54 protein-coding genes, 1 tRNA gene and 3 pseudogenes (1 of these 58 running past the window's edge) are annotated in these 54,557 nt (G+C 62.3%); 27 read left to right on the forward strand and 31 right to left on the reverse strand.

Annotated features, from left to right (window positions below):
* Positions 1-104: the 3' end of an IS66 family insertion sequence element accessory protein TnpB gene (gene tnpB / locus KDB76_RS07940; protein ID WP_038409080.1), read on the forward strand. It extends 205 nt beyond the left edge of the window; only the last 104 of its 309 coding nucleotides appear in the window; the start codon falls outside the window, past its left edge; it ends in the stop codon at positions 102-104.
* Positions 105-205: 101 nt separating this feature from the next.
* On the opposite strand, the pseudogene KDB76_RS29705 reads toward tnpB (KDB76_RS07940), so the two are convergent.
* Positions 206-457, reverse strand: a pseudogene (locus KDB76_RS29705) (transposase domain-containing protein); the annotation flags it as partial.
* A 480-nt stretch (positions 458-937) separates the two neighbouring features.
* Here KDB76_RS29705 and tnpB (KDB76_RS07950) point away from each other — a divergent pair.
* The 3 genes from tnpB (KDB76_RS07950) to KDB76_RS07960 all read left to right on the forward strand — a co-directional run bounded on the left by tnpB (KDB76_RS07950) (position 938) and on the right by KDB76_RS07960 (position 3,857).
* Positions 938-1,297 carry an IS66 family insertion sequence element accessory protein TnpB gene (gene tnpB, locus KDB76_RS07950; RefSeq protein WP_024086151.1) on the forward strand — a complete coding sequence of 120 codons (360 nt, stop codon included), beginning with the start codon at positions 938-940 and terminating at the stop codon, positions 1,295-1,297.
* Between the two features lie 18 nt (positions 1,298-1,315).
* Positions 1,316-2,833: an IS66 family transposase gene (locus KDB76_RS07955; RefSeq protein WP_024086152.1), complete on the forward strand. Its 1,518-nt coding sequence runs from the start codon at positions 1,316-1,318 to the stop codon at positions 2,831-2,833.
* 742 nt (positions 2,834-3,575) lie between these two features.
* Positions 3,576-3,857, forward strand: coding sequence for a hypothetical protein (locus KDB76_RS07960; protein ID WP_080708137.1), 282 nt, complete (start codon positions 3,576-3,578; stop codon positions 3,855-3,857).
* A gap of 473 nt (positions 3,858-4,330) precedes the next feature.
* Here the strand turns inward: KDB76_RS07960 and KDB76_RS30145 are convergent.
* Positions 4,331-4,414: pseudogene (locus KDB76_RS30145) on the reverse strand (DUF2897 domain-containing protein); the annotation flags it as partial.
* 293 nt (positions 4,415-4,707) lie between these two features.
* The gene (locus KDB76_RS07965; RefSeq protein ID WP_235208033.1) at positions 4,708-5,097 is read right to left on the reverse strand and encodes a hypothetical protein; all 390 of its coding nucleotides are present in this window, start codon (positions 5,095-5,097) and stop codon (positions 4,708-4,710) included.
* Between the two features lie 510 nt (positions 5,098-5,607).
* Here KDB76_RS07965 and rfbB point away from each other — a divergent pair.
* From rfbB to rfbC, 4 genes are read left to right on the forward strand one after another with little or no spacing between them, the layout of a single operon-like run.
* Positions 5,608-6,678, forward strand: a complete 1,071-nt coding sequence (rfbB, locus tag KDB76_RS07970; protein ID WP_038409063.1) for a dTDP-glucose 4,6-dehydratase — start codon at positions 5,608-5,610, stop codon at positions 6,676-6,678.
* Positions 6,675-7,580 carry a dTDP-4-dehydrorhamnose reductase gene (gene rfbD / locus KDB76_RS07975; RefSeq protein ID WP_038409061.1) on the forward strand — a complete coding sequence of 302 codons (906 nt, stop codon included), beginning with the start codon at positions 6,675-6,677 and terminating at the stop codon, positions 7,578-7,580. Before rfbB ends, rfbD begins: the two co-directional genes overlap by 4 nt.
* Positions 7,581-7,588: 8 nt before the next feature.
* On the forward strand, positions 7,589-8,470 hold the full coding sequence (gene rfbA / locus KDB76_RS07980) for a glucose-1-phosphate thymidylyltransferase RfbA (protein ID WP_038409059.1): 882 nt from the start codon (positions 7,589-7,591) through the stop codon (positions 8,468-8,470).
* Positions 8,470-9,018: a dTDP-4-dehydrorhamnose 3,5-epimerase gene (gene rfbC / locus KDB76_RS07985; protein ID WP_038409057.1), complete on the forward strand. Its 549-nt coding sequence runs from the start codon at positions 8,470-8,472 to the stop codon at positions 9,016-9,018. Before rfbA ends, rfbC begins: the two co-directional genes overlap by 1 nt.
* A 208-nt stretch (positions 9,019-9,226) precedes the next feature.
* Here the strand turns inward: rfbC and KDB76_RS07990 are convergent, their stop codons facing one another.
* The 5 genes and pseudogenes from KDB76_RS07990 to wecB all read right to left on the reverse strand — a co-directional run bounded on the left by KDB76_RS07990 (position 9,227) and on the right by wecB (position 13,961).
* A complete protein-coding gene (locus KDB76_RS07990) occupies positions 9,227-9,421 on the reverse strand; it encodes a hypothetical protein (RefSeq protein WP_038409055.1) in 195 nt (64 codons plus the stop codon).
* Positions 9,422-9,514: 93 nt separating this feature from the next.
* Positions 9,515-10,270, reverse strand: a complete 756-nt coding sequence (istB, locus tag KDB76_RS07995; RefSeq protein ID WP_038408850.1) for an IS21-like element helper ATPase IstB — start codon at positions 10,268-10,270, stop codon at positions 9,515-9,517.
* 17 nt (positions 10,271-10,287) lie between these two features.
* A complete protein-coding gene (gene istA / locus KDB76_RS08000) occupies positions 10,288-11,802 on the reverse strand; it encodes an IS21 family transposase (RefSeq protein ID WP_038408847.1) in 1,515 nt (504 codons plus the stop codon).
* Between the two features lie 186 nt (positions 11,803-11,988).
* Positions 11,989-12,669 carry a lipopolysaccharide kinase InaA family protein gene (locus KDB76_RS08005; RefSeq protein ID WP_080708139.1) on the reverse strand — a complete coding sequence of 227 codons (681 nt, stop codon included), beginning with the start codon at positions 12,667-12,669 and terminating at the stop codon, positions 11,989-11,991.
* 135 nt (positions 12,670-12,804) lie between these two features.
* A pseudogene (gene wecB, locus KDB76_RS08010) lies at positions 12,805-13,961 on the reverse strand (UDP-N-acetylglucosamine 2-epimerase (non-hydrolyzing)).
* Between the two features lie 538 nt (positions 13,962-14,499).
* Here wecB and KDB76_RS08015 point away from each other — a divergent pair.
* Positions 14,500-14,835 carry a ComEA family DNA-binding protein gene (locus KDB76_RS08015; protein WP_024086485.1) on the forward strand — a complete coding sequence of 112 codons (336 nt, stop codon included), beginning with the start codon at positions 14,500-14,502 and terminating at the stop codon, positions 14,833-14,835.
* Positions 14,836-15,082: 247 nt separating this feature from the next.
* Here KDB76_RS08015 and KDB76_RS08020 read toward each other — a convergent pair whose 3' ends face one another.
* The gene (locus tag KDB76_RS08020; RefSeq protein WP_010952850.1) at positions 15,083-15,250 is read right to left on the reverse strand and encodes a DUF2897 family protein; all 168 of its coding nucleotides are present in this window, start codon (positions 15,248-15,250) and stop codon (positions 15,083-15,085) included.
* Between the two features lie 181 nt (positions 15,251-15,431).
* On the opposite strand from KDB76_RS08020, the gene pyrF reads away from it, so the two are divergent.
* The gene (pyrF, locus tag KDB76_RS08025; protein WP_010952851.1) at positions 15,432-16,133 is read left to right on the forward strand and encodes an orotidine-5'-phosphate decarboxylase; all 702 of its coding nucleotides are present in this window, start codon (positions 15,432-15,434) and stop codon (positions 16,131-16,133) included.
* A gap of 58 nt (positions 16,134-16,191) precedes the next feature.
* Here the strand turns inward: pyrF and KDB76_RS08030 are convergent, their stop codons facing one another.
* Together KDB76_RS08030 and KDB76_RS08035 are read right to left on the reverse strand one after the other, a co-directional pair.
* On the reverse strand, positions 16,192-17,022 hold the full coding sequence (locus tag KDB76_RS08030) for an undecaprenyl-diphosphate phosphatase (protein ID WP_038409082.1): 831 nt from the start codon (positions 17,020-17,022) through the stop codon (positions 16,192-16,194).
* Positions 17,023-17,216: 194 nt separating this feature from the next.
* Positions 17,217-17,492: a DUF3077 domain-containing protein gene (locus tag KDB76_RS08035; RefSeq protein ID WP_038409084.1), complete on the reverse strand. Its 276-nt coding sequence runs from the start codon at positions 17,490-17,492 to the stop codon at positions 17,217-17,219.
* A 457-nt stretch (positions 17,493-17,949) separates the two neighbouring features.
* Here KDB76_RS08035 and KDB76_RS08040 point away from each other — a divergent pair, with 457 nt between their 5' ends.
* Positions 17,950-19,197: an IS256 family transposase gene (locus tag KDB76_RS08040; RefSeq protein ID WP_013970710.1), complete on the forward strand. Its 1,248-nt coding sequence runs from the start codon at positions 17,950-17,952 to the stop codon at positions 19,195-19,197.
* A 303-nt stretch (positions 19,198-19,500) separates the two neighbouring features.
* Here KDB76_RS08040 and KDB76_RS08045 read toward each other — a convergent pair whose 3' ends face one another.
* Positions 19,501-20,502: an NADP-dependent oxidoreductase gene (locus KDB76_RS08045; protein ID WP_038409086.1), complete on the reverse strand. Its 1,002-nt coding sequence runs from the start codon at positions 20,500-20,502 to the stop codon at positions 19,501-19,503.
* 175 nt (positions 20,503-20,677) lie between these two features.
* Here KDB76_RS08045 and KDB76_RS08050 point away from each other — a divergent pair, with 175 nt between their 5' ends.
* Positions 20,678-21,439, forward strand: a complete 762-nt coding sequence (locus KDB76_RS08050; protein ID WP_038410373.1) for an SDR family oxidoreductase — start codon at positions 20,678-20,680, stop codon at positions 21,437-21,439.
* 59 nt (positions 21,440-21,498) lie between these two features.
* Here KDB76_RS08050 and KDB76_RS08055 read toward each other — a convergent pair whose 3' ends face one another.
* On the reverse strand, positions 21,499-22,653 hold the full coding sequence (locus KDB76_RS08055) for an MFS transporter (protein WP_038409088.1): 1,155 nt from the start codon (positions 22,651-22,653) through the stop codon (positions 21,499-21,501).
* A gap of 106 nt (positions 22,654-22,759) precedes the next feature.
* Here KDB76_RS08055 and KDB76_RS08060 point away from each other — a divergent pair, with 106 nt between their 5' ends.
* Both KDB76_RS08060 and KDB76_RS08065 read left to right on the forward strand, forming a co-directional pair.
* The gene (locus KDB76_RS08060; RefSeq protein ID WP_038409089.1) at positions 22,760-24,157 is read left to right on the forward strand and encodes a PLP-dependent aminotransferase family protein; all 1,398 of its coding nucleotides are present in this window, start codon (positions 22,760-22,762) and stop codon (positions 24,155-24,157) included.
* Between the two features lie 117 nt (positions 24,158-24,274).
* Positions 24,275-26,215 carry a methyl-accepting chemotaxis protein gene (locus KDB76_RS08065; protein ID WP_038409091.1) on the forward strand — a complete coding sequence of 647 codons (1,941 nt, stop codon included), beginning with the start codon at positions 24,275-24,277 and terminating at the stop codon, positions 26,213-26,215.
* Positions 26,216-26,358: 143 nt separating this feature from the next.
* Here KDB76_RS08065 and KDB76_RS08070 read toward each other — a convergent pair whose 3' ends face one another.
* A complete protein-coding gene (locus KDB76_RS08070; RefSeq protein ID WP_038409093.1) occupies positions 26,359-27,549 on the reverse strand; it encodes a benzoate/H(+) symporter BenE family transporter in 1,191 nt (396 codons plus the stop codon).
* Positions 27,550-27,751: 202 nt separating this feature from the next.
* On the opposite strand from KDB76_RS08070, the gene KDB76_RS08075 reads away from it, so the two are divergent.
* The gene (locus KDB76_RS08075) at positions 27,752-28,354 is read left to right on the forward strand and encodes a glutathione S-transferase family protein (protein WP_038409095.1); all 603 of its coding nucleotides are present in this window, start codon (positions 27,752-27,754) and stop codon (positions 28,352-28,354) included.
* Positions 28,355-28,485: 131 nt separating this feature from the next.
* On the opposite strand, the gene KDB76_RS08080 is transcribed toward KDB76_RS08075, so the two are convergent.
* From KDB76_RS08080 to KDB76_RS08100, 5 genes are all read right to left on the reverse strand, one after another.
* Positions 28,486-28,857 (reverse strand): glutaredoxin, encoded by a 372-nt coding sequence (locus KDB76_RS08080; protein WP_003260822.1) that lies wholly within the window; start codon positions 28,855-28,857, stop codon positions 28,486-28,488.
* A gap of 59 nt (positions 28,858-28,916) precedes the next feature.
* Positions 28,917-29,462, reverse strand: coding sequence for a GTP cyclohydrolase I FolE (gene folE / locus KDB76_RS08085; RefSeq protein ID WP_013971502.1), 546 nt, complete (start codon positions 29,460-29,462; stop codon positions 28,917-28,919).
* Positions 29,463-29,532: 70 nt separating this feature from the next.
* Positions 29,533-30,093: a Smr/MutS family protein gene (locus tag KDB76_RS08090; RefSeq protein WP_038409096.1), complete on the reverse strand. Its 561-nt coding sequence runs from the start codon at positions 30,091-30,093 to the stop codon at positions 29,533-29,535.
* A gap of 109 nt (positions 30,094-30,202) precedes the next feature.
* On the reverse strand, positions 30,203-30,523 hold the full coding sequence (locus tag KDB76_RS08095) for a hypothetical protein (RefSeq protein ID WP_024086500.1): 321 nt from the start codon (positions 30,521-30,523) through the stop codon (positions 30,203-30,205).
* Between the two features lie 86 nt (positions 30,524-30,609).
* Entirely contained in the window at positions 30,610-31,200 is a 591-nt protein-coding gene (locus KDB76_RS08100) for a cysteine hydrolase family protein (RefSeq protein ID WP_015269349.1), read from the reverse strand.
* A gap of 180 nt (positions 31,201-31,380) precedes the next feature.
* Here KDB76_RS08100 and prmB point away from each other — a divergent pair, with 180 nt between their 5' ends.
* Positions 31,381-32,289, forward strand: a complete 909-nt coding sequence (gene prmB / locus KDB76_RS08105) for a 50S ribosomal protein L3 N(5)-glutamine methyltransferase (RefSeq protein ID WP_015269350.1) — start codon at positions 31,381-31,383, stop codon at positions 32,287-32,289.
* Positions 32,290-32,398: 109 nt separating this feature from the next.
* Here prmB and KDB76_RS08110 read toward each other — a convergent pair whose 3' ends face one another.
* Both KDB76_RS08110 and KDB76_RS08115 read right to left on the reverse strand, forming a co-directional pair.
* Positions 32,399-33,181, reverse strand: a complete 783-nt coding sequence (locus tag KDB76_RS08110) for a hypothetical protein (protein ID WP_013971507.1) — start codon at positions 33,179-33,181, stop codon at positions 32,399-32,401.
* A 214-nt stretch (positions 33,182-33,395) separates the two neighbouring features.
* A complete protein-coding gene (locus tag KDB76_RS08115; protein WP_038409098.1) occupies positions 33,396-34,358 on the reverse strand; it encodes an alpha/beta fold hydrolase in 963 nt (320 codons plus the stop codon).
* A gap of 236 nt (positions 34,359-34,594) precedes the next feature.
* Here KDB76_RS08115 and aroC point away from each other — a divergent pair, with 236 nt between their 5' ends.
* The 3 genes from aroC to KDB76_RS08130 all read left to right on the forward strand — a co-directional run bounded on the left by aroC (position 34,595) and on the right by KDB76_RS08130 (position 37,844).
* Positions 34,595-35,686: a chorismate synthase gene (aroC, locus tag KDB76_RS08120; protein WP_038409100.1), complete on the forward strand. Its 1,092-nt coding sequence runs from the start codon at positions 34,595-34,597 to the stop codon at positions 35,684-35,686.
* Between the two features lie 467 nt (positions 35,687-36,153).
* Complete coding sequence (locus KDB76_RS08125; protein ID WP_015269353.1) at positions 36,154-37,308, forward strand: MFS transporter; 1,155 nt, start codon at positions 36,154-36,156, stop codon at positions 37,306-37,308.
* Positions 37,308-37,844 (forward strand): oxidase, encoded by a 537-nt coding sequence (locus KDB76_RS08130; RefSeq protein ID WP_038409102.1) that lies wholly within the window; start codon positions 37,308-37,310, stop codon positions 37,842-37,844. Before KDB76_RS08125 ends, KDB76_RS08130 begins: the two co-directional genes overlap by 1 nt.
* Positions 37,845-37,969: 125 nt before the next feature.
* On the opposite strand, the gene KDB76_RS08135 is transcribed toward KDB76_RS08130, so the two are convergent.
* The gene (locus KDB76_RS08135; RefSeq protein WP_013971511.1) at positions 37,970-38,242 is read right to left on the reverse strand and encodes a DUF3509 domain-containing protein; all 273 of its coding nucleotides are present in this window, start codon (positions 38,240-38,242) and stop codon (positions 37,970-37,972) included.
* Between the two features lie 265 nt (positions 38,243-38,507).
* Here KDB76_RS08135 and KDB76_RS08140 point away from each other — a divergent pair, with 265 nt between their 5' ends.
* Complete coding sequence (locus KDB76_RS08140) at positions 38,508-39,032, forward strand: ankyrin repeat domain-containing protein (protein WP_013971512.1); 525 nt, start codon at positions 38,508-38,510, stop codon at positions 39,030-39,032.
* A gap of 60 nt (positions 39,033-39,092) precedes the next feature.
* Positions 39,093-39,623, forward strand: coding sequence for a hypothetical protein (locus KDB76_RS08145; protein ID WP_013971513.1), 531 nt, complete (start codon positions 39,093-39,095; stop codon positions 39,621-39,623).
* Positions 39,624-39,747: 124 nt separating this feature from the next.
* On the opposite strand, the gene KDB76_RS08150 is transcribed toward KDB76_RS08145, so the two are convergent.
* Positions 39,748-40,686, reverse strand: coding sequence for a ZIP family metal transporter (locus KDB76_RS08150; protein ID WP_013971514.1), 939 nt, complete (start codon positions 40,684-40,686; stop codon positions 39,748-39,750).
* Between the two features lie 125 nt (positions 40,687-40,811).
* Here KDB76_RS08150 and KDB76_RS08155 point away from each other — a divergent pair, with 125 nt between their 5' ends.
* The 4 genes from KDB76_RS08155 (at position 40,812) to KDB76_RS08170 (ending at position 44,285) form a co-directional block, all read left to right on the forward strand.
* Positions 40,812-41,003, forward strand: coding sequence for a PLDc N-terminal domain-containing protein (locus tag KDB76_RS08155; protein ID WP_012271091.1), 192 nt, complete (start codon positions 40,812-40,814; stop codon positions 41,001-41,003).
* Between the two features lie 241 nt (positions 41,004-41,244).
* Positions 41,245-43,320, forward strand: coding sequence for an LTA synthase family protein (locus tag KDB76_RS08160; protein WP_013971516.1), 2,076 nt, complete (start codon positions 41,245-41,247; stop codon positions 43,318-43,320).
* A gap of 219 nt (positions 43,321-43,539) precedes the next feature.
* Positions 43,540-43,776, forward strand: a complete 237-nt coding sequence (locus KDB76_RS08165; protein WP_013971517.1) for a hypothetical protein — start codon at positions 43,540-43,542, stop codon at positions 43,774-43,776.
* A 176-nt stretch (positions 43,777-43,952) separates the two neighbouring features.
* The gene (locus tag KDB76_RS08170; protein ID WP_023661860.1) at positions 43,953-44,285 is read left to right on the forward strand and encodes a ribonuclease E inhibitor RraB; all 333 of its coding nucleotides are present in this window, start codon (positions 43,953-43,955) and stop codon (positions 44,283-44,285) included.
* A 54-nt stretch (positions 44,286-44,339) separates the two neighbouring features.
* Here KDB76_RS08170 and KDB76_RS08175 read toward each other — a convergent pair whose 3' ends face one another.
* The gene (locus KDB76_RS08175; protein ID WP_038409104.1) at positions 44,340-45,140 is read right to left on the reverse strand and encodes a cytochrome c; all 801 of its coding nucleotides are present in this window, start codon (positions 45,138-45,140) and stop codon (positions 44,340-44,342) included.
* A gap of 528 nt (positions 45,141-45,668) precedes the next feature.
* Here KDB76_RS08175 and KDB76_RS08180 point away from each other — a divergent pair.
* Positions 45,669-46,400 (forward strand): amidotransferase, encoded by a 732-nt coding sequence (locus tag KDB76_RS08180; protein ID WP_038409106.1) that lies wholly within the window; start codon positions 45,669-45,671, stop codon positions 46,398-46,400.
* Positions 46,401-46,433: 33 nt separating this feature from the next.
* Here KDB76_RS08180 and KDB76_RS08185 read toward each other — a convergent pair whose 3' ends face one another.
* The 3 genes from KDB76_RS08185 to KDB76_RS08195 all read right to left on the reverse strand — a co-directional run bounded on the left by KDB76_RS08185 (position 46,434) and on the right by KDB76_RS08195 (position 49,060).
* Positions 46,434-47,405 (reverse strand): magnesium and cobalt transport protein CorA, encoded by a 972-nt coding sequence (locus tag KDB76_RS08185; RefSeq protein ID WP_038409108.1) that lies wholly within the window; start codon positions 47,403-47,405, stop codon positions 46,434-46,436.
* Positions 47,406-47,469: 64 nt separating this feature from the next.
* A complete protein-coding gene (locus KDB76_RS08190; protein ID WP_003260398.1) occupies positions 47,470-48,189 on the reverse strand; it encodes a lysophospholipid acyltransferase family protein in 720 nt (239 codons plus the stop codon).
* 181 nt (positions 48,190-48,370) lie between these two features.
* The gene (locus KDB76_RS08195) at positions 48,371-49,060 is read right to left on the reverse strand and encodes a crotonase/enoyl-CoA hydratase family protein (protein WP_013971521.1); all 690 of its coding nucleotides are present in this window, start codon (positions 49,058-49,060) and stop codon (positions 48,371-48,373) included.
* A 198-nt stretch (positions 49,061-49,258) separates the two neighbouring features.
* Here KDB76_RS08195 and KDB76_RS08200 point away from each other — a divergent pair.
* Positions 49,259-49,348, forward strand: a tRNA-Ser gene (locus KDB76_RS08200).
* A 166-nt stretch (positions 49,349-49,514) separates the two neighbouring features.
* Here the strand turns inward: KDB76_RS08200 and KDB76_RS08205 are convergent.
* The 4 genes from KDB76_RS08205 to KDB76_RS08220 form a co-directional block, all read right to left on the reverse strand.
* A complete protein-coding gene (locus KDB76_RS08205; protein ID WP_038409110.1) occupies positions 49,515-51,647 on the reverse strand; it encodes a TonB-dependent siderophore receptor in 2,133 nt (710 codons plus the stop codon).
* 203 nt (positions 51,648-51,850) lie between these two features.
* Positions 51,851-52,231, reverse strand: a complete 381-nt coding sequence (locus tag KDB76_RS08210) for a hypothetical protein (protein WP_015269367.1) — start codon at positions 52,229-52,231, stop codon at positions 51,851-51,853.
* Positions 52,232-52,351: 120 nt separating this feature from the next.
* Positions 52,352-53,539 (reverse strand): MFS transporter, encoded by a 1,188-nt coding sequence (locus KDB76_RS08215; protein ID WP_038409112.1) that lies wholly within the window; start codon positions 53,537-53,539, stop codon positions 52,352-52,354.
* Between the two features lie 237 nt (positions 53,540-53,776).
* On the reverse strand, positions 53,777-54,526 hold the full coding sequence (locus tag KDB76_RS08220) for a 3-oxoacyl-ACP reductase family protein (protein ID WP_038409113.1): 750 nt from the start codon (positions 54,524-54,526) through the stop codon (positions 53,777-53,779).
* Positions 54,527-54,557 lie beyond the last annotated feature (31 nt).

Genomic DNA, 54,557 nt, shown 5'->3' on the forward strand with positions numbered 1-54,557 from the left:
CCAGCGATGCTGTATCAAAGATGGGAGTAGGTCTCCCGAAGTCTGCTTGCAGGAGCTGGCTTCAAACCACCCGGTGCTGCTGCGTCCAAAAGGCGTGGTGGTGAGCGACCGTTGGAAAAGGCGCCAATGAAGGCGTCAGGTACGTATTGAGAAGATGAGCGAAAGCAAACCGTCCGATGACGCATCGTTAAGTATTCAAAAGCTGTCAAAACCGAGGTCGCCCAGTAGCCTCGGGATCAGTCTGGAAGATAGCTCGATGGTTGCGCACTGGTGTTCTCGAAAATGGAAAGCGTATTCCCGCGAAGCAGGGCACCGGCAGGCGTGTCAGCACGTCCTTGAGATAAGCATAGGGGTCATGTCCATTCATGCGTGCCGACTGGATCAAACTCATGATCGCCGCTGCACGCTTGCCGCTACGCAGTGATCCAGCAAACAACCAATTGGCACGTCCAAGCGCCTGAGCGGTTACTTCAATAACCACGCGGTGCCGGGAAACCTGACTCGTCTGGGGGGGGCGTTCGGCGGTTTGCCGTCTATGGCGGCAAGCCCTCAAACGTCGTAGCCAGCGTAATCGACTTTAATGGTCATGCTATGGACGCCTTGCTGATCTCTACATACCTAGGCTCAGAAATGCACATCCTTACCCTGAGGATCGCTTCGCGTCACATACCCGAGGCAGGAGCCGTATGCGGTAGTCCCGCACGTACGGATCTGTGCGGGGGCGGCAGGTAACTGCCGTCCCTACCGCGACCACAGCTACAGCGTGGGCTCCGACAATGACGTTGGCCAAGTCAGCCCATTTTCGCTAGAGGAGTGAGCTTGGATGTTTTATGGTTTCCGTACGAACCGAAGGTAAGGGATCCATGAACACCACATTCAAAGCCGACAGTTGATCCCTGAAGCTGTGCTCCCGATTTCTCTCTGGAGCCAGCACGTCATGATGCGACCCGACACCAAAGTCGAAAAGGTATACCTTTACCCCAAACCGGTGGACTTCCGAAAATCCATCGACGGTCTGGCCGCCCTGGTCGAACTAGATATCAAGGTGGCCGTGTTCGACCCTGTGCTGTTCGTTTTTCTTAATCGGCCCCGTAATCGAGTGAAAATCCTTTATTGGGAGCGCAACGGCTTCTGCCTTTGGCTCAAGCGCCTCGAATCCGAACGTTTTAAAACATCTCCCGATATCACCGACGACGCCATCGTGCTGACGGTTCAGGAGCTGAACTGGCTACTCGACGGCTTTGATCTGTGGCGCAACCGTCCACATCAGGTTTTGACCCCGCGATTCGTGGCTTGATTGGGTATAATCCGCGGCATGATTTCCATGCCCGACACCCTTCCCGATGACCCGGCTGTGCTCAAGCAATTAATTGCTCAGATGCAGTCCAAGGTCGTTCATCTTGAAGAGCAGAATGCGCTGCTGCGCCAGCGCTTGTTTGGTCGCAAGTCAGAACAAACGACTGATCCGGCAACACCGCAATTAGTATTGTTCAACGAAGCCGAAAGCGTCGCTGAACCTGTTGCCGAAGACGTTGATGAAGAAGCCGTCGCGCCGACTAAGCGCCGTGGTAAACGCAAGCCGCTGCCTGCGGATTTGCCACGCATCGAAGTTATCCACGAACTCCCCGAGCACGAACTGACCTGCACCTGTGGCTGCCGCAAACACACCATCGGTGAAGAAGTCAGCGAGCAGCTCGAAATCGTGCCGATGCAGATCCGCGTGATCAAACACATTCGCAAGGTTTACGGTTGCCGCGGTTGTGAAACCGCCCCGGTCACCGCCGACAAGCCGGCGCAGTTGATCGAAAAGAGTATGGCCAGCCCCAGTGTTTTAGCGATGCTGCTGACCACCAAATACGTTGATGGCCTGCCACTGCACCGCTTCGAAAAAGTGCTGAGCCGTCATGGTATCGACATCTCGCGTCAAACCCTGGCCCGCTGGGTGATCCAGTGCGGCGAACATCTGCAACCGCTGCTCAATCTGATGCGTGATCGGCTACTGGAAAGTCGCGTGATCCACTGCGACGAAACCCGCGTGCAGGTGCTGAAAGAACCGGATCGAGAGGCGACCAGCCAATCCTGGATGTGGGTGCAAACCGGCGGCCCACCCGGCAAACCAGTGATCCTGTTCGACTACTCGACCAGCCGTGCGCAGGAAGTGCCTTCGCGTCTGCTGGAAAGTTATTGCGGCTATTTGATGACCGACGATTACGCCGGTTACAACGCCGTGGCCGTACAACCAGGTATCGAGCGTATGGGCTGCTGGGCGCATGCTCGACGCAAGTTTGTTGAAGCGCAGAAAGTGCAACCGAAAGGCAAGACTGGGCGGGCCGATATCGCGCTGAACTTGATCAACAAGTTGTACGGAATCGAGCGTGACCTGAAAGACGCCAGCGACGAGCAGCGCCACCAAGGTCGTCAGCAAGACAGCCTGCCGATCCTTGCGCAACTGCACGGCTGGCTGGAGAAAACCCAGCCGCAAGTGACCGCGCAAAACGCACTGGGCAAAGCCGTCGGTTATCTGGCCAGCAACTGGAACAAACTCAAACGTTATGTCGAGGCGGGTCACCTGCCGATCGACAACAATCCGGCAGAAAGAGCGATAAGGCCTTTTGTCATTGGGCGCAAGGCCTGGCTGTTTAGCGACACGCCCAAGGGCGCCGTTGCCAGCGCTCAAATCTATAGCCTAGTCGAGACCGCCAAAGCCAACAGTCAGGAGCCCTATGCGTGGCTGCGCCACGTGCTGGAGCGACTGCCGCATGCGCAGTCGGTGGCGGACTATGAAGCGCTGCTGCCGTGGAACTGCTCGCGAGAGTTACCACGTCAAGCCTGAACCTATCCCAGGGTGGGTCATGCCGAGGCTCTCTTGGGATGTCCTTTGTTGTACCGCCAAATACGCCAAACACGTAATAGACTCGGGACATTTTTTGGGGCTGCCTCCCCTGGAAAACTAGAAAGTCCTGAGCCCGATACAAAAAAAGTCCTACCCCCGGTACAGGACCAAAGGGGCTCAAATGAGGACAGAAAGAACAGAATCCTGCATTTCCGTGGCATTAAATGGCAATTCTGTGGCACAGAAATGGTGCTAAATAGTCCGATTCCATTCAGTCGGTATAAGAATGCCAAGGCCAGGCCATTTCAGTGGCACAGAATCGCCAGGTAATGGCTATTCAATGGTGCAAAATTTGGGTTCCGCGCCTAGCAGCCTCTGGCCCCTGGTGAGTTACGGGTAGAAAACCTTGGCATGGAGGATCGACTGACAGTAATGCTGCGCAGGTTTCATCCTCAGTTGGGGAAGGTTATCGACGAAAAGCACGGGTCAAATACCGCGAGATTGATGTCCGACTTGACCAGAGCAGGTAGGCCGTCGATGGATTTTCAGAAGTCGACGGTTTGGGCTAGAGATTTTTGACTTTTGCATCGAGGTCGCATCATGGCGGATGGGCGCCAGCAAGAAATCGGGAGCACAGCATCCGGGATTAGCTAAACGATTTGAATGTTGGGTTAATGGAGCAGTTACAACCGAAGTAGTCGCGACAGGTCAGAGTCGACGAACCTCGCATTCAAGGACAGAAATGAAACGTTTTTTGCTCATTATGACCCTTCTTGTCATCGCCGGATGTGCTACCACAGACAAAACCACGGTTAGGAACGGAAAGAAAGGCCTGCATATCAATTGTTCTGGTCTTTCCTCATCTTGGGGCCGGTGCTATAGCAAGGCTGCGGCTTCTTGCAGTTCGCGCGGTTACAAAGTCGTCGCCCGTTCCGGCGACACAGATGAGGAAGAGGGTGACTTTTTGTTCGGCATGAATCCAGCCGGTTATACCAGTCGCAGTATGATTGTGATCTGTAAATAATTACGAGCACGCCCGATGCTCAAGCCTCATAGGTGAAGCTGCGTATTCAGGGCTATCACATTTGTGAGGTATCCGTCCGGCCAACACATCTTCCTTACGCAACCGCCGAAGGCCATGATGTCCACCTAATTTAAGTGGACACCATTTCTGGCTCGTCAAGCGGATTTTCCATGCACCCTCAGCGCCGTACCTACAGCAAATTTTTCAAAGCCTAGGTCATCCAGGAGTGCTCCGAGCCCGGCGCCTCCATCGCCTTGGACTACAGCCTCAATGCCAACCTCGTCCACAAATGGATTCGGCTGCACAACCAAAAAGCCGTGGCTCTTCAGCCTGCGTTCCCTCTGAGTATGAACGTTTTGTATGGCTTCAGGACGGGAGCCAAACACAGTCCGGGTCTTTCCGGCCCGGCTTCGTCAAGCCGGATACTCGCAAGCCGGAAACACGCCGCAGCCCCCTGCAGTTGCCTAGCTGTCCTATGAGTCCTTGGTATCCGCTTCGGCGTTGAGCTCATGTACCTTGCGCAGGTGCTCTTCGGTCAGCGCAGCTTTTTGCCGTGTTGTACAGCAGCCCGATAACGATGGAGCCGAGGGTATCAGTCAGGCAGACCAGGGCATTGTCGTTCTTCTTTGATCGTGGTGGGCAGCACGTTTACTTTACGAGCTTTGAGCAATTGCCCGCTTCGCGTGTGAGCCCTGCTACCATGAAGATCTGGCTGGTATCGGCTTGTAATGTAGACCTACAGAACGGTGCTGCTCTTGGTCGCGCTGGCCGCGAAGGCGGGCATGGGCGGGTTGGTGTGCTCAGTGCTGGAGTTACCACCTAGGGGCTGCGCGATGCAGTCCCACTTGCCTCAATGAGCAATGTCTATGGCGCTTGCAGCAGTCGCGCGGATGATCGCGACATCGACGTGGTAAGTGGCGAACTCGCTGGAGCGTACGGCGGTGCCGAGCGTGGCGCTTAGTACCACGTCGTGCTGCCGCTTGATATCTTGTAGTGTGCTGGAAAACTGATGTTCATTTACCAGCATCAGCAGCGCGCAGTCGGCACCGTCCGCGAAGCGCTGTTTTAGTTCTGTGGTGTTGAATACAAGGGTCACGCCGCGTTGGTAGGCCTCGACCAGATCATATGTGCTGCCAGTATCCAGATTTAGCGCGTGTTGCGCGGCACGGCGGTTGGCGACCTTCGTCAGGGTCATCACATGGCCGCATGCCTGCAGAAACAACGATTCGTACCACTCCACAGCATTCTCCTTTTGAAAGCGCGACATCAATACCTGATTTTTTGAGTGCGCGCCAGTGTCCAGATGGCAGCAAAAACCCGGTCACCGCTGAGTAACTGGATTTTTATCGTTAGTAGGGTGTAGACAAAGTCATGTAGTGAGTTGACGCACGAACAGGAGGGCTCGGTCAGGCACATCCACGCCTCGCTCACGGTGCAGATCAACACCCGGGAACGCGCTCGGGGTGATCACCCGCTCAGCTAGCTACGTGGGCCGTGTCTAGACAGGCGCGGAGACAAACAAGGCTGCAAGAGCGACCGGAGGAGAAATGAAGGCACGGACGATCCCAGTGAGCCTAGGTGACCCCCCCCCCCCCCCCCCCTGAGAATGCTTCGTATTTTCTCAGAAGGTAATAAAAGTACAACTGTCAACGTGTGAACGGCGTCTTACCGCAACACTCCCGTAGCTTTCCCGTCTAGAATTGCGCCCAGTTACCTTTCCGCGACATTCACTCAAGAAGCGTTCAACCCTATGACAATCCTGGTAACCGGCGGCGCCGGCTTCATCGGTGCGAATTTCGTGCTGGATTGGTTAAGCCAGTCAGGCGAAACCATCGTCAACCTGGACAAACTGACCTACGCCGGGAACCTGCGGAGCCTGGTTAGCCTGGAAGGTAATCCGCAACATGTCTTCGTGCATGGGGATATCGGTGATGGGCCGTTGGTGCAACGGCTGTTGTCCGAGCACAACCCGCGCGCCGTGCTCAATTTCGCCGCCGAGTCGCATGTCGACCGCTCCATTCACGGGCCCCAGGCATTCGTAGAAACCAATGTGGTGGGTACCTTCCAGTTGCTGGAAGCAGTGCGGGGCTACTGGCAGTGCCTGGACGAGGCAGAGCGGGCGGTGTTCCGCTTCCTGCATGTTTCCACCGACGAGGTGTATGGCTCGTTGAAAGCTGGTGAGCCTGCGTTCACCGAGACCCATCAATACCAGCCAAACAGCCCGTACTCGGCCAGCAAGGCGGCTAGCGACCACTTGGTGCGTTCCTATCACCACACCTATGGCCTGCCGGTGCTCACCACCAATTGCTCGAACAACTACGGGCCGCTGCATTTCCCCGAGAAGCTGATCCCGCTGATGATCGTCAATGCCTTGGCTGGCAAGCCGCTGCCGGTGTATGGCGATGGGCAGCAGATTCGCGACTGGCTATACGTCAAAGACCACTGCAGCGCCATCCGCCGTGTGCTGGAAGCAGGGCAGGTGGGTGAGGTGTACAACGTCGGCGGCTGGAACGAAATGCCCAACCTCGACATCGTCCACCGCGTATGTGCGCTGCTCGATGAACTTCGCCCGCGGGTTGACGGGCAGCCTTATGCCAGCCAGATCAGCTTCGTCACCGACCGCCCAGGCCACGACCGCCGTTATGCAATCGATGCCCGCAAGCTCGAGCGCGAGCTTGGCTGGAAGCCTGCCGAAACATTCGAAACCGGGATTCGCAAGACGGTTACCTGGTATCTGGCTAACCAGGACTGGGTCAAAGGCGTAATGGACGGCAGCTATCGTGACTGGGTCGCACAGCAATATGGGGCTAACAAAGTTTGAAAATCTTGCTGTTGGGGAAGAACGGACAGGTAGGTTGGGAGCTGCAGCGTGCCCTCGCGCCATTGGGGGAGGTGATTGCGCTTGACCGCCAGGGCGACGGTAGCTTGTGTGGGGATCTGAGTGACCTCGAAGGCCTGGCGGCTACAGTGCGCTCGCTAGCCCCGGATGTGATCGTCAACGCTGCCGCCTACACGGCAGTGGACAAAGCCGAGAGCGAGCCAGAGCTGGCTGCCCGGATCAATGCCGAAGCGCCGGATGTTCTGGCATGCGAGGCCGCCAAGCTGGGCGCATGGCTGATCCACTACTCCACAGACTACGTGTTCGATGGCGCTGGCCAGGCGCCGTGGCAAGAGGATGCCCCCACCGGCCCCTTGTCCGTCTATGGCCGTACCAAGCTCGATGGTGAGCTGGCCATTCAGGCCAGCGGTGCTTCTGCCGTGGTGCTGCGTACCAGCTGGGTGTATGCTGCGCGCGGCCACAATTTTGCCAAGACCATGCTGCGTCTGGCGGCGGAGCGCGATGCGCTCAACGTGGTGGCAGACCAGTTTGGCGCCCCCACCGGCGCAGACCTGATCGCCGATGTTACCGCCCATATCCTGCACCGAATATTCGGCGTGCAGGACGCGCGCCATTTGGCAGGCACCTACCATCTTGCTGCAGCCGGCGAAACCAGCTGGCACGGGTATGCCCAGTTCGTATTGGCACAAGCCAGCCGCAATGGCGTTGCCTTGAAGGTTTCAGCTGAACGGGTAGGCGCAATCAGTACCGAAGCCTACCCGGCGCCGGCGCCACGCCCGCGAAATTCCCGGCTGGCATTGGCTAAACTCGAAGAAACCTTCAATCTCAAGATGCCGCTTTGGCAACAAGGTGTGCAACGCATGCTGGACGAAATCCAGCGCTAGGAGTTGTTATGGCACGTAAAGGACTCATTCTTGCGGGCGGCTCTGGCACTCGCTTGCACCCCGCCACGCTGTCGGTATCGAAGCAGCTGTTGCCGGTGTACGACAAGCCGATGATCTACTACCCGCTCAGTACACTGCTGCTGTCCGGCATTCGTGACATCCTGATCATCTCGACGCCACAGGACACCCCGCGCTTCGAGCAACTGCTGGGTGATGGTAGCCGTTGGGGCATCAACCTCTCGTATGCTGTGCAGGCTAACCCGGACGGGTTGGCCCAGGCATTCACGATCGGGGCAGACTTCATTGGCAACGCCGTGTCCGCTTTGGTGCTGGGTGACAATATTTTCTATGGTCACGACTTCCAGGCGCTGCTACAGAGCGCTGACCAGCGGCAGACGGGGGCGTCCGTCTTTACTTATCATGTCCAGGACCCGGAGCGTTATGGGGTCGCGGAGTTCGATGACAGCGGGCGTGTGCTGTCGATTGAAGAAAAGCCGAAGGTCCCCAAGTCCAACTATGCGGTCACCGGCCTTTATTTCTACGACAACCAGGTCGTCGACCTGGCCAGGCAGCTGAAGCCGTCGGCACGTGGCGAACTGGAAATTACCGACCTCAACAACTTGTACCTCCAGCAGCAGCAACTGCAGGTCGAGATCATGGGACGTGGTTATGCCTGGCTGGATACCGGTACCCATGACAGCCTGCTGGATGCCAGCCAATATATCGCCACCATGGAGCGGCGCCAGGGCCTAAAGGTCGCCTGCCCTGAAGAGATTTGCTACCGCGCAGGCTGGATCAACGCTGAACAGCTTGAGCGCCTTGCCCAGCCGTTGCTGAAGAACGGTTACGGGCAGTACTTGAAGAGGCTGCTTGAAGTGAAGGTATTTTGATGTGCGCTATTTCATTGGCCATTCCTGAAGTCTTCCTGTTTACCCCAAAGGTTTTCGGCGATGAGCGTGGCTTCTTCTACGAGAGTTTCAATGCGCGTTTGTTCAAAGAAGTGACCGGACTGCAGCCGGGCTTCGTTCAAGACAACCATTCCCGCTCGGTGAAGGGCGTGCTGCGCGGCCTGCATTACCAGTTGCCGCCCCACGCCCAGGGCAAGCTGGTGCGTGTAGTACAGGGTGAGGTGTTCGATGTGGCGGTGGATATCCGCCGTAGTTCGCCCACCTTTGGCAAATGGGTCGGTGCGCTGTTGTCGTCGCAAAACCATAACCAGTTGTGGATTCCACCGGGTTTCGCCCACGGCTTCGTGACGTTGAGTGAGACTGCGGAGTTTGTCTATAAGACCACTGACTTTTACGCGGCCCAGAGCGAGCGTTGCATTGCCTGGGATGATCCGCAAATTGCCATCGCGTGGCCGATAGACTTCGAGCCCACGCTTTCTACCAAGGACCAGATCGGCAAGGCGCTGGATCAGGCCGACCTGTTCGCCTGACGGTAGGGAAGGTCTGAAGCGAAGCCGTACCGAGGTAGCCATGCGATCTTTCGAGATCGCCACTCCTAAATGGGAAGATCCGTACCCAAGCCAAGCTGGCCAATGGCCCGAGTGGCTTTTGTGCAATTTGCAGCCTGGTTCGAACGTCGTGCTGAATCTAGGCTCTGTACGAAATCCCGAGAAACCCAATCTGGGTAGCTATGGTGCTTTACCAACGACTTTCGAGTACGCCACGGGTGAAGATCTCGCGGCGCTTCATGCGCCCGATTTCCTCATGCTTGGCAAGCGCGTACACCCGGTTGAAGGCAGCACGTTGCACATCAGGGAAGTACTCGGCCAGTGCGCATTCAACCGCAGCATCGTAGTCCGCTTCGGTTATGTAACGGTAAATTGCGGATTCCACGCCATTCGGACACTCAGCCCACGCTGATCCGGACACCTGTTCCACGATCATTCGGACAGGCAGTCGGAGCGCAGCGACGCAGGGGTTGCATTGTTAGTCTGAGGCGCCCGGCGCCGTCAATTTCTTCACCCGCTTTCTCATCGACTCGCCCTTGAGGTTGATCCGGTAGGCGTTGTGCACCAGGCGGTCGAGGATGGCATCGGCCAGGGTTGGATCGCCGATCAGTTCGTGCCAGTTGTCCACGGGCATTTGGCTGGTCACGAGGGTCGAGCGCTGGCCGTAGCGGTCGTCCAGTAGCTCCAGCATGTCGCGGCGCTGTTCGGCGGTGAACGGGGCCAGGCCCCAGTCATCAAGGATCAGCAGGTCGGTCTTGGCATAGCCGCTCATCAGCTTGGCGAAGCGCCCGTCGCCATGGGCTAGGCCCAACTCTTCCAACAGGCGCGGCAAGCGCAGGTAACGCACGCTGTAACCCTCTCGGCAGGCCTGGTGTGCCAGGGCGCAGGCCAGCCAGGTTTTACCCACGCCGGTGGGCCCGTTGATGATCAGGTTGAGTCCGTCGCGTAACCACTGACCGCTGCTCAGCTGGAGGATCAGCGCCTTGTCGAGTCCGCGCGGGCTGCGGTAGTCGATGTCTTCGAGGCAGGCGTTGTGCTTGAGCCGGGCCTGACGCAGGCGGCTGCTGAGGCGCTTGTCGTCGCGTTCGGTCAGTTCGCGGTCGACCAGCAGGCCGAGGCGTTCCACGAAGCTCAGGCTGTCGATGTCGGGGGTTTTCAGTTGCTCGGCGAGTGCCTTGAGCATGCCGGTCAGGCGCAGGGTCTGGAGCTTGTCCAGGGTCGGATGGGGCAGCATGGTGGGATTCCTTGTGTTCAGTGGTAGTAGCCGGGGCCGCGCAGATTGGCGTGGTCGTCCGGCAGCAGGGGCAGGTTGGCTTGAGCCAACGGCAGGCTTTCCAAACCCTGGCGCAGGATCGATTCGAGGCTCTTGTAGCTGCACGCACCGAGGCTGAGGGCGCGACGGCAGGCCAACTCCAAGCGCACTTCGCCATGGGTCTTGCCCAGGCGCAGGATGCCCAGGCAGGCCCGGTAGCCTTGGGTTGGGTGGATGCGCCGTTCGAGGATGTGGCTGATCACGCCGGCCGTGTTCGGCCCGGTCTGCTCAGCCCAGCGGATCAGCCGTTGTGGCGTCCACTCGGCGTGCTCGCGATGGCTCTTGGGCATGTGCTCGGCCTGTGTGCTGTGCCGGCCCTTGTGCGGTGAGCGAAGATGGCTGGCCACCCGCTGATTGGCGTGGAAGCACTCCACCGTGCGCGCTGTCAGGCGTACTTCCAGTTGTTTCTTCACCAGTTGGTACGGCACCGAGTAGTAGTGCCCATCAACCTCGACGTGGTAGTCGATGTGCACACGCGCCTTCTTCCACTCGGCATACACGTAGGGTTGCTCCGGCAGCGGCCGCAGCACCGGACGATCCAGGGCTTCGAAGGCCGAGTGCCGGGAGCCCGGCAGCTTGCGAAACGGTCGTCGGTTGAGGCGCTCCAGCAATAAGGCGATGGCGCTGTTGAGTTCGTTCAAGGAGAAGAACTGGCGGTTCCTCAGCGCGGCGAGGATCCAGCGCTCGACCACCTGCACGCCGACCTCGGCCTTAGCCTTGTCGCGCGGCTTACGCGCCCGCGCCGGCACCACCGCCACGCCATAGTGCTCGGCCAGATCGCGGTAGCTCGGGTTGATGTCCGGCTCGTAGCGATGGCTCTTACTCACCGCGCTGCGCAGGTTGTCCGGCACCACGATCTCCGGCACGCCCCCGAGGAAGGCGAAGCAGCGGGTATGCGAGCCCAGCCAGTCCGGCAGCTGCTGCGACCAGGTGGCTTCGGCGAAGGTGTAGCTGGAGGCGCCGAGCACCGCGACGAACACCTGCGCCTGGCGGATCTCGCCGCTGTGCCGGTCGATCACCGGCACCGTCTGCCCGGCGTAGTCGACGAACAACTTCTCGCCGACGCGATGTTCCTGGCGCATCACCACGTCCAGCTTGCCCTGCCAGGCCCGGTAGTGCTCGCAGAACCAGCTGTACTGAAAACCCTGCGGCTGGCTCAGGCGATACTCCTGCCAGAGCAGCGCCAGGGTCACGCCGGGGCGACGCAGCTCGGCGTGCACCCAAGACCAATCAGGCAGTGGCCGCTGCTCACTGGGCACCGCAGGGGCCAGTGGGAACAGTTGCTGTTCCAGTTCGGAATCGGACAACGAGCAGGGCCAGGCTAGACCGCTGGCGGCAAAGCGACAGAGGTAATCACCGGCACTGCTGTGGCCTATGCCCAGACTGCGGGAGATCTTACGGACAGACAGCCCGCAATCGAACTTGAGGCGCAACACCTCACGGATTTTACGCATGGACAAACGCTCCACGACGACCTCTCTGCTTCGAAAAAGAGGTCGATGGTAGTGAATAAATCCTGCGTAGCTGCCTGCCTGGAAAGTGTCCGGATGGCCGTGGAATCGGTGTCCGGATGCTCGTGGAATGAGTGTCCGGATCAGCGTGGAATCACTGTCCGGATGTGCGTGGAATGGGTGTCCGAGTCAGCGTGGAATCCGCAGGTAAATTTCCCGGTAGTAGAAAAAGCCGAACTGAAAGCCCAGGGTTTCGCTGAAGAAATTGCCCGGCTCGGAGAAGCTGTTCTCCAGGTCGATGGCCTGCGCTTTGCCTTGTTGCGGGAGCATCACATTGGCGGCCCACAGGTCCATGTGGGTGACCCCTCGGCAGTGCAGGGCATGCAGCAGTTCGAAGGCGGCCTCGATTACCTGGTGCACCGCTTCGGGCATCCTGCGGATTCTTGCCAACCCGTCTTCGTGGCCAACGAGCAATTCGGTGATAAGGAAAAAGTCCTGCATCAGGCCGAACCTGGAGCGGCTGTAACCGTAGCCGACCAGCCTTGGCACCCGTGCACCGCGGCGACCGGCTTCGCGCGTATTGATCAGTTCCTCGAGAGACCAGTCGTACATGCCGTTGCGCTTGGGCCTTCCGCGTTGCATACGCAGCTTCTTTTTCAGTGAGTCGAGTTTTTCGCGCTTGGTGAACAACTGGCTCTGCACGCAGGCGAGCGGTGCGCTGACCCGTTTGGCGTTGGCGCTTTGCGCGATCAGCTCTTCGAAGGCTTGTCGGGTGTGAGGGGCAATGGGTCCCTGAAGGTGCAGGGTGGTGTCGCGATACCGCAGGGTGTGGGGGTATTCGTCTTGCCAGATCTGTGTGTCGCCAACCACGCTTCATCCTTGCGATATCAAAAAGCCATGCTTCAATGGATCCAATGTTACAGAACTTTCACGTTTTTCCTACAATTTATTGACGTTAGTTAACTTGATTGTATGGTACAGGGCCGCACCGGCGGCCTCTATTGCTCAAGCCTTGGGCGGCTTCTGCGCATCCTGTGCAACGGTAAAATCAGCGAGCGCCTGCACTATCCGCCCACACGCTTTACCATCGCCGTAGGGGTTATGCGCCACGCTCATCTCCCGGTAAGCCCCCTCATCCGTCAGCAACCTGGCCAGCTCACCAGCAATGGAATCCACCTCCGTACCCACCAGCTTCACCGTCCCTGCCGCCACGGCCTCTGGCCGCTCCGTGGTATCGCGCATCACCAGCACCGGTTTGCCCAGTGCCGGTGCTTCCTCCTGAATGCCCCCCGAGTCGGTCAAAATCACATAGGCACGGCTCATCAGATAAACGAACGGCAGGTAATCCAGCGGTTCGATCAGGTAGATATTCCCCACATCCGCCAGCAGCCGGTTGACCGGTTCGCGCACGTTGGGGTTGAGGTGCACCGGGTACAGCACATCCACCTCGGGGAACTGGCGCGCCGTCTGTACCAAAGCCTGGCAGATGCGTTCGAAGCCACCGCCAAAGTTCTCGCGGCGGTGGCCTGTTACCAGCACCATACGGCGGTTGGCAGCCAGGTAATCGAACAGGCGTTCGAACTGGGCTCTCAGCGCTGGGCTCTCCAGTTTGTGCACCACTTCCAGCAGGGCGTCGATCACGGTGTTGCCGGTGGTGAAAATGCTCGACGGGTCGATGCCTTCCCTTAGCAGGTTGTCACGCGAGGTGGCGGTGGGGGCGAAGTGCAGGGCGGCGAGGGTGCCGGTAAGGCGCCGGTTGCCTTCTTCTGGCCAGGGTGAATACAGGTTGTTGGTGCGCAGGCCGGCTTCTACATGGGCGATGGGGATTTGCTGGTAATAGGCCGCCAGGCTGGTGGCAAAGGTGGTTGCGGTGTCGCCATGCACCAGCACCACATCGGGCTTGAATTCGGCCAGGACCGGCTGGATACCCTGCAAAATCCCCGTGGTCACGCCGGTCAGGTCCTGGCCGGGCTTCATGATGTTCAAGTCGTAATCGGGTTGATACCGAACAGTTCCAGTACCTGATCGAGCATTTGCCGGTGTTGGCCGGTTACGCACACGCGCGACTCGAAGCGGGCGTCCTGGGCGAGTTGCAGGGCAAGGGGGGCCATCTTGATGGCTTCTGGACGGGTGCCAAATACGGTGAGGGTCTTGAGGGGCACGGCGGTGATCCTCTTGCTGGACGGGCTGGTACGGGTGGGCCAAAAGGGGCCGGGCAGGCGCGCGGAGACTGGCCTTGTGGACGGGCCGGGAGCGAGGGCAAGCGGCGGGTGGGTGAGGGCATGCAGCTTTGGTCCTTCAAGCAAACGGCTGTCCATTGCTCAAAAAATCTAGCAGTTGGTTCATGTGATGCCAGTTGGCGTAGGTGGGGATGGCCCGCTGGAGAGTGCGGTTGTTCCTGCTCAGGCCTTGTTCACCGGAGGTTGTAGGAATGTGGGCAGGTTTTGCTGTGAATGCGGCATCGGACAAACGGGTATTCGGCTACAGGCCGTGATGCATGGCGCCAATGCTCTCGGGCTGGGGTAGTGGAGGGAAAAGGCGATTGTTTTTTGGGTTGGCAAAGTTGGCTGGGTGATTGATCGATTTGGTAACCATTCGCCGATGATGGTAGCTGTTTCGATGTCGGGTTTGCCGCTAGGGTTGATTGCGCAGCTGAAGGAAACCGGCTGCTGGAAAATGACCAACCCAGGAGTGTTCACCATGCGTAACAACGTTCTGTCGTACTTGCTGCTGCCGCTGTTCGCCAGCCTGTCCTTTTCCCTTAGCGCCGCCCCGGCCAGTACCACGGCGGTGGCCGAGCCGGTGCCGGTGGTAACCCAGCAGCAGGCCCAGCAGCCGCAGCGGCTGGACCTGAACACGGCTGATGCGCTTACTTTGCAGAAGGAGCTGAATGGGATAGGGAAGGCCAAGGCTGAGGCCATAGTGGCCTACCGGGAGGCCAATGGGCCGTTTGCTTCGGTGGATGAGCTGCTGGAGATCAAGGGGATTGGTAATGCGTTGCTGGAGCGTAACCGGGACAAGGTGATGGTGGAATAGGGGGGAGGGGGCTGGGGCTTGTGTCCTGGCCCTGACTTTCATGAAGTAGGTGCTGCAATTGGCTGGTTGACGAGCCTCGTGTAGGAGCGGCCTTGCGTCGCGAAGAGGGCCGCAGAGCGGCCCCCGGGGTTCAGCGGCGTTGCAGGAATAGCTGGGGCTGCTTTGCAGCCCTTTCGCGACGCAAGGCCGCTCCTACAGGGACCGTATCAGCGGGTCAGATCGTGGCAGCGCCAGCGACCAGGGGGCGCTAGCGGTCCTGCGCATCCTTGGCATCCGCTTCGGCATTGCGCTCATGCACCTTGCGCAGCTGTTCTTCGGTCAGTGGCAGTTTTTTTGCGGTGTCGCGCAGCAGCATCAGCCCGCCGACGATCGAGCCGAGGGCTATGATGAGTATCAGCCAGGCATACCAGGGCATTTTCGTTCTCCTTTGCTGGTGATGGGCAGCGCTTGTACAAATGTTGAGCAATTGCCCGTTCCGTTGGTTCAATTATAGGAGCCAGCCACTGTCGGGCCAATTCCGTGACCCGCGGGCCCCAAAGCTTGTGCCACTTCGTTTACAATGCGCGCCGTTTTCGACTTGCCAAGAGACCCTGCCCATGTCCGCCTGCCAGACGCCCCTGATCGTCGCCCTGGATTTCCCTACCCGTGAGGCCGCCCTGAAGCTGGCTGACCAGCTTGACCCTGCGCTGTGCCGGGTGAAGGTTGGCAAGGAGCTGTTCACCAGCAGTGCTTCGGGCATTGTCGAAACCCTGTGCGACAAGGGCTTCGAAGTGTTCCTGGACCTCAAGTTCCACGACATCCCCAACACCACCGCCATGGCGGTGAAGGCCGCGGCCGAGATGGGTGTATGGATGGTGAACGTGCATTGCTCCGGTGGCCTGCGCATGATGGCGGCCTGCCGTGAAGAGCTGGCCAAGCGCAGCGGCCCGCAGCCGTTGCTGATTGGTGTGACCGTGCTGACCAGCATGGAGCGTGAAGACCTGGCCGGCATCGGCCTGGATGTCGACCCGCAAGAGCAGGTGCTGCGCCTGGCGGCGCTGGCCGAGAAGGCTGGCATGGACGGTTTGGTGTGCTCGGCGCTTGAGGCCCCGGCACTGAAGGCGGCGCACCCGTCGCTGCAGCTGGTGACCCCGGGCATTCGCCCGGCAGGCAGTGCGCAGGATGACCAGCGCCGTATCCTCACCCCGCGCCAGGCACTGGATGCAGGTTCGGACTACCTGGTGATCGGCCGCCCGATCAGCCAGGCCGCCGACCCGGCTCAAGCGCTGGCAGCGGTAGTCGCTGAAATACGAGGCTGAACCTGACCAATGAAAAAGGGCTGCGGATGCAGCCCTTTTTCATTTTTGTGTCGTGCTATCAGCCCTGAGCTGTCGACCAGTCGATCCAGCCGAACTGCCAGGTAGCCAGGATCAATAAACCGAAGGCGATGCGGTACCAGGCAAACGTCGCGTAGCTGTGGTTGGCGATGAACTTGAGCAGCGCACGCACGGCGATCATGGCGAAGATGAACGAGGTCACGAAGCCGATGGCGAACACCGGCAGGTCACCGGGCTGGAACAGCTCACGGTACTTGTAACCCGAATACACTGCTGCGCCGACCATGGTCGGCATCGCCAGAAAGAACGAGAACTCGGTGGCCGCCTTGCGCGACAGGCCGAACAGCAGGCCGCCGATGATGGTGGACCCGGAACGCGACGTGCCCGGGATCATTGCCAGGCACTGGACGAAGCCGATCTTCAGGGCATGGCTCCAGCGCATGTCATCGACGTGGTCGACTGCCACGCGGTGGGTACGGCGTTCGGCCCAGAGCATGATTACCCCGCCCACCACCAGTGCAGCCGCCACGGTGATCGGGTTGAACAGGTAGTGGTGAATCAGGTCGGCGAACAGCACGCCCAGCACCACCGCCGGCAGGAACGCCAACAGCAGGTTGCCGGTGAAGCGCCGTGCCGTGGGCTGGCTGGTCAGGCCGAATACCACGTCCAGTATCTTGCCGCGAAACTCCCATACTACCGCCAGGATTGCTGCCAGTTGGATGATGATGTTGAATGCAATCGCGCGTTCACCGCCGAAATCGATCAAATCGGCAACGATGATCTGGTGCCCGGTACTGGAGATTGGTAGAAACTCCGTCAGCCCTTCAACCACTCCCAGGATGAGTGCCTGGAAGGCAGTCCATAAATCCATTGATCCCCCGTTAGAGCCGTGCTGCTTGCCAGGCCCATGCTCTTGATTTAGCTGTGATTGCCGGTTGAGGCAGCGAAGATGTTGGTGCGCGGCGGATGCTACCAGAGCGACGGTGCGAAGACTTGTGCGGGGTTGTAACGGTGTGGAAGCGCCTGCTGTACCGGCCGCTTCCACAAGGGGCTGCGTTGGCACTGTCAGTGCAGCTTGTTCTTGGCCAGTTCGATGTCGTTCATCAGCGCCTTGGCCATCGCCAGCAGGTAATCGGCTGAGCCCAGCAGCTTGTGGTCATCCTCCATGTCGCCTTCGCGCACAAGGTGCTTGATGTAGCCCAGCAGGACGGACACGTGCTCGTAGGCATCATCGATCGGTACGCCGGGTTGTACGCGGAGCAGGTCCAGGGTGGGGTTGCCGGCTTCGAGGAAGGTTTCAAGGCCTGCGGTGAGGATGGGGGAGGGGGTGTTCTTCTTCATGGTGGATCTCCAGTGCGTGACAAGGAGCAACCACCTCGATCTTTCTCACGGACAAAGGTGGCAGCCATTGCGCGGGGTGAGAAACCGGTGCACTGACGCCGGCCAAGCCGAAGCCTGCCCGCGAATGGCTGCCATTGAACAGTAGAGCAGCAGTGCATACAGGTTCTCACACCCGGTCACCAACATGGCGACCCGGTGAAATTAGCCCTGGGGCATTTCCCCGACAATTCAGCTGCTTCTGACCGCTGTGTAGGATAGTTCGCTTGCTGCTTCGAACTGAAGCGGTGGGGGCGAGGTTCAGGAAAGTCTGACGATTCTGGGGGCTGACAGGTGTACGCCTCAAGTGTTGTAGCGCCTGTTAGATCGAGCGCCGCCCGCGCGGCGCTTCGCAGCACAAGGCTGCTCGAGGGTGTCAGAAATTTTGTGTTCGGGCATAACATGAGTAAGAGGTGCATGTATGCCAACCAAAAAGAAACCCCTGCGTGACCTGCCCAAAATCCCCAAAGAGCTGCTGGAGCAGTTCGGTGAGGGTTTGATGACCGCAGAAGCTATCGAGGATGCCTCTGCGGCGTTCAAAAAGGCCCTGATTGAGCGAGCTCTGCATGCCGAGCTCGGCCACCACCTGGGTTATCCGCCGGGCGCGCAGCGCCCAGAGGATGAAACCAACCAGCGTAACGGTAAGAGTGGCAAGACGGTTTTGACCGGCGATGGCCCTCTTCGTTTGGAAATTCCCCGAGATCGAGACGGCAGCTTTGCACCCATTCTGATCCCTAAGCACGAGCGGCGGTACACCGGCTTCGATGACAAGATCATCGCCATGTACGCCCGAGGCATGACGGTCAGAGAGATCCGAGCCTTTCTGTCCGAGCAGTATGGAACCGACGTTTCGCCCGATTTCATCAGCTCTGTGACAGATGAGGTCATGGAGGAGATTGGCGCGTGGCAACAGCGACCACTGGAGCCGATGTACCCGGTCATTTTCTTCGATGCGCTGCGGGTGAAGATTCGCGAAGAAGGCCTGGTGCGCAACAAGGCCATTTACCTGGCACTGGGCGTTCTACCCGACGGGACGCGCGATATCTTGGGCATCTGGATCGAGAACACCGAGGGTGCGAAGTTCTGGATGAAGGTCTTTAACGATCTCAAGACGCGTGGTGTCGAAGATGTGCTGATTGCCGTGACCGATGGTCTCAAAGGCATGCCAGAGGCCCTCAGCGCCGTGTTTCCAGAGACGACGCTGCAGACGTGCATCGTGCACCTGATCCGCAACAGCCTCGACTTCGCGGCCTGGGACAAGCGGCGGGCTCTGGCCAAGGAGCTGAAGCCGATTTACCAAGCCATCAATGCTGAAGCGGCTGAGCAAGCACTCGATGAATTTGAAAGCGGGCCGTGGGGCGAGAAATATCCAACGGTGGTGGCTGCCTGGAGACGCGCCTGGGATCGAGTGATTCCATTTTTCGTCTTCCCTCCGGCCATCAGGAAGGTGATTTACACTACCAACGCCATCGAGAGCATCAACGCCCAACTACGCAAGGTCATCAAGACTCGCGGGCATTTCCCGAATGATGACGCAGCGACCAAACTGATTTGGCTGGGATTGCGCAACATAACAGCCAATTGGGGAAAACCGGCCCATGATTGGAAAAGCGCGATGAATCAATTTGCGATTCTGTACGGAGATCGGTTCATCAGGCCAACCTGGTGAAAATCAGGGCCTGCCTGGCGGCAGGCCATTACCGGCCCGAACACAAAAAAACTGACAGTCCCGGCTGCTCCTACATCTGTTTCGGGCCAGTAACGCCTGTGCCTGCGCGCGCGACCGCCTTGTTTGTCCGACACGATATTGAGGTGGACGCCAAAGGGTCGCGCGCCTCTGTCACAGGAAAAATTGGCCCGAAACAGATGTAGGAGCAGCCTTGTGCTGCGAAGCGCCGCGCGGGCGGCGCTCGATCTCACAGGCGCTGCAAAACCCAAGGCAGGCACCTGGAAGCCCAACCGCAATCCCCAATCAAACCTTCAGCACCAACTTGCCAAAGTTCTCCCCACTGAACAGCTTCAGCAAGGTCTCGGGGAAGGTCTCCAGCCCTTCCACCACATCCTCCTTGCTCTTCACCTGCCCGCTGGCCAGCCACCCGGCAATCTCCAGCGCGGCCTTGCCGTAATCCTTGGCGTAATCCATCACCACGAAGCCTTCCATGCGCGCGCGGTTCACCAGCAACGACAGGTAGTTGGCCGGGCCTTTCACCGCTTCCTTGTTGTTGTACTGGCTGATCGCGCCGCAAATCACGATGCGTGCCTTGAAGTTGATGCGGGTCAGCACGGCGTCGAGGATGTCGCCGCCGACGTTGTCGAAGTACACGTCCACGCCTTTGGGGCATTCGCGCTTCAGGCCGGCCAGCACGTCTTCGGCCTTGTAGTCGATCACCCCATCAAAGCCCAGTTCGTCCTTCAGGTACTGGCACTTCTCGGCGCCGCCGGCAATGCCGACCACGCGGCAGCCTTTGATCTTGGCAATTTGCCCGACAATGCTGCCCACCGCGCCAGCCGCGCCGGAAATGACCACGGTGTCACCGGCCTTGGGCTGGCCGACGTCCAGCAGGGCGAAGTAGGCGGTCATGCCGGTCATGCCCAGCGCCGACAGATAGCGGGGCAGGGGCGCCAGGTTGGGGTCGATCTTGTGCAGGCCCTGGGGTTCGCCAGTGAAGTAGTCCTGCACGCCAAGGGCGCCGCTTACATGGTCGCCCGGCTTGTAGGCGGGGTGGTTGGAGGCAACCACTTCGCCAACACCCAGCGCGCGCATCACCTGGCCCAGGGCCACGGGCGGGATGTAGGACTTGCCTTCGTTCATCCAGCCGCGCATGGCCGGGTCCAGCGACAGGTACAGGTTGCGCACCAGCACCTGGCCTTCGCCGGGTTGTTCGGCGGGCACGGTCTCGAAGCTGAAGTCGTCACGGCTCACGGCGCCGACCGGGCGTTTGGCGAGCAGGAAGCGGCGGTTGGTGTTGGTCATGGCGGGTCCTTGTGGGCAATGGAAGGGGGAGGCGTCAAATCTACCCTGTTGATGTAGGCAGGTCCTTAACATCACTGACAAGCATGGTAGCCCAACCGGTGGGGTGATGATGCTGCCCGGGCGGGTGGTGGCTGACTATGCTCTGAACCCCACCAAGCACGCTTTGGAGCACGCGATGAGCATGACCTTTTCCGGCCAGGTAGCCCTGGTCACCGGCGGCGCCGCCGGCATCGGCCGGGCAACCGCCCTGGCTTTCGCCCAGGAGGGCCTGAAGGTGGTGGTGGCCGACCTCGACCCGGCCGGTGGCGAGGCCACTGTGGCCCTGATCCACGCTGCGGGCGGGGAGGCGCTGTTCATTGCCTGCGACGTTACTCGTGACGCCGAGGTGCGCCAACTGCACGAGCGCCTGATCGCTGCCTATGGCCGGCTGGACTATGCCTACAACAACGCAGGTATCGAGATAGAGCAGGGCCGCCTGGCCGAGGGCAGCGAGGCGGAGTTCGATGCCATCATGGGCGTCAACGTGAAGGGTGTGTGGCTGTGCATGAAGTACCAGCTGCCGTTGCTGTTGGCCCAGGGCGGTGGGGCCATCGTCAATACCGCTTCGGTGGCGGGCTTGGGCGCGGCGCCGAAGATGAGCATCTACAGCGCCTCGAAGCACGCGGTGATCGGCCTGACCAAGTCGGCGGCCATCGAATACGCCAGGAAGGGCATCCGGGTGAATGCGGTGTGCCCGGCGGTGATCGACACCGACATGTTCCGCCGCGCCTATGAGGCCGACCCACGCAAGGCCGAGTTTGCCGCTGCCATGCATCCGGTGGGGCGCATTGGCAAGGTCGAGGAAATTGCCAGTGCCGTGCTGTACCTGTGCAGTGATGGCGCAGCGTTCACTACAGGGCATTGCCTGGCGGCGGATGGTGGGGCTACGGCGATCTGAGCCGAAACCGCGTGGCCTTCTTCGCGGGCTTGCCCGCTCCCACAGGTACCCCGCTGCCCTCAGGTCCTGTGATGTCTCTGTGGGAGCGGGCAAGCCCGCGAAGAGGCCCTGGCAGACCACCACAATGCCAGCCCAACAACAACACATCCCACCACCAACACTTCACCAAATACCAGTAAGGCCAGCTGTGACCCTAACCGGTCACTCAGCAGCCCGGTAAAGATCACCGGCAGGCTGAACCCCAGATACGCCAACAGGAAGAACCCGGCACTGGCCCGTGTCTTCTCGTTGCCGGCGAGCTGGTTCACCGCTGCCAGCCCGCCCAGGTAGATAAACCCGTAGCACGCACTGCTGGCCGCCACCGCACCCAGCAATACCGCGCCCAGTTGGCCGCTGTCCGCACCCCAGGCCAGCACGGCATAGCTGCACGGCAATATCACCAGCCCCAGCAGCGTGGCCGTACGGCTGCGCAGGTGCCGTGCCATGGGCTGGAACAACAACCCGCAGCTGATCACGCAAAAGGTCGAGAACCCTGACCAGGCGCTAAGCCCATGCTGGCGCAGGATGCCCGGCAGCAGGGCGATCACCAGCCCCACGCAGGCCCAAGCCAGCAAAATGGCCAGGCCATAGGCCACGCTGCCACGCGGATAGCAGGGCAGCCGCAGCATGGGGTTGCGTTTTGCCGGGCGTGGGTCCGGCAGGCGCCATACCAGCAGCATGGCCAGCGCCGCCAGCAGCAGTTGCAGGTGGAAACTGCCCGGGGTCAGGCTGGGGCCGCGCAGCAGGAACAGGCTAGTCAGCGCCGCGCCCAGGCCAAAGCCCAGCGAGGTGCTGGCGGTAACCCAGTTGGCGGCGCGGGTGTTGTCCGCGCTGCCCATCAGTTCACCCATGTAGGCGGTGGCCGTGGCCGAGGCCAGGCCGGTACCCAGGCCGAGGAACAGCCGGGCGAGGCCCAGGGTTTGCAGGCTGGGGGCCAGCAGCATCAGCACGGTGGCGACCATCGACAGGGCCAGTGCGGCGAGCACCAATGGCCGGCGCCCAACCCGGTCGGCCAGTCCGCCCAGGGCCAGCAGTACGGGTAGCACGCCGAGCACGTAGCCGGAGAAAGCTACTGCGGTGGCGGCGGCGCCTTGGCCGGAGAGTTCGGCATAGGTGATGTACAGCGGGGCCTGCAGGTTGACCGCCAGGGTGATGAGGCAGAGGGCGAAGGCCAGGCGGGCCGGGCCTGTTCACTCTGATGCCAGCCCATTCCGATCACCAGACACACCGCCAACCCTTTTATGCTTAACTGTTCGCTCAAAACCAGCGAACACTTGCCCCATGCACTTGCCCCTCGACCGCACCAGCCCCACCCCGCTGGTGCAGCAACTCACCGACCACCTGCAAACCTGGATCGGCCAGCAACGCCTGCGCCCCGGCGCGCGCCTGCCGTCGATTCGGGCTTTGGCCCGCAGCCAGGCGGTCAGTGCGTCGTGCGTGATCGAAGCCTACGACCGCCTGGTCGCCAACGGCTGGCTGGAGGCCCGTCACGGCACCGGCTTTTTCGTCGCCGAGCGCAAACCCGGCCTGGCCGTGGAAGACGCCCAACCCTGGGGCGAGGCCAGCGACGGCAGCTGGCGGCAGTTTCGCGAGGGCCATGACGAATTGCTCAAGCTGGGCTGCGGCTGGCTACCCAGCAGTTGGCGCGCGGCCACCGAGCTGGCCCAGGCAGTGCGCCAGGTAAGCCGTGGCAATCCGCAGGACCTGTTCGACTATTGCCCACCCCTGGGCCTGGCCAGCCTGCGCCAACAGCTGCACAAGCGCCTGGCGCAGCTGGGCATCGCCGCCGGCCCCGAACGTATCCTCACCACCCACGGCGCCAGCCACGGCCTGGACCTGCTGGTGCGCACCCTGCTGCGCCCGGGCGACACGGTCCTTGTGGAAAACCCCGGCTACTACAACCTGTACAACCTGCTGCGCCAACACCAGGTGCGCATGCTGCCGGTGCCGCGCACCGCCGAAGGCCCGGACCTGGCGGCCCTCGAAGCGCTGTTGGCGGCGCACAAGCCGCGCTGCCTGTTCATCAACAGCCTGTACCACAACCCCACCGGCACCAGCCTGACGCCGAAGGTGGCCTACTGCCTGCTGGAACTGGCCCGCGAGCACGACCTGCGCATCATCGAGGACGATATCTACGCCGACTTCCAGGAAGGCCCCGTCACGCGCCTGGCCACCCTCGACAGCGAGCAGCGAGTAATCTACATGGCCAGTTTCTCGAAAACCCTCAGCAGCTCGTTGCGGGTCGGCTACCTGGTCGCCGACCCGGTGTTGTTGGCGCGTCTGGCCGAATTCAAGATGGTCAGCGGCATCGGCACTTCGCGCTTTGCCGAGCAGGTGGTGGGGCAGATGCTGGCCAACGGTAGTTACCGCAAGAGCGTGCAGCGCCTGCGCGTGCGCCTGGGGCAGCACATGGCCAGGCTGCTCGGCCAGCTGGAGCAGGCTGGCTGGCAGGTGTTCTGCGAACCCTACGGCGGCATGTTCGTCTGGGCCCGGGTGCCAGGCCGCGATTTTGCCAGCCTGGAGCGCCTTGCACTGGAACACGACGTGCTGCTCACCACCGGCAGCGCCTTCGATTACCAGGGCGCGGCCAGCGCCTGGCTGCGCATCAATGTCGCTTACGGGCAGGACTCCCGCGCCCAGGCCTTCCTTCAGCACGCAGGGCGACCTCTGCCAAGCTGATAGCGACACGCTCATAGCTATTTGACACTATTCTGACGTCAGGCCCTTGTTCATCGGCTGGCAACGTTGCCACCCTTGGCCTTCGGGATAACCTCGCACGCAGAAGGGGGAATCGGCATGGGCACGAGCAAGCACGGTGTGCTGGCGAACCTGGGCATGGCACGCAAACTCGGCTTGGGCTTTGCCCTGGTGCTGGTGCTGACCCTGGCGGTGGCCGGCATTGGCATTGCCGCGTTGCACAGCGTTGGCCAGCGCTTCGACAGCTTGCGCCAGCTGGCCCAGTTCAATACTGACCTGCTGCGCTTGCGCCAGCACGAGCAGGCATTTGCCCTGCGGTCCGACCTGCAGCAGGCCGAGGCCTTGCGCAGCGGCTTGCAGGGCCTGGTCGAACGCGCCCGTGGCCTGCCGGCGCTGGCGGCGGCGGAAACCGACCTGGCAGCCTATGGCCAGGCGTTTGAGGCCTTTGTCGAGGCGGTGCAGGCCAAGGAGCTGGCGCTGGACATGGCCAGTTGGTCGGTGTCCAGCGTGGCCAATAACCTCGACGTACTGCAGGCCGGCCTGGCCGATGATGGCGTGTATACCCTCAAGCAGTCCCAGGGCCAGCAGGGCGGCGCGTTCCTCGAGCAGGCCACGCAGGTGGCGCAGGTGTCGCGGCTGATGCTGCAGGCCATGGACGAAGCGCGGGTACGCCTGGAAAAAAGCCGCAAGGGCGAAGAGGGCGTCAGCCAGGAACGCATCGCCCAGACTGTAGAGGCCGCCAGCCTGGTCAGCCAGTTGCAGGGCGCTGTCAGCGATGCCGGCTACCAGAGTGTGTTGGGCGAAGTGGCGGGGCACATTGGCAGCTTCTCGGAAAAGCTTAACGAATACACGGACCAACTGGCCCGCGAGCAGGGCTTGAAGGCGCAGTTGCAGGCCAGTGCCGAGCAAGTCACCAACCGGGTCGACCAGGCTTATCTGGGGCAGGAGCAGGCCTTGCAGGGCGAACTTCAACGCAATGCCGTGGCCATCGGCCTGGCTACCGCATTGGCGCTGCTGGTAGGTGTGCTGGCAGCCTGGCTGATCACCCGCGCCGTGGTCGGGCCGCTCAAGCATGTGATTGCCCGCGCCCAGCGCATCGCTGCCGGCGAGCTGAGCTTCGACGCCCAGGCACCACGCCGTGACGAAGTAGGGCAGTTGATGCAGGCCATGCAGCAGATGGCGGCGGGCCTGTCGGGAATTGTCAGCGGTTTGCAGCAGGGCATCGAGCAACTGGCCGGCAATGCGCAGGCGCTGTCGGCGGTGACCGAACAGACCAACCGCGAGGTGGGCAGCCAGAAGGAAGAGACCGAGCAGGTGGCCACCGCCATGCAGCAGATGACCGCCACCGTGAACGATGTGGCGCGTAATGCCGAGGAGGCGGCGCAGGCGGCCCAGGCTGCGGATGAGAAGGTTGATTCCGGGCAGCAGGTGGTGCGCCAGAGCATGCAGCGCATCGAGCAACTGGCGTCGGCGGCGGAGACGGCCAGCGCCGGTATCGACAGCCTCAGTGCCGAGATCCACACCATTGGCGACGTGCTGGAAGTGATCAAGAGCGTGGCTGAGCAGACCAACCTGTTGGCGCTGAATGCTGCTATCGAAGCCGCCCGCGCGGGTGAACAGGGGCGTGGCTTTGCCGTGGTCGCTGACGAGGTGCGTGCGTTGGCGCGGCGTACCCGGCAGTCTACCGAGCAGATCGAGACCTTGGTCGCCAGCCTGCGCGGCAATGCCCAGCAGTCGGTGGCGCAGATTCGCGGCAGTACCGAGCTGGTGCGTTTGGCGGTGGCCGATGCGCTGCAGACCGAAAGCGCGCTGGGCAGCATTGCGGCGGCGGTGTCATTGATTCAGCAGATGAACCAGCAGATTGCCGCGGCGGCCGAGCAGCAGAGCTCGGTGGCGGAAGAGATCAGCCGCAGCGTCACGCAGATCCGTGGTAGTGCCGATCAGGCGGCGTTGGCGATGCAGGACAATGCCCGGTCGAGTATCGAGCTGGCGCAGCTGGGTACCGACCTGAAGGGGATGGTGGGGCATTTCAGGTTGTGATCTGGACCTGGGGCTTGTGTTGCCTGTACCGGCCCCTTCGCGGGTAAACCCGCTCCCACAGGAATACCACAATGCTGAATATTGTGTGATCCCTGTGGGAGCGGGTTTACCCGCGAAGAGGCCAGTACAGGCAACAAATACCTTCAGGCCCTGCGCGGGTTGAGGATCATCAAGGCCAGTACCCCCGCCACAATCCCCCAGAACGCCGAACCAATCGAGAACAAGGTCAGCCCCGAAGCGGTAACCATGAAGGTAATCACCGCCGCCTCCCGCTCGCGCGCTTCGCTCATTGCCACGGTCAGCCCGTTCATGATCGAGCCGAACAGCGCCAGCGCCGCAATCGACAGCACCAGTTCTTTTGGCAGCGCCGCAAACAGCGCCGCCAAGGTCGCGCCGAACACCCCGGCAATGCCATAAAAAATCCCGCACCACACCGCCGCGGTATAACGCTTGGCCGGGTCTTCATGGGCATGCGGCCCGGTGCAGATTGCCGCGCTGATCGCCGCCAGGTTGACCCCGTGCGAGCCGAACGGTGCCAGGAGCAGCGAGGCAAAGCCGGTGGCCGAGATCAGCGGCGAGGCCGGCACCTGGTAGCCGTCGGCGCGCAGCACGGCCACACCCGGCATGTTCTGCGAGGTCATCGCCACCACGAACAGCGGAATGCCAATGCTGATGGTCGCCGCCAGCGAGAAGCTTGGCGTGGTCCACACCGGCGTGGCCACTTCCAGCCGGAAGCCGCTGAAGTCCAGCAGGCCCAGGGCGCCGGACAGCGCCGTACCCACCAATAGCGCGGCCAGCACGCAGTAACGCGGCGACAGGCGTTTGACCAGCAGGTAGCTGAAGAACATGCCCAGTACCAGCAGGGTGCGATGCTGGGCGGCAACGAAGATTTCGCTGCCGATCTTGAACAGGATACCCGCCAGCAGCGCCGAGGCCAGCGAGGCCGGGATGCGCTTGACCAGGCGCTCGAAACTGCCGGTCAGGCCACAGATCAGCACCAGCACGGCACAGGTGATGTAGGCGCCGATCGCTTCGCCATAGCTGACCCCGCCCAGGCTGGTGATCAGCAAGGCGGCGCCGGGGGTGGACCAGGCCACGGTAATCGGTGTGCGGTAACGCAGCGACAGGCCGATGCTGCACACCGCCATGCCGATCGACAACGCCCAGATCCATGAGGAAATCTGCGCGGTGGTCAGCCCGGCTGCCTGGCCGGCCTGGAACATCAGCACCAGCGAGCTGGTATAGCCGGTGAGCATGGCGATGAAGCCGGCGACCACCGCCGACGGGGAGCTGTCTGCCAGGGGCCGCAGGCGTACGGAAGTGGCATCGGTCATGAACAAAATCCTTGTAAAGGTGTAAGCAGTTTTTTCAGACTACAGCGAGCAAGGTTGATCCTTGCCATACAGCGGCCATTGCTTTTAGCCGTACAGTCGCCAACTATTGGGTGAAAATGCAGAACTGCACAGGCAGCCACAAGAATGGTGCCCGCTTTTGTAGGAGCAGGTGAGATCTTTGGCATAGAGGGGGAGAGGGGCGATGTACAAGGTCTATGGCGACTACCAGTCGGGCAACTGTTACAAGGTCAAGCTGATGTTGAGCCTGCTGGGCCGGCCATATGAATGGCACCCGGTGGACATCCTCAAGGGCGAGACCGAAACGCCCGAGTTCCTGGCGATGAACCCCAACGGCAAGGTACCGGTGCTGGAGCTGGAGGACGGCAGCTACTTGTGGGAGTCCAATGCCATTCTCAACTACCTGGCCGACGGCAGCGAGTTCCTGCCCACCGAGCCACGCCTGCGCACCCAGGTGCTGCAGTGGCAGTTCTTCGAGCAGTACAGTCATGAGCCCTACATTGCCGTGGCGCGTTTCATCCAGTTCTACCTGGGGTTGCCGGACGAGCGACTGGAGGAGTACCGCAAGCTGCACAAGGGCGGTTACAAGGCATTGAAGGTGATGGAGCGGCAGCTGCAGATGACGCCGTACCTGGTCGGCGAACAGTATTCGATTGCCGATGTGGCGTTGTATGCCTACACCCATGTGGCGCAGCAGGGTGGGTTCGACCTGGCCGACTACCCGGCAGTGAGGGCCTGGTTGGAGCGGGTCAGCAGCCACCCGCGGCATGTGCCGATGGTGGGCTGACCTTTAGCCGGTGCCGGCCTCTTCGCGGGTAAACCCGCTCCCACAGGGAAATCACAGGACCTGACGGCAGTGGAGTACCTGTGGGAGCGGGTTTACCCGCGAAAGGGCCATTACAGGCCGCCGGCAAACAGTCAGGCCGAAGCGAACCGCTCATCGAGGTAAGCAATGATCGCCTTGGACTCATACATCCAGGTCACCTTGCCAGCTTCTTCAATACGCAGGCACGGCACTTTCACCCGGCCGCCACCTTCCTGCAGGGCCTGGCGGTGCACCGGGTCGTTCTTGGCATCGCGCAGCGCTACCGGCACGTTCAAACGGTGCAGGGTGCGGCGGGTCTTGACGCAGAACGGGCAGGCGTGGAACTGGTACAGCGCCAGGCCCTGGGCCGCTTGCTCGACGCGGGCCTGGGCGGCGGCGTCGCGCTTGCGCTTGGCCGGGCGGCTGATCCAGTCGCCGAACACGATGAGCTGGCCGAGGCCAACCCGCAGGGCTTTGACGATCATGGGCAACTCCTGAAATGAAAAAGCCGACCCGGCAGGGTCGGCTCGGGGTCAGCAGCCAATCACTTGATCAGGCTGAGGAACTCGCTGCGGGTGGCGGCGTTTTCGCGGAACTCACCCAGCATCACCGAGGTGATCATGGTCGAGTTCTGCTTCTCGACACCGCGCATCATCATGCACATGTGCTTGGCTTCGATGACCACGGCAACGCCGGCGGCACCGGTTACCTGCTGCACGGCCTCGGCAACCTGGCGGCTGAGGTTTTCCTGGATCTGCAGGCGGCGAGCGTACATGTCGACGATGCGCGCCACCTTCGACAGGCCCAGTACCTTGCCCTTGGGCAGGTAGGCCACGTGCGCCTTGCCGATGAACGGCAGCATGTGGTGTTCGCACATCGAATACAGCTCGATGTCCCGGACCAGCACCATTTCGCTGTTGTCAGAGCTGAACAGCGCGTTGTTGGTGACTTCTTCCAGTGTTTGCTCATAACCGCGGCAAAGGTACTTCATCGCCTTTGCAGCCCGCTTGGGCGTGTCGAGCAGGCCCTCACGGGAGACGTCCTCGCCAATCTGGCTGAGGATCTCGGTGTAGTTCTGTTCCAGGGACATGGATCTACCTGTGGGAAAAAATCGCAAAAACGAAGGGTACGGCGGTGAGGGCGGCGCTGCAAGCGCGGCGTTACTCGTCGCGGCCTTCGAGCATGGTTCGCTTGAGCATCACATACACCGCGCCGGTGCCGCCATGGCGGGCGCTGCACGAGGTAAAACCGAGCACCTGCGGGTGCTGGCGCAGCCAGGTGTTGACGTGGCTCTTGATCATCGGGCGCTTGCCGTCCAGGCGCGCGGCCTTGCCGTGGGTAACCCGCACGCAGCGCACTTCCAGTCTGGTGGCCTCGGCGATGAAATCCCACAGGGTTTCGCGGGCCTTTTCCACGGACATGCCGTGCAGGTCGAGGCTGCCCTCGAACGGGATCTGCCCCAGCTTCAGCTTGCGCAGCTGGCCTTCCTGTACGCCATCGCGGCGCCACAGCAACTCGTCTTCGGCGCCAACGTCGATGACGAACTGGTCGGACATGCCGTCGATCACCAGCGCCTTGTCACTGCGCACGGTCGCCGCCTGACGCAGGCCGGCCAGCTTCTGGCGGTCGGCCTTGGGCTTGCCGACTTCGGCGCGGTCGTGCCTGATCGGTTTGACACCGCGCACTTCGGCCTTGAACAGGGAAAAATCGTCGTCTTGCATGATGCCTCCACGTGGGCGGCGTAGTTTACGCGACTGTGGGGCCTTGTGCAGCCTGTGCCGGCCCTTTCGCGGGTAAACCCGCTCCCACAGGGACCGCGTCAGCAGTGCCTCAATCGTGCTTTTTCATCAGGTGCGGCGACAGGTTCAGTTCCCGCCCGCGGCGCAGGCGAATGCGGCTGCGCCGCCAGAAGCGCACGCCCAGCCACAGCAGCAGCAAACCGGCCACGGTGAGGATGCCGGCCAGCGGTTTGTTGGCATTGAGCTCCGCCAGGGCAGGGTAGTTGCCCAGCAGGCCGGCAACGCCGGCCATCGCCAGCAGCACGCCAAGGGTCGCCAGCATGGCCGAAAGGCCTGCCGCCAGGCGGGCACCCCAGTTACGCGGTTCGCGCGGGCGCAGGCGCTTGGCGTCGAAACTGCCTTTGAGCTTCATTCCGCTCTCCTCTGTGGATATCCGGAATTCGACCTGGGGCCGCCCATCGGGTTCCGCCCGGCTGCCGGGCGGTTGTGCTCAGCCGCTCAGATCAGGCTGGCGGTGGGGGCCACGCAAGCGAAGTTGTCGGCCATCACGGCCATTTCGCACTGGTGGATCTGCGCGGCCGGGATCACCCTATCCTTGAATGCCAGGTCGCGGGTCGCCGAAGCGTCTTCCACCAGGGTGCAGCGGTAACCATAGTCCTTGGCGCGGCGTACCGTGGTGCTGACGCTGGAGTGGCTCATGAAACCGCAGACGATCAGGTCCAGGTGGCCCAGCGCCTGCAGGGTCTCATGCAGCTGGGTGTTCTTGAATGCGTTGGGCATGCGTTTTTCAATGACGATTTCGCCTTCCAGCGGCTCCAGCCCTGGAATGAACTGGCCGGCCGGCCCTTGTGGGTCGAAGCGGCCACCGACAGTGCCCAGGTGGCGAACGTGGATGATCGGACGGCCGCTCTTGCGCGCGGCGTCGAGCAACCTGGCGATGTTGGCCACGGCCTCGTCCATGCCCGACAGCGCCAGGGGCCCGCTGAGGTACTCCTTTTGCGCATCGATGATGATCAGGCTGGCGTGGCTCAGCTTGGCCGGCGGGTAGTCGCGGCCAGTGAGGCGAAACATCGTGGTTGGAACGGACATCAAGGGCTCCTTGGATAGGGCTTTTGTATACCTATTCTCCCCTGCCTTGGCGCCAATGGGAATGGTTGACAACGCAAGCGGCATGGTTACTGGCTTGTGGCTAGCCATTGGGTAAGGCAAAGGAACAAATGTGCGGGTGGGGCTGTTAGACTTTTGTCCGGTCTGAATTAGGAGTACCCCGTGATCACATCCCGCCTGCGCACGCTGCGCGACTACATCCGCTGGGCGGTCAGCCGCTTCCACGAGCACGACCTGTTCTTCGGCCACGGTGCCGACAATGCCTGGGACGAGGCCCGCCTGCTGGTACTGGGGGCGGTGCACCTGCCGTGGGAGGTGGCCGACAGCTATCTGGACTGCATGCTCGAGGACGACGAGCGGGTACGCCTGCAGCACCTGCTCAAGCGCCGTATCGAAGAACGCGTGCCGGCCGCCTACCTGTTGGGCGAAGCCTGGTTCTGCGGCATGTCGTTCATCGTTGACGAGCGCGTGCTGGTGCCGCGTTCGCCGATTGGCGAGCTGATCGAGAAACGCTTCGAGCCGTGGCTGGCGAGCGAGCCGGCGCGCATTCTCGACCTGTGCACCGGTTCTGGCTGCATCGGCATCGTTGCCGCCGACGTGTTCCCCGAGGCCGAGGTAGTGCTGGCCGACCTGTCGTTCGAAGCGCTCGAAGTGGCCAACCAGAACATCGAACGCCACGGCCTGGACGGGCGGGTGTACACCGTGCAGGGCGACGGTTTTGGCGGTTTGCCAGGGCAACGTTTCGACCTGATCCTGTCCAACCCGCCGTATGTCGATGCCGAAGACTTCGACGACATGCCGGCCGAGTACCACCACGAGCCCGAGTTGGGCCTGGCCTGCGGCAACGATGGCCTGGACCTGGTGCGGCGCATGCTGGCCGAGGCGGCGGACCACTTGACCGACAAGGGCTTGCTGATTGTCGAGGTGGGCAACAGCCAGGTGCATGTCGAGGCGCTATACCCCGAGGTGGACTTTGCCTGGCTGGAGTTCGAGCGCGGTGGGCACGGGGTGTTCATGCTGACCGCCGAGCAGTGCCGCCAGCATCAGGAACTGTTCAAGGCCCGGGTCTGATTCCAGGGCCTCTTCGCGGGTAAACCCGCTCCCACAGGTATAGCGTTGCCCTCAGGTGCGACGCGGACCCTGTGGGAGCGGGTTTACCCGCGAATTAGGCGACGCGGTCTCAGCGCGTGGCAATCCAGATCAGCAACCCCGCCTGGAACACCGCAAACGCCACCAGGCAGGTAATGGTAAAGCGCAACCCGCTGTCTTCACGCTGGTACTTGGCAACCCGTTCATCCCGCTCACGCAGTTGCCCTTCCTTCTCCTGCAACTGCTGGTCAGCCTGCTGCAGCAGGCCGGCAGCATCCAGTATCCCCACTCGCTGCAAGCGCTCGCTGTTCCATGCTCCCTTGAGTTCGCCCACCGTCATTTCCACGGTACGGCCCTTCAGATGCTGGCTGTCCTCGTACTCCACCTCGATACCCATCCCGCGCAGGCAGTGGTCACGACGCAGGCGTGAGTCTTCGTTCAGCGCATCCTTGCTCGGCAGCGCCATGCCCTCGATCCGGTAGTGCGACCACTTGCGCTGCAGCCACTGCGCGGCCTGGGCCAGCAGGAAGCGGCCGATGCCACGGTTCAGCGGCTCCAGTTGCAGGCCATGTTCATTGCCAATGCGCACCAGGCGCGCGGAGTGGTCGACGCGAATGTCCAGGCGGTTCTGTTCCTTGTGCACCTTTTGCCCGGGCAGCTGGATTTCCATGCGCAGCAGGCTGTGGGCCTTGTCGTGGCGTTCGGCATAGCCGAACTGCACGAAGCGCAGGGGCCGCGCGCCGGTGTTGCGGTCGGTGGGCAGGGCGGCCAGGCGCAACAGCTGGAAGTGTTCGGCGGCCAGCTCGGCCCAGGGCAGGGCAGGGCTTTCCTCGGGCTCTTCGGCTGGCTCTACGGCGGCGGGGGCGGTTGTCATCAGGGCTTGTCCTCAAGTGCGTGCCGGCTGCAAGAGGGGGCACTGCGTGCCCCTTTCGCGACGCAAGGCCGCTCCCACAGAGGATCGCGCATCGCAGAGACGACGCGTAACGCTGTAGGAGCGGCCTTGTGTCGCGAAGGGCCGCGCAGCGGCCCCAATTTTCGCCGTTATCCACCCTATCGGCAGAAGCGCCCAGGACCTGAGGCTATTTCCCTTACGCCGAAGGCAAATGCTGGATAAACGTCACAATCTGCTCGCCAAGCTCCCTTGCCAGCGGCAGTTCTGGGTTGAGGTAGCTGTCGCGCTGCTGGCTCATCGCCTTGGGGCTGATGCGCAGCATGTGGTTCATGCCATCGATCAGCACCAGTTGTGCATCCGGCTTGGCGGCCTTCAGTCGTTCGGCGTCGATCACGCCTACCTGCACGTCGTTGCGCCCCTGCACGATCAACGCGGGCATGGGCAGGCGGGCGAAGGCCGCCGCCGGGTTTTGCTGGAACAGCGAAATCAGGTAGGGCTGCACGCTGGGGCGGAACACCTGGCGTAGCGGCGCCGGTACCTCCAGGCTGGTCTGTCCGGCCTGCAGGCGGTCGAGCAGGGCGCTGCCGCCGGCCAGTTGTGCCGGCGGCAGGCGCTGGGCCAGCTGTTCGCGCAGCACGTCGGCCAGCGGTCGGCCGCTGCCAGCCAGGGTAATCACCGCGCTGGCGCCGGCCTGCTCGGCGGCCAGGCTGGCGATCAGCGCGCCTTCGCTGTGGCCGATCAGGATCAACGGGCCGAAGCGCGGGTCGGCCTTGAGCTTGCGGCTCCAGGCGACCACGTCTGCTACATAGCGCTCCACGCTCAGGTCACGCTCGTCGGGCGTGGCCGGCTGGCTGGCGGCCACCCCGCGCTTGTCGTAGCGCACGCTGGCGATGTGTTCGTTGGCCAGCAGCAGGGCCAGGCGCTTGAGGTTGTCGACCCGGCCTGACGCCGGGTTGTTGCCGTCTCGGTCGGTGGGGCCGGAGCCGGCGATGATCAGCACCACCGGTGGCGGGGTTGGCTGTTGCGGCAGCAGCAGGCTGCCGTGCAGCACGCCCTGGCCGGTATCGAGGTCGATCGGGCGTTGCAGCACGGTGGGGGCGGCGGCCTGGGCCAGGCCGGTGCACAGCAGGAAGAAGAGGGCGACGAGGCGCGACATCATGCGGTACTACATGGGGAGATGAGGGTTTGACCCAGTGTTTGCGGGAAGGTTCGAAGGGGAGGTTGCCTGTACTGGCCTCTTCGCGGGTAAACCCGCTCCCACAGGTACAGCACAATTTTCGCATCTTGTGACTACCCTGTGGGAGCGGGTTTACCCGCGAAGAGGCCAGCACAGGCGATCAATCCATCTGTATACTGCCGCTTTCGTTCACTTCAGGCAGATCTCGCGGAGCGTCCATGTCCGGCAATACCTACGGCAAGCTGTTCACTGTCACCACCGCTGGCGAGAGCCATGGCCCGGCGTTGGTCGCCATTGTCGATGGATGCCCACCGGGCCTGGAGATTTCTCTCGACGACCTGCAGCACGACCTTGACCGGCGCAAGCCCGGCACCAGCCGGCACACGACCCAGCGCCAGGAAGCCGACGAGGTGGAAATCCTCTCCGGCGTGTTCGAAGGCCGCACCACCGGCTGCTCGATCGGCCTGCTGATCCGCAACACCGACCAGAAGTCCAAGGACTACTCGGCGATCAAGGACCTGTTCCGCCCGGCCCACGCCGACTACACCTACCACCACAAGTACGGCGTTCGCGACTACCGCGGCGGTGGCCGCAGCTCGGCGCGCGAAACCGCCATGCGCGTGGCCGCCGGTGCCATCGCCAAGAAATACCTGGCCACCCAAGGCATCACCGTGCGCGGCTACATGAGCCAGCTGGGCCCGATCGAAATCCCGTTCAAGACCTGGGAGTCGGTGGAGCAGAACGCCTTCTTCAGCCCTGACCCGAGCAAAGTGCCGGAGCTGGAGGCCTACATGGACCAGCTGCGCCGTGACCAAGACTCGGTGGGTGCCAAGATTACCGTGGTCGCCGAAGGCGTGATGCCGGGCCTGGGCGAGCCTATCTTCGACCGCCTCGATGCCGAACTGGCCCACGCGCTGATGAGTATCAACGCGGTCAAGGGCGTGGAGATCGGCGCCGGCTTCGCCAGCGTGGCCCAGCGCGGCACCGAGCACCGTGACGAACTGACCCCGGAAGGCTTCCTCAGCAACAACGCTGGCGGCATCCTCGGCGGTATTTCCTCGGGCCAGCCGATCGTTGCCCACCTGGCGCTGAAGCCGACCTCCAGCATCACCACCCCGGGCCGCTCCATCGACATCGACGGCAACCCGGTGGACGTCATCACCAAAGGTCGCCACGACCCGTGCGTGGGCATCCGCGCCACGCCGATCGCCGAGGCGATGATGGCCATCGTGCTGATGGACCACCTGCTGCGCCACCGCGCGCAAAATGCCGATGTGAAGGTGAATACCCCGGTGCTGGGCCAGCTCTGATTCGCCAGTACCGGCCTCTTCGCGGGTAAACCCGCTCCCACAGGAATATCACTGGGCCTGAGGGCAGTGGGGTACCTGTGGGAGCGGGTTTACCCGCGAAGAGGCCGGCACAGGTCCCCACAAGGCCACCCCATGCAACCAATCCCCTCCCACAGGAATATCACTGGGCCTGAGGGCAGTGAGGTACCTGTGGGAGCGGGTTTACCCGCGAAGAGGCCGGCACAGGTCCCCACAAGGCCACCCCATGCAACCAATCCCCTCCCACAGGAATATCACTGGGCCTGAGGGCAGTGAGGTACCTGTGGGAGCGGGTTTACCCGCGAAGAGGCCGGCACAGGTCCCCACAAGGTCACCCCATGCAACCAATCCCCTCCCACAGGAATATCACTGGGCCTGAGGGCAGTGAGGTACCTGTGGGAGCGGGTTTACCCGCGAAGAGGCCGGCACAGGTCCCCACAAGGTCACCCATGCAACCAATCCCCTACTGGCGCCTGTCCAGCTTCTACCTGTTCTACTTCGCCCTGCTCGGCTCCACCGCCCCGTTCCTGGCGCTGTACTTCGACCACCTGGGCTTCTCTCCGGCACGCATCGGCGAGCTGGTGGCCATCCCCATGCTCATGCGCTGCATCGCCCCCAACCTGTGGGGCTGGCTGGGTGACCGCACTGGCCAGCGCTTGCTGATCGTGCGCCTGGGCGCGCTATCTACCCTGGCCACCTTCGCCCTGATCTTCCTTGGCAAAAGCTACGCCTGGCTGGCGCTGGTCATGGCCCTGCACGCATTTTTCTGGCATGCGGTGCTGCCGCAGTTCGAGGTCATCACCCTGGCCCACCTGCATGGGCAAACCGCGCGCTACAGCCAGGTGCGCCTGTGGGGCTCGATCGGCTTCATCCTCACCGTGGTCGGCCTGGGCCGGCTGTTCGAGTGGCTGAGCCTGGACATCTACCCGGTGGCGCTGGTCACGATCATGGCCGGCATCGTCGCCGCCAGCCTGTGGGTGCCCAATGCCCAGCCGGTGGAGCAGGGCGAGCGCAGCGGCGCGGGCGGTTTCCTGCAGCAGCTGCGGGCGCCCGGGGTGGTCGCGTTCTACGCCTGCGTGGCACTGATGCAACTCAGCCACGGGCCGTACTACACCTTCCTCACCCTGCACCTGGAGCATCTGGGCTATGCCCGGGGGGCCATCGGTTTGCTGTGGGCACTGGGGGTTGTGGCTGAAGTACTGGTGTTCATGGCCATGAGCCGTATCTTCGCGCGGTTTTCGGTGCAGCGGGTGCTGCTGGCCAGCTTCGTGCTGGCGGCGCTGCGCTGGCTGTTGCTGGGCAACCTTGCCGGCGAGCCGGCGGTGCTGGTGTTTGCCCAGGTGTTGCACGCGGCCACCTTCGGCTGCTTCCATGCCGCCAGCATCGCTTTCGTGCAGGCCAGCTTCGGCGCCCGCCAGCAGGGCCAGGGCCAGGCGCTGTATGCGGCGCTGTCGGGCACTGGCGGTGCGCTGGGGGCTTTGTATTCGGGCTACAGCTGGAAACTGCTGGGGCCCACCTTCACCTTTGGTATGGCCAGTGCCGCAGCCTTGGCTGCAGCCGTTATCATTGCCCTTTGTTCGCAACCGACCAGGACCCGCCCCTGATGAGCATTCTCAGCGTTTTCCACCCCTCCAGCCCGGAACTGCCGAACAAGGTGTTGACCCACCACGACGATATCGTTGCCACCCTGGCCGAGCAGGGCGTGCGCTTTGCCCATGCCGAGCATGGCCTGCGTGTGCGCCCTGGCACCGCCCAGGAGGAGGTACTGGAGGCCTGTCGCGAGCACCTTGACCAGTTGATGACGGCGCATGGCAGCAAGGCTTTCGTGTTACTCAACCGTGAGGGTGAGGCCCCTGCGCAGGTGGACGTTCGCGATGAGCATGTGCATGACGCCGACGAGGTGTTTGCCGTGGTCAGCGGGCGGGCTCAGGTTGGCCTGCGTGCGGGGGATTGGGTGTATTCGGTGCTGTGCGAGAAGGGCGACCAGCTGGTGCTGCCGGCGGGGACTCGGCGCTGGGTCGAGCTGGGCGATACACCGTTTTGCTTGGCGTTGCGGTTGTACGGCAGCGAGGAAGGGATGCAGCCGAGGTTTACCGGGGATGTGACTGCGCGGGCGTTTCTGGGCATTGATGAGTTGTGATGGCTTTGCCGGCCTCTTCGCAGCACAAGGCTGCTCCTACAAGTAAAACGCGAAGCTTGAGGCCAGCGCGGGCCCTGTAGGAGCAGCCTTGTGCTGCGAAGAGGCCAGATCAACCAACACAAAACTCAGCGATAAGTCGGCAAGGCAAACCGCTGCTGGCTCTGCAGCATCGAAATCACCGGCAATTCACTGGCCTGCTCGGCCAAATCGCGGCGAATCGCACTGATCGCCCAGGACAGCTGCTCGGCACTGTGCAATTGCGCGTAGGTCAGCACGCGGCGGGTGACCTTGCCATCAGCTGCGCGCAGGGTCAGCAGCACACCGCCGTCTGGGCGGGCCTGGGTATTCACCTGGTAGGCCGAAAATACCGAAACGAACTTTTCCTGGATGAGGTCCATATCAACTCCTGGCTGTTGCGTGGCAGACGTGAGTTGATCGTTGCAGTGACCGTGCCAGGAAGCTTTTTCTGAAAAAATCCTTTAATTTCAGTAGGTTACGTATTTTTCGTCGAGGCGCTTTCGTGCAACCTGCATGGTCGTGCATTTTGCACAGTGCATATTGCACGACCCGCGGCCAGCTATCAGCCCGATAGAATCTGAACCTTTGACCCGGCAGCCTTGCCTGACAAAGACTTGGGCAACGATTTCTGCCAGGAGGTTCCAAATGTCCAGCCAACCCACGCCCACCACCATGACCGACGACGAAACCGCCGCCTTTGCCGAGCAGGTGTTCGAACGTGCCCGCCAGGGCGATGCCGAGATGCTCGGGCGCCTGCTGGCCAGCGGCCTGCCGGCCAACCTGCGCAACCACAAGGGCGACACCCTGCTGATGCTGGCCAGCTACCACGGCCACCACGACGCAGTGCGTGTGCTGCTGGCGCATGGCGCCGACCCGCTGATTGCCAATGATAACGGCCAACTGCCCATCGCCGGCGCCGCGTTCAAGGGTGACCTGGCCATGATTCGCCTGTTGCTGGAGCACGGCGTACCGGTGGACGCCGCCGCGCAGGATGGCCGCACCGCACTGATGCTGGCAGCCATGTTCAACCGCAGCGAAATCCTCGAGTACCTGCTGGCCCAGGGGGCCGACCCGGCCCGTCAGGATGCCCGCGGTATCACCGCACTGGTGGCAGCGCAAACCATGGGGGCCGTGGACGCCGCAGCGCGCCTGCAAGTGCTGGCCGGCTAACCGCAAGGGGGCATTTGCGGCTATCCTTGGCGACTTTTCACCCGTCGCAGGCCCCCTTTCATGAAAACTCAGTTGCTCGAATTCATCAGCCTCATTGGCGCTGGCTGCATGCGCGAGGAAGACATCGAGCGCATCGCCGACGAGGCCGCCCAGGCCTACGCCGACCCCGCTGCCTTTCTGGCCGCCAACCCCGACATCAACTACGACGACAGCTTCCCCATTCCGCTGGGCGAATGGGTGGTGCTGGGCAGCCTGCCGGACACCGTGGTGTTCCAGGCCGACAGCTACCAGGACCTGTTCCAGCAGATCAGCGACTCGTTCGACCAGAGCGTGCCGTTCACCCTCAAGCCCAAACAACTGGCCCGCACCGAGCCGCTGACCGCGCTCAATCGCATTCAGGTGCAGATGGGGGCGCTGAACAAGGAGGCGGGTGGGTATGTGCTGCTCAACTTCAGCCAGTTGCTGGATGACGAGCTGCAGATGGTGATGGTAGGGCAGAACGACCTGGCGCGGGTGCTGGAGCTGGGTGCTGAGGTGGGGATCAAGGTCGAGCCGGCGCTTGAGGCGTTGAAGGTCGCCGTACACGTCTGATTTCCGCGTTTGCTTCTTCGCGGGTAAACCCGCTCCCACAGGGATATCACTTCCCTCGGGCCCAGTGAGATCCCTGTGGGAGCGGGTTTACCCGCGAAGAGGCTGGTACAGGCAGCTTCAATCTTCAGCCCAGCGCGGTATCGAGGAACATCATCACCGCAAACCCACCCATCAACCCCAGGGTCGCCGCCGTCTGGTGCCCATTGCGGTGGGTTTCGGGAATCACCTCGTGGCTCACCACAAAAATCATCGCCCCCGCCGCCAGCCCCATGCTGACCGGGTAGGCCAAGGCAAAGCCGGTCGAAATCCCCAGGCCGATCACCGCACCCAGCGGCTCCATCAGCCCCGACCCGATCGCCACCAGCGCGGCTTTCAGGTTCGACAACCCGGTAGCGCGCAAGGCCAGCGCCACGGCCAACCCCTCGGGGATGTCCTGAATTGCGATGGCGCTGGTCAGCGGCAGGCCGATGTTCATGTCGCCATTGGCAAAGCTCACGCCAATGGCCATGCCCTCAGGCAGGTTGTGCAGGGTAATCGCCAGCACGAACAACCACACCCGGCTGATGCGCTCGGCCTCCGGGCCGCAAGGGCCGGTGCTTTCGTGTTCATGCGGGGTGAAGCGGTCCAGGCCCAGCATCAGCAGCACGCCCAGGCCCATGCCCAGCACCACGGTAAAGGCCGCGGCCGGGCCGTTGCCGGTAATTTCGCGGGCGGCATCCAGGCCCGGCAGAATCAGCGAAAACGAACTGGCCGCCAGCATCATGCCGGCGGCAAAACCCAGCATCACATCCTGGGTGCGGGCCCTGACATCGCGCAGCACCACTGCCAGCACCGCGCCCAGCGCCGTGGCGCCAAAGCCGGACAACCCGCCCAGTGCGGCCAGGTGCAGGTTTTCGGCGTGGTCGCCGTTCACTGCGTTCCACAGGCTGGCGGCCAGCAGTAGCAACACCGCCAGCAGGCTCAACCCCAGGCCGGCGCTGAGCCACGGGGTGTTCACGGCTTGCTGGCGCCAGGCGTTCAGCAGCGAGGTCGGGGCGGCGCTTTGAGTGTGGGCGGGGGGCATGTGAACCTCGAATCAGTGATTAACGGCAGTCTACTCAGGGACCTGCGGCAATCGCCAAGGATTCCCTTCTATCGCCTTGATAGCTGACTATGCTGTGCAGCAAAGCCTTTGACAGGAGTTTTGGCATGGGGTCGACGTTCAACAGCCTGGTCGGGCTGATCATCCTGGCGCTGGATATCTGGGCCATCCTGAATGTGATCAAGAGTGGCAGCGAAGTGGGCATCAAGGTGTTGTGGATCCTGCTGATCGCCTTGCTGCCGGTGGTGGGGCTGGTGATCTGGGCGATCGCCGGGCCACGGGGGAATGTGCGGATCTGAATGGCTGTGCTGGCCTCTTCGCGGGTGAACCCGCTCCCACAGGGGGATCACTGGACCTGAGGGCAGTGATCCCCCTGTGGGAGCGGGCGTGCCCGAGAAGAGGCCGTAACAGACAAAAGCGGCAACACCCCCGTGACAAAATTTTCACATTGGTTTAAACAGAATCCGCACCCGCACAATGCTGCGTTGGTATACACCTGCGCCATCTCCGCAAACCCGCAATCCTAGGACCTTCCCATTCATGGCTAACCTGGACGCCTTGAAGCAACGGGGCGCGCGAGCGTCGTTCTCGCCCACTCTGAAATCCCACCTGGCCTACACGCTGCTCAGCGGCCTGGTGATCATGCTGATGCTCAGCCTCGTGCGCCTGGCGCTGCTGGTCTACAACAGCGACATGATCGGCGATACCCCCAGCGCGACCGTCGCAGAAGGCTTTCTCAATGGCTTGCGCTTCGACCTGCGGGTAGTGGTGTACATCAGCATTCCGCTGCTGCTGGCCATCCTCAGTCCCTGGGCCATGGCCCGGCGTGGCCTGTTCCGTTTCTGGCTGACCATCACCTCGAGCGTGGTGATGTTCCTCGGCCTGATGGAAATGGACTTCTATCGCGAGTTCCACCAGCGCCTCAACGGTTTGGTGTTCCAGTACATCAAGGAAGACCCGAAGACCGTGCTGAGCATGCTCTGGTACGGCTTCCCGGTGGTGCGCTACCTGCTGGCCTGGCTGTTCGGCACCTGGCTGCTGAGCCTGCTGTTCAAGGGCATCGACCGCATGACCCGTGGCAACGGTGCCGGCGAGGTCACCCTGCAGCGCCGTGCAGCGCCGTGGTACAACCGCCTGGCGGTGTTCATGGTGATCCTGCTGGTGGCCGTGGTCGCCGCCCGTGGCACCCTGCGTCAGGGCCCGCCGATGCGCTGGGGTGATGCCTTCACCACCGATTCCAACTTCGTCAACCAGCTGGGCCTGAACGGCACCCTGACCCTGATCGATGCTGCCAAGAGCCGCTTCGGCGAAGACCGCGCCAACATCTGGAAGCCGGTGCTGGAGCAGGACGTAGCCACGCAGAGCGTGCGCGAGCAGCTGCTGACCGCCCACGACACCCTGGTCGATGCCGACGAGGCTGCAATCCGCCGCGACTTCGTGCCGCCGGCCGAGCGCACCCTGCCGATCAAGAACGTGGTGGTGATCCTGATGGAAAGCTTCGCCGGCCACTCGGTGGGCGCGCTGGGCAGCCCCAACAACATCACCCCGTACTTCGACAAGCTGGCCAAAGAAGGCCTGCTGTTCGACCGCTTCTTCTCCAACGGCACCCATACCCACCAGGGCATGTTCGCCACCATGGCCTGCTTCCCCAACCTGCCAGGCTTCGAGTACCTGATGCAGACCCCGGAAGGCGGCCACAAGCTCTCCGGCCTGCCAGCCTTGCTCAGCGCCCGCGATTACGACGACGTTTACGTCTACAACGGCGACTTTGCCTGGGACAACCAGTCCGGGTTCTTCGGCAACCAGGGCATGACCACCTTCATTGGCCGTAACGACTTCGTCAACCCGGTGTTCTCCGACCCGACCTGGGGCGTGTCCGACCAGGACATGTTCGACCGCGGCGCCGAAGAGCTGGCCAAGCACGATGGCAAGAAGCCGATCTACGCGCTGCTGCAGACCCTGTCCAACCACACCCCGTACGCACTGCCCAAAGACCTGCCGGTAGAGCCGGTAACCGGCCAGGGCCGCCTGGACGAGCACCTCACTGCCATGCGCTATTCGGACTGGGCGCTGGGGCAGTTCTTCGAGAAGGCGCGCAAGGAGCCGTACTTCAAGGAAACCCTGTTCGTCATCGTTGGCGACCATGGCTTTGGCAACCACCAGCAGGTCACCGAGCTGGACCTGGGCCGCTTCAACGTGCCGCTGCTGCTGATTGCCCCAGGCATCCAGGAGAAGTTCGGTGCGGTCAACCACACCGTGGGTACCCAGGTCGACATCGTGCCGACCATCATGGGCCGCCTGGGTGGCCAGGCCCGTCACCAGTGCTGGGGCCGCGACCTGCTCAACCTGCCTGAGGGCGACCAGGGCATGGGCATGATCAAGCCATCGGGCAGCGAGCAGATCGTCGGCCTGGTACAGGGCGACCGTATCCTGATCGAGTCCAAGGACATGACCCCGCGCATGTACCGCTACCAGCTGGGCAGCGAGTTCAAGGCCGAGCTGATCGAAAGCCAGGACCAGCCGGAAATGCTGAAGAAGCTGGAAGCGTATATCCAGACTGCGACCAAGAGCTTGCTGGATAACACTGCTGGTGTAGTGCACGGCACGCCTAAGTAAGGCTGCAACAGGGGCCGCTTTGCGGCCCATTCGCGGCGGTTCGACGCATCGATGAACCCGCTCCCACAGGGATATCACTGCCCTCAGACCCTGTGAAATCCCTGTGGGAGCGGGTTTACCCGCGAAGAGGCCGGCACAGACTGAACATTCTCCCCACCTCAAGGTCACTTGTTTCAGGCATCACACACCCGGTGTTCGTTGACTTAGAGGGTTCGTTCAATGAAAGAGTGGGAAGTCATCTTTGCCGACCAGAAGGGCGTGCTCACCACCCTGACGCTGCACGGCGACCAGTGCCCCAGCGAGGAGGACGCCGCGCGGGCCATCCGTTCGCACCTGTTCCCGGTGATGGACGAGCTGGACCTCAACGACTTCCAGGACCGCACCATTTCCCCCACCGCACGCTGGCTGAAGGAGCAGAGTGGCGTGACCATCACCAGCATCCACGAAACGCCCTGAACCACACGTTTGCGTGGTGCCCTTGCAGGCACTACGCTGCATGAAGGTGCCGGCCTATTCTGCGGGTCGGCACCGCATCCCTTCGCGTCTTGCATCAGCTCGAACTGCCCGGCCGCTGCCGGCAGGTGCGTAGTGCACGGAAAGTCTATCCATCGCATTATTCAGGAGGACGTTTCATGAGCAGCCAGAACGACGATATCAGCAGCAACGTCCTGCGCCAGATGAAGGCAGGCGGTTTCGACTTCACCCAGATCCATCCCATCGAGTTCTACGCCATATTCCCCGACGAAGCAGGGGCCCGCCGTGCGGCCGGGCAGTTTCGTGGGGAATCGCTGAATGCCCAGGTCAAGGAGATGGGCGACGGTGCATGGCATCTGGAACTGAGCAAGGTCATGTATGCCACCCATGGCGGGATTGGCGACTTTGAAGAGGCCTTCGAGCAGCTGGTGACACCTTATGGCGGTGAGGTGGAAGGGTGGGGGGTCAAGCAGGAGCGGCCCATAGCCTGAGAGTTTTGTGTTGCCTTCTTCGCGGGCAAGCCCGCGAAGAAGCACACACAGCCCTCAAGGCCTGCGCCCAGCCATATGCCCCAGGTAAGCCAGCAATTCATCCAGCTCCGCTTCACTCAAGACACTCTCTGCAAACCCCGGCATCTTCGCCTGCGGCCACTGCCGCAGGCTTTGCGGGTCACGAATCAGCTGGCGCAGATATTCGGGCCGAAAATACTCGGTCGGGTTGTGCGGCACATTCAGGTCCGGCCCCACCTGTGCATCCCCTGCGCCATTCAACCTATGACACGCCAGGCAATTCTGCTGGAACAAGGCAAAGCCTCGGCGCACCGGGCTGTCGGCCGGCAACTTCGGGTCGGGCAGCAGCGCCGGAAAACGCGCTTCGACGGAGGCCAGCTTGCGAATCGTGGAAATCTGGAACGGCCACTGCTCCGGGCGGATACCGCTGGCCTGCGGTGCAGTCCACACCAGGTAGAACGGTCCCGCACTCGGCTTGTCTTGGCCCAGTGGTGGCCATGGCCGGTCAGTTTCCTCCACCGCCAGCCAGGCCTGTGCCGGCCCCTGCTGCAACAGTGGCGCTGCGGGCATTTCGGCGGCAAAACCGTCCAGCGCCACTGCCTGCAGGTGGTCGCTGGCGCTCACGCCGTCCAGCAGCGCGGCCAGCGGCACAGCCCGATAACGCATGGGCTGCTTGTAGGAAACGTCCTGGTCGATGCTGATGTCCCGGGCCTGCGGGTGGTCGAGCAGTTCTTCACTGCTCCATTGGCGCGTCGTAGCGCCCAGTTCAAGATGCAGTTGCGCCGCCGACAGCGGCAGGCTCAGGAGCAACACTAACAGTGCAAGGCAGTGGCGCATGGGTAATCTCCGACCATCAAGGCCAGCAGGTTACCTGTGCGTTGCCTGTTGGCGCCACAGCGGCAGTCAGCCGAACAAACGTGTAAGGTTCGGCAGGATCAGCAGCAAAGTCGTGGCGAAGAGAATGAGCCCAGCTTGGCGAATTTTCGATTGTCTGAACATGGCGGACCGCCTTCTTGTTGTTATTCCTGAATACCCGTTGGCTTCCCTGTCGCGCTTCGGGTCGATCGCAGTGGCGTTGCGTGACGCCTGAACTGCCTGCCTCTTGAAAGTGGATATACAACCAACAGTAGGGTGTGCGTCATCCATGTTTGAGAACCCTTTGTTCTAATGTGGTCGGTCATTAATTTCTTCGGGCTATGAGGCCAAGTGCCAGCCGGCTGGCATGCTCTCGCTAGACGGTGGCGCAAGTGCCAGCAGGGCACCGATGAAATGTGACCGTTCGTCAGTGCGGCCTACTTGCTTGTACGTGCCTTTCGCGTCAGTCTCTACAGCAGATTCCCACCCATGTCGTTCAGGACTATCCCTATGTCGTTACGCATCTGCATCCTTGAAACCGATGTCCTGCGACCGGAGTTGACCGCGCAGTACCAGGGCTACGGCAGGATGTTCGAGCAGCTCTTCTCGCGTCAGCCGATCGCCGCCGAATTTCGTGTGTACAACGTGATGAACGGCGATTACCCCGCCGACAACGAAGTGTTCGATGCCTATCTGGTGACGGGCAGCAAGGCCGACTCGTTTGGTACCGACCCGTGGATCCAGACCCTCAAGGCCTACCTGCTGAAGCTGTACGAGCGTGGCGAGAAGTTGCTGGGTGTATGTTTCGGCCACCAGTTGCTGGCGTTGACCCTGGGTGGCAAGGCCGAGCGTGCCGAGCAGGGCTGGGGCGTGGGTATCCACCGCTATTCGCTGGCGGCCCATGCGCCGTGGATGGACCCGGAGGTGTCGGAGCTGACCTTGCTGATCAGCCACCAGGACCAGGTGACCGAGCTGCCGGAAGGCGCCACGGTGATCGCCTCCAGCGATTTCTGCCCGAACGCTGCGTACCACATTCGTGACCAGGTGCTGTGCTTCCAGGGGCACCCCGAGTTCGTGCACGACTACTCCCGCGCGCTGCTCGATGCGCGCCAGGAGTATCTGGGTGATGAGGTGTACCACAAGGCCGTGGCCAGTCTGGCCACCGAGCACCAGGGCGACCTGGTGGGGGAGTGGATGTTGCGGTTTATCCAGCAACCGGTGAGCAAGCACGACGCGGCGTGAGGGCACGGGGGCCGCAAAGCGGCCCCGACAATCTCAAAGCCAGCCAGACTTCTTGAAGCTGGCATACAACGCGGTACAGCCCAGCCCGATCACCCCCAGTACCCCGAAGTACCCATAGTGCCACCCCAACTCCGGCATGTTCTGGAAGTTCATCCCGTAAACCCCGGCAATTGCCGTGGGGAACGCCAGGATCGCCGCCCAGGCTGCAAACTTGCGCTGCACGATGCTCTGCCGTGACGACTCCAGCAGCATGCCGATCTCGATGGTCTGGCTGGCGATGTCACGGATACCGGCCAGGTCTTCCATCTGCCGCGTCACGTGGATTTGCACGTCACGGAAGTACGGGCGCATGTTCTTGTCGATGAACGGGAAGTTCAGGCGCTGCAGTTCCTCGCTCACTTCCACCATCGGTGCCACGTAGCGGCGCAGGCGCAGGATGTCGCGGCGCAGGCTGTGCAAGCGGCGGATATCGTCCTCTTGCAGCGAACCGCCAAGCACGCTCTGCTCCAGCTCCTCGATCTCGCCATGAATGGCCTCGCTGACCGGCTGGTAGTTCTCGGTGACGAAGTCGAGCAGGGCGTACAGCACAAAGTCTTCGCCGTGCTCCAGCAGCAACGGCCGCGCCTCGCAGCGTTGGCGCACCAGGGCATAGGATTTGGAGTGGCCGTTGCGGCAGGTGATGATGTAGCCGTTGCCGGCGAAGATGTGGGTTTCGATGAACTCCAGCTTGCCTTCGTGGCGCACCGGCGAATAGGTGACGATGAACAGGGCGTCGCCGAAAGTTTCCAGCTTGGGCCGGCTGTGCTTTTCCAGGGCGTCTTCGATGGCCAGTTCGTGCAAATTGAACTGACATTGCAGGTTGGCCAGTTCCTCAGCGTTGGGCTCTTCCAGGCCAATCCACACAAAATGCCCTGGCTTGCGTGCCCATTCGCTGCCTTCGTCGATGCTGATGTTGGTGACCTTTCTGCCGGCGCTGTATACCGCCGATGCCACGACTCGACCCATGGTTGTTCGCTTATTCCGGTTGGACACGGGTTACAGCTTGGGCTGTAGTGGGCTCAAGAGCAACCTAGCTCTTGGCCAGTTCCCCTTCCATGCGGTCGATGCATTGCTGCATCTGCCCGCGGCACTGTTCGATCAGCGCCGGCAGGTCCTGCAGGGTCATGCCCGCCGTGGCGATCGGTGGCAGCGAGCGCACGATCACCGTGCGCTGGCGCCAGCTGTTCAGGCTGAGGCGCCCGGCATAGCGGCTGACGCATACCGGCACGATCGGCACTCCGGCCTCGATGGCCATGTGAAACGCGCCTTTCTTGAAGGCCAGCAAGTGCTCGCCGGGATTGCGCGTGCCTTCGGGGAAAATCCAGATCGAGGTGTCGTCCTGCAGTACCCGGGTGGTCTTCTGCATGGCCTTGCGTGCCTGGTAGGCATTCTTGCGGTCGACCAGCACGTTGCCACCCAGCCAGAACAGCTGGCCGAACAGCGGGATCCAGCCCAGGCTTTTCTTGCCGATGGCGACGGTGCGCTGCGGCACCACCTGGCCTAGCACGAACAGGTCGAAGTTGGACTGATGGTTGGCGACGATCACGCAGCCTGGCGGCTGATCCCACAGCGGGCCGACTTCGGCCTTGACCCTGATGCGCATCAGCCAGGTGGCCGGCAGGCTGTAGAGGCGTGCGAACACGCGGCTGTTGTCGGGGTTGAAGGGGCGGCACAGGCCAATGACCAGGCCCAGGGCCCCAACCACAAGGAAATGCAGCGCCAGCAGGAACATGCGCAATGAATAAAGCATGGTACGACTCACACCAGACAGTCGCCGGGCAGTGTACGGATGTGCACTGGTCGGGGCAAACCCTGGTGCAAGCCTGTACTGGCCCTTTCGCGGGTGAACCCGCTCCCACGGGTACCTCACTGCTCTTGAGGCGTGCGATATCCCTGTGGGAGCGGGTTCACCCGCGAAGAGGCCGGTACGGTCAACCTGTATAGTGCTGATCCAGCTCGATCGCCTTGTCCAGCGCCTCCAGCAGCTCTTTGCGCACCTTCAGCTTGGTGTGCTTGTGCGCCAGCATGTTCAGCTTCTTCAGCTCCCGCGCTTTCTCCAGTGCTGCATCCTGCAACTGCTCGGCCGGCACTACCTTGTCGAGGAAGCCGGCATCCACCGCGCCCTGCGGGTCAAACACCTCGGCATTGATCACCGAGCGGTGGAAGGCCGAGCGGCGCAGGCGGTCGCGGGCCAGTTCGATGCCGGCATGGTGCATGGTCATGCCGATCTGCACTTCGTTCAGGCACACCTTGTACGGCCCTTCGACGCCAATGCGATAGTCGCCCGACAGCAGCAGGAAGGCGCCCTTGGCCACGGCGTTGCCCGGGCAGGCGACCACTACCGGGAACGGGTGCGACAGCAGGCGGCGGGCGAGGGTGGAGCCGGCGGTGACCAGGCTGATCGCCTCCTTGGGGCCGCTGGTCATCACCTTGAGGTCGTAGCCGCCAGACAGGATGCCGGGCTGCCCGGTGATGATCACCACCGCGCGCTCTTCGGTGGCGCGGTCGAGCGCGGCGTTGAAGGCGGCAATGACGTCTGGCGAGATGGCGTTGACCTTGCCGTTGTTCAGGGTCAGGGTGACGATGCCGTCTTCGGCGTGGTAGGTAATCAGCTCGCTCATGGCAGAGTCCTTTTGTTGGCGTGGCGACGACGTTACCCAGCGCCAGGGGCGAGGTAAAGCAGTAAGGCTGACTGGTCGGTCAGCGTTCGCCGGGGCTCAAATGCAAATGCATGAAAAAATTGAAAAAAATGCTTGCCAAAGGGAAGGTCTTTCACTAAATTAGCGCACCTCGACAGGCTGCAAGGCTTGAAGAGAAACGGTGAAGTGTCCGAGTGGTCGAAGGAGCACGCCTGGAAAGTGTGTATACGAGAAATCGTATCAAGGGTTCAAATCCCTTCTTCACCGCCACATTCTACGAAGAGCCCCCGAGCTGAAAAGCCGGGGGCTTTTTGTTTTTGGGCCTTTGGGGGCCGCTTTGCGGCCCTTTCGCGACACAAGGCCGCTCCTACAGGGACCGCGTACGCCTGTAGGAGCGGCCTTGTGTCGCGAAGGGGCGCGACGCGCCCCCAAAATTCTAGAAGCTGACCGAAGCCGAAAGCCGAGCCGTCCGCGGCGCCCCCTGGAACAGGTAGTTATCCCCCAGGTAATCCCCCACATCACGCCAATAACGCTTGTCGAACACGTTATCCACAGTCAGCCGCAGCACCGTGTCATACCCCCCGATGCGCGTACGGTAGCGGCTACCCACATCGAACACCGTATACCCACCAACTTCCACATTCCCCGCCTGGCTCGCATATTTGCTGGCGCTGTAGCGCGCCCCACCCAGCAGTGCCAACCCCGGTACCGGCAGGGTGTATTCCGCCTGCAACGCCGCCCGGAACCTGGGCACGTTGATCGCCTGGTGGCCCTCATAGGCATCGGTATCGCTGTTCTGCACCCGCGCCCGAATCGCCGCAGCGCTGGCCTGTACCTGCAGGTTCGAGGTCACCCAGCCGCTGGCGCCCAGTTCCAGGCCGGTGTTCTTCTGCTGGCCTTGTTGGACATAGGTAAAAGTGCCGGCTCCGTCCGGGCGCGCGTATTGGTATGCCTGGCGTATCTGGAACAGTGCGGCGCTGAAGCTCAGGCCTTGCCAGTCGTGCTTTAGGCCCAGTTCCAGCTGGTGCGAGGTCGTTGGCGCGAGGATTTCGAAGCTGTTCTCGGCGAACCAGGGTGCAGTACCGCCTGCCGACAGGCCTTTGGAATAGCTGGCATATACCGTGGTATCCGGCTGCGGCTTGTAGATGAGCGCGGCGTTGGGCAGCAGTTCGTACTGCCGGGTATGGCGGCCGGCAACGCCGTCCTCATTCCAGGTTTTCTCGTCCAGGCGTACTTCCCGGGCACCCAGTATGGTCTGCCATTGCTCGTTGAAGCTGATGCGGTCGCTCACGAACAGCCCGTACTGGCGGCTGTCCAGGCGACGTTCGCTAGACCTGATGGGCTTGTCGGATGGATCGAAGGCCGGCGCACCGGTGTGGATATTGCCTGTACCTACCCATTCCATATAGCTGGGGCGCTGATCCAGCGTGCGCCGCTGCGCACTGGTGCCCACGGTCAACTCATGCCCCACGCCCAGCGCATCGAAACGCCCGTTGAGCATGGCCTGCGCCTCATCGGTACGGCGGGTGTCGTCCGGGCTGCGGAAGTCGTAGATGTCGTAGTCGCCGTTGCTGCCGAAGAACGCGCCTTCGCTCGAGCCCCAGGCAAACGAGCTGTAGTCATCAATCACCACCTTGCTGCGCGAGGCACTCAAAGTCCCGGTCCAGGCTTCGTTGAAACGGTACTCGAAGCGCCCGCCCAGGTTCAGCGAATCGTTCTGCACCGGCTTGGCCCAGTGCTGGTAGGCCAGGCGGTCGTCCGGGTCGATGCCATGAGGTACTTCGCTGCCACCGAGCAACTGGTAACCCGGCACCGAGCGTTGTTCACGGTGCTGGTATTCGGCATCCAGCTGCAGGGTGGCATCCGGGTTGATCTGCCACTCGAAGGCCAGCGAGGCGAAGTCGCGCTTGCCGTCGGCGTGGTCGACGTAGGAGCGGATGTCTTCATGAGCCAGGTTGGCCCGCAGGCCGAACTGTCGCTCGCTGCCGAACCAGCCGCCCAGGTCGGTGGCCAGGTAGCGTTCGCCTTGTTCGTTGGTCGACACCGTGACGCTGCGCACGTCTTCGGCGCGCTTGGTCACGTAGTTGATCAGGCCGCCCGGCTCCGATACGCCGCTCTGCAGCCCGGACAGGCCCTTGAGCAGCTCCACCTGCTGCTTGTTTTCCAGGGCCACGTTCTGCTCGCCGGCGATAGTCTGGCCATTGATTCGGTAGCTGCTGGCGGCATTCAGCTCGAAGCCGCGCACGTTGAAGTTTTCGTAGTAGCCGATGGGGGCGTAGCTTTCGCCCACCGAGGCGTCGCTTTGCAGCACTTCGCTGAGCTGGCGTACCTGGCGGTCTTCCAGCAGTTGCTGGCCGAATACGCTGATCGAGGCCGGGGTGTCGAGCAAGGGGGCGGGCTGGAAGCCGCCTACTGCTGCCTGGCGTACCTGGTAGCCGTCGTGGGTGTAGGTATCGGAGACCTGCAGCGGAGCCAGTAGCACGCTGTCTTCGGCAAGCACATGGGGGCAATGCAGGGCCAGGCCCAGGCTGAGCAGGCTCAGGGGCAGGCGGGGGTGACGCGGGGGCATGCGGTGGGGCTCCTGGATGCGCGACACCTGCGCCGGCCTCTTCGCGGGTGAACCCGCTCCCACATGAACAGCGCTGCCCTTGAGAGTGGCGCAGTTCCTGTAGGAGCGGGTTTACCCGCGAAGAGGCCAGTACAGGCCATGAAAAAAGGCGGCATCTTACAGCCGCCTTCAACATAAAACGATCCGGGCCCTGCGATATCCCGTCAGCCTTTGCTGGCCGGCCGCCTGTGCTGCTTCCAGTTGTCGTCGATCTTCGACCAGGTCTTGCCATCGGTAATGGCCATGAGCTTGCGCCCGTCCTTGAAAGTGGCCAGGAAGGTGGCTTCCTCTTCTTTGCCACCCAGCCACAGCCCGGCCAGCAACCCCACCGGCCCGGCCACCAGGGCCCCGGCCACGCCCCAGCCCAGGGCACTGCCCAGGCTGCGGCTGGATTCCAGGCTGGCCAGCCGCAGGTCGCTGATGCGTGCCAGGGAAATCCGCTCGCCCGGGGAGGGGCTGCGCGGGGTCTTGAGTGTGAGCGATCCATTGCGATACTCGCCTTCACCTTGCAAGAAATCGCCGGATTGCACCGTGAGTCTTGTCATAACGTTGTCCTGTCAGGGAAAGGGCATTGACCAGCGCCTACTGAGCGCTGACCCGGCAGGCAAGTCAACGGCCATGCGACGGAGGGTCGTGCGGTGCATTGTCGCTCAGGTCAATGGGCTTCAGGCGATCTGCAAAGCGTTCTTGCGCTTGCGCTCGGCCAAACCCCACGCCAGCAACGCCAGCCCGCCAATCACCAACCCGGCCAGCACAATCCCCATCCAGCCCTGGCGTTGGAACAGCTGCGTGCCCAGCAGCGATCCCAAGGCCCCGCCAATGAAGTAGCAGGTGATATACCCGGCATTCAGCCGCGTGCGCGCCTCGGGTCGCAGGGCAATTACCGCATTCTGGTTGCTCACGTGCACCAGTTGCACTGCCAGGTCGAGCATCAGTACGCCCAGCAGCAACGCCAGCAACGACTGCTCGGCGAAGCCCAGCGGCACCCACGACAGCAGCAATACCACCAGGCCCACGGTGGTGCCCAGCGAACCCTTGCCAAGGTCGGCCAGGCGCCCCGCCCAATTGGCCGACAGTGCACCCGCTGCACCGGCCAGGCCGAACAGGCCTATCACCGCGTCCGAATAGTGATACGGGCCTTTCGCCAGCAGGAACGCCAGTGGCGTCCAGAACAGGGCGAACAGGCTGAATGCCAGCAGGCCGAGCAGAGAACGCAGGCGCAGCACCGGTTCTTCGACGAACAGGCGGAACACCGAGCCGATCAGCGCTGGGTATTTCAGCCCGGCATGGCTGTGGTGTTGTGGCAGGCTGCGGTACAGCGCCACGGCGGTGATGGCCATCAGCACCGCGGCCAGCACGTAGATGCTGCGCCAGCCACCCAGTTCGGCCATGAACCCGGCGGCGGTGCGCGCCAGCAGGATGCCCAGCAGCAATCCGCTCATCAAGGTGCCGACCGCCCGCCCGCGCTGGTGTGGCTCGCTGAGGGTCGCGGCCATGGGCACGAGGATCTGCGCCACCACCGAGAACAGCCCGGTCAGCGCGGTGCCAAGTATCAGCCAGGGAAGGCTCGGTGCGCAGGCGCTGATGACCAGGCCAAGGGTGGAAATGGCAGTCATCACGGTGATCAGCCGGCGCTGCTCGAACAGGTCGCCCAGGGGCGCCAGCAGCAACAGGCCGGCGCCGTAGCTCAGTTGCGCGGCAATGACGATGCAGCCGGCACTGGCGGTGCTCAGGCCGAACTGCTGGGCGATGCTGTGCAGTAGCGGTTGCGCATAGTAGTTGCTGGCCACGGCCAGGCCGGTGGCGGTGGCCATCAGCAGAATCAGGGCACGGCTGAGCGTGGGGGTATTCATGGGGTTCTCGTGGCGGGCAGGAGTAAAGGGGGGATTATCGGAAAGTGTCGGGCACTACATCAATGCATTGTGCGGCAGAGCAGAGCGGGGGGGCTGGAGGTCGGGGATCGGTTAAGCCTGTGCTGGCCTCTTCGCCGGTAAACCCGCTCCCACAGGTACACCATTGGGCTCGGGGCCTGTGATATCCCTGTGGGAGCGGGTTTACCCGCGAAGAGGCCGGAACAGGCAACCCTTCATTCAGGCTGCAAACCCGCCATCAACCGTCAGGCTGGCCCCAGTGATATACCCCGCCTCAGGCCCTGCCAGGTAAGCCACAAAGCTGGCAATCTCATCCGCCTCGCCATAGCGCCCGATCGCCATCAGCGGGATCAGGCTGTCAGCGAACTCGCCGCTGGCTGGGTTCATGTCGGTGTCCACCGGCCCTGGTTGCACGTTGTTCACGGTAATGCCTTTCGGCCCCAGGTCACGGGCCATGCCGCGAGTCAGGCCGACCAGCGCCGATTTGCTCATGGCATAAGGGGCGCCACCGGCAAACGGCATGCGCTCGGCATTGGTACTGCCAATGTTGATGATGCGCCCGCCTTGGCCCATGTAGCGTGCCGCGGCCTGGCTGGCGACGAATACGCTGCGCACGTTCACCGCCAGCATGTGGTCGAAGTCGGCCAAGTCGAATTCGGTCACCGGCGCTACCGCCAGCACGCCGGCGTTGTTGACCAGGATATCCAGCCGGCCGAAGGCCTTCACGGTGTCATCCACGGCCAGTTGCACGGCCGCCGCGTCGGCACTGTCGGCCCGCAGGGCCAGCGCCTTGCCGCCGGTTTTGGTAATTTCCTCAACCAGCTCCTGCGCCGGACCGGCGGAACTGACATAGGTGAAGGCCACCTGTGCGCCTTCGCGGGCCAGGCGTCGCACGATGGCTGCACCAATGCCGCGGGAACCACCCTGTACCAGGGCCACCTTGCCTTCGAGTGAGTGTTGCTTGGACATTTTGATCTCCTGCTGGAAGCCAGGCCGGAAT

Source organism: Pseudomonas sp. JS425, assembly GCF_018223845.1.
GTDB classification, from domain to species: Bacteria; Pseudomonadota; Gammaproteobacteria; order Pseudomonadales; family Pseudomonadaceae; genus Aquipseudomonas; species Aquipseudomonas asiatica.

Bases quoted from the DNA above. Each gene is read 5' to 3' on its own strand.
- tnpB (WP_024086151.1), top strand. From the start codon at position 938: ATGATGCGACCCGACACCAAAGTCGAAAAGGTATACCTTTACCCCAAA.
- KDB76_RS07955 (WP_024086152.1), top strand. From the start codon at position 1,316: ATGATTTCCATGCCCGACACCCTTCCCGATGACCCGGCTGTGCTCAAG.
- KDB76_RS07960 (WP_080708137.1), top strand. From the start codon at position 3,576: ATGAAACGTTTTTTGCTCATTATGACCCTTCTTGTCATCGCCGGATGT.
- rfbB (WP_038409063.1), top strand. From the start codon at position 5,608: ATGACAATCCTGGTAACCGGCGGCGCCGGCTTCATCGGTGCGAATTTC.
- rfbA (WP_038409059.1), top strand. From the start codon at position 7,589: ATGGCACGTAAAGGACTCATTCTTGCGGGCGGCTCTGGCACTCGCTTG.
- rfbC (WP_038409057.1), top strand. From the start codon at position 8,470: ATGTGCGCTATTTCATTGGCCATTCCTGAAGTCTTCCTGTTTACCCCA.
- istB (WP_038408850.1), bottom strand. From the start codon at position 10,270: ATGCTGCCCCATCCGACCCTGGACAAGCTCCAGACCCTGCGCCTGACC.
- istA (WP_038408847.1), bottom strand. From the start codon at position 11,802: ATGCGTAAAATCCGTGAGGTGTTGCGCCTCAAGTTCGATTGCGGGCTG.
- KDB76_RS08015 (WP_024086485.1), top strand. From the start codon at position 14,500: ATGCGTAACAACGTTCTGTCGTACTTGCTGCTGCCGCTGTTCGCCAGC.
- KDB76_RS08020 (WP_010952850.1), bottom strand. From the start codon at position 15,250: ATGCCCTGGTATGCCTGGCTGATACTCATCATAGCCCTCGGCTCGATC.
- pyrF (WP_010952851.1), top strand. From the start codon at position 15,432: ATGTCCGCCTGCCAGACGCCCCTGATCGTCGCCCTGGATTTCCCTACC.
- KDB76_RS08030 (WP_038409082.1), bottom strand. From the start codon at position 17,022: ATGGATTTATGGACTGCCTTCCAGGCACTCATCCTGGGAGTGGTTGAA.
- KDB76_RS08035 (WP_038409084.1), bottom strand. From the start codon at position 17,492: ATGAAGAAGAACACCCCCTCCCCCATCCTCACCGCAGGCCTTGAAACC.
- KDB76_RS08040 (WP_013970710.1), top strand. From the start codon at position 17,950: ATGCCAACCAAAAAGAAACCCCTGCGTGACCTGCCCAAAATCCCCAAA.
- KDB76_RS08045 (WP_038409086.1), bottom strand. From the start codon at position 20,502: ATGACCAACACCAACCGCCGCTTCCTGCTCGCCAAACGCCCGGTCGGC.
- KDB76_RS08050 (WP_038410373.1), top strand. From the start codon at position 20,678: ATGAGCATGACCTTTTCCGGCCAGGTAGCCCTGGTCACCGGCGGCGCC.
- KDB76_RS08060 (WP_038409089.1), top strand. From the start codon at position 22,760: ATGCACTTGCCCCTCGACCGCACCAGCCCCACCCCGCTGGTGCAGCAA.
- KDB76_RS08065 (WP_038409091.1), top strand. From the start codon at position 24,275: ATGGGCACGAGCAAGCACGGTGTGCTGGCGAACCTGGGCATGGCACGC.
- KDB76_RS08070 (WP_038409093.1), bottom strand. From the start codon at position 27,549: ATGACCGATGCCACTTCCGTACGCCTGCGGCCCCTGGCAGACAGCTCC.
- KDB76_RS08075 (WP_038409095.1), top strand. From the start codon at position 27,752: ATGTACAAGGTCTATGGCGACTACCAGTCGGGCAACTGTTACAAGGTC.
- KDB76_RS08080 (WP_003260822.1), bottom strand. From the start codon at position 28,857: ATGATCGTCAAAGCCCTGCGGGTTGGCCTCGGCCAGCTCATCGTGTTC.
- folE (WP_013971502.1), bottom strand. From the start codon at position 29,462: ATGTCCCTGGAACAGAACTACACCGAGATCCTCAGCCAGATTGGCGAG.
- KDB76_RS08090 (WP_038409096.1), bottom strand. From the start codon at position 30,093: ATGCAAGACGACGATTTTTCCCTGTTCAAGGCCGAAGTGCGCGGTGTC.
- KDB76_RS08095 (WP_024086500.1), bottom strand. From the start codon at position 30,523: ATGAAGCTCAAAGGCAGTTTCGACGCCAAGCGCCTGCGCCCGCGCGAA.
- KDB76_RS08100 (WP_015269349.1), bottom strand. From the start codon at position 31,200: ATGTCCGTTCCAACCACGATGTTTCGCCTCACTGGCCGCGACTACCCG.
- KDB76_RS08110 (WP_013971507.1), bottom strand. From the start codon at position 33,181: ATGACAACCGCCCCCGCCGCCGTAGAGCCAGCCGAAGAGCCCGAGGAA.
- KDB76_RS08115 (WP_038409098.1), bottom strand. From the start codon at position 34,358: ATGATGTCGCGCCTCGTCGCCCTCTTCTTCCTGCTGTGCACCGGCCTG.
- aroC (WP_038409100.1), top strand. From the start codon at position 34,595: ATGTCCGGCAATACCTACGGCAAGCTGTTCACTGTCACCACCGCTGGC.
- KDB76_RS08125 (WP_015269353.1), top strand. From the start codon at position 36,154: ATGCAACCAATCCCCTACTGGCGCCTGTCCAGCTTCTACCTGTTCTAC.
- KDB76_RS08130 (WP_038409102.1), top strand. From the start codon at position 37,308: ATGAGCATTCTCAGCGTTTTCCACCCCTCCAGCCCGGAACTGCCGAAC.
- KDB76_RS08135 (WP_013971511.1), bottom strand. From the start codon at position 38,242: ATGGACCTCATCCAGGAAAAGTTCGTTTCGGTATTTTCGGCCTACCAG.
- KDB76_RS08140 (WP_013971512.1), top strand. From the start codon at position 38,508: ATGTCCAGCCAACCCACGCCCACCACCATGACCGACGACGAAACCGCC.
- KDB76_RS08145 (WP_013971513.1), top strand. From the start codon at position 39,093: ATGAAAACTCAGTTGCTCGAATTCATCAGCCTCATTGGCGCTGGCTGC.
- KDB76_RS08150 (WP_013971514.1), bottom strand. From the start codon at position 40,686: ATGCCCCCCGCCCACACTCAAAGCGCCGCCCCGACCTCGCTGCTGAAC.
- KDB76_RS08155 (WP_012271091.1), top strand. From the start codon at position 40,812: ATGGGGTCGACGTTCAACAGCCTGGTCGGGCTGATCATCCTGGCGCTG.
- KDB76_RS08160 (WP_013971516.1), top strand. From the start codon at position 41,245: ATGGCTAACCTGGACGCCTTGAAGCAACGGGGCGCGCGAGCGTCGTTC.
- KDB76_RS08165 (WP_013971517.1), top strand. From the start codon at position 43,540: ATGAAAGAGTGGGAAGTCATCTTTGCCGACCAGAAGGGCGTGCTCACC.
- KDB76_RS08170 (WP_023661860.1), top strand. From the start codon at position 43,953: ATGAGCAGCCAGAACGACGATATCAGCAGCAACGTCCTGCGCCAGATG.
- KDB76_RS08175 (WP_038409104.1), bottom strand. From the start codon at position 45,140: ATGCGCCACTGCCTTGCACTGTTAGTGTTGCTCCTGAGCCTGCCGCTG.
- KDB76_RS08180 (WP_038409106.1), top strand. From the start codon at position 45,669: ATGTCGTTACGCATCTGCATCCTTGAAACCGATGTCCTGCGACCGGAG.
- KDB76_RS08185 (WP_038409108.1), bottom strand. From the start codon at position 47,405: ATGGGTCGAGTCGTGGCATCGGCGGTATACAGCGCCGGCAGAAAGGTC.
- KDB76_RS08190 (WP_003260398.1), bottom strand. From the start codon at position 48,189: ATGCTTTATTCATTGCGCATGTTCCTGCTGGCGCTGCATTTCCTTGTG.
- KDB76_RS08195 (WP_013971521.1), bottom strand. From the start codon at position 49,060: ATGAGCGAGCTGATTACCTACCACGCCGAAGACGGCATCGTCACCCTG.
- KDB76_RS08205 (WP_038409110.1), bottom strand. From the start codon at position 51,647: ATGCCCCCGCGTCACCCCCGCCTGCCCCTGAGCCTGCTCAGCCTGGGC.
- KDB76_RS08210 (WP_015269367.1), bottom strand. From the start codon at position 52,231: ATGACAAGACTCACGGTGCAATCCGGCGATTTCTTGCAAGGTGAAGGC.
- KDB76_RS08215 (WP_038409112.1), bottom strand. From the start codon at position 53,539: ATGAATACCCCCACGCTCAGCCGTGCCCTGATTCTGCTGATGGCCACC.
- KDB76_RS08220 (WP_038409113.1), bottom strand. From the start codon at position 54,526: ATGTCCAAGCAACACTCACTCGAAGGCAAGGTGGCCCTGGTACAGGGT.